The organism is Pseudomonas sp. 1L-C-7-B-C1 (genome assembly GCF_057291635.1).
In genome coordinates this window covers 1-56,156 of the sequence record NZ_JBXAWH010000003.1, presented here as the reverse complement: position 1 = coordinate 56,156, position 56,156 = coordinate 1, and the positions used below count along the sequence as shown (strand labels likewise).

The 56,156-nt window shown below is 59.8% G+C and carries 50 protein-coding genes and 2 pseudogenes (1 of these 52 running past the window's edge); 28 read left to right on the top strand and 24 right to left on the bottom strand.

The window, feature by feature from the left end:
- The 3 genes in view from AC0Z8Z_RS05800 to AC0Z8Z_RS05790 are tightly spaced (at most 10 nt apart) and all read left to right on the top strand, a layout consistent with a single transcriptional unit that may run on beyond the window.
- Window positions 1-194, top strand: partial view of a tetratricopeptide repeat protein gene (locus tag AC0Z8Z_RS05800; protein WP_485618339.1) — the 3' portion only. It extends 448 nt beyond the left edge of the window; the window shows 194 of its 642 coding nt (coding positions 449-642); its start codon lies beyond the left edge, outside the window; the stop codon is at window positions 192-194.
- A gap of 10 nt (window positions 195-204) precedes the next feature.
- Window positions 205-867, top strand: a complete 663-nt coding sequence (locus AC0Z8Z_RS05795) for a response regulator (RefSeq protein ID WP_485618338.1) — start codon at window positions 205-207, stop codon at window positions 865-867.
- On the top strand, window positions 864-2,240 hold the full coding sequence (locus AC0Z8Z_RS05790) for a sensor histidine kinase (RefSeq protein WP_485618337.1): 1,377 nt from the start codon (window positions 864-866) through the stop codon (window positions 2,238-2,240). Before AC0Z8Z_RS05795 ends, AC0Z8Z_RS05790 begins: the two co-directional genes overlap by 4 nt.
- A 182-nt stretch (window positions 2,241-2,422) precedes the next feature.
- Here the strand turns inward: AC0Z8Z_RS05790 and AC0Z8Z_RS05785 are convergent, their stop codons facing one another.
- The gene (locus AC0Z8Z_RS05785) at window positions 2,423-3,190 is read right to left on the bottom strand and encodes a methyl-accepting chemotaxis protein (RefSeq protein ID WP_485618675.1); all 768 of its coding nucleotides are present in this window, start codon (window positions 3,188-3,190) and stop codon (window positions 2,423-2,425) included.
- A gap of 93 nt (window positions 3,191-3,283) precedes the next feature.
- Window positions 3,284-4,366, bottom strand: a pseudogene (locus AC0Z8Z_RS05780) (cache domain-containing protein); the annotation flags it as partial.
- Window positions 4,367-4,610: 244 nt separating this feature from the next.
- Between AC0Z8Z_RS05780 and AC0Z8Z_RS05775 the strand changes: the two are divergent.
- Both AC0Z8Z_RS05775 and AC0Z8Z_RS05770 read left to right on the top strand, forming a co-directional pair.
- Entirely contained in the window at window positions 4,611-5,372 is a 762-nt protein-coding gene (locus tag AC0Z8Z_RS05775) for a YoaK family protein (protein ID WP_485618335.1), read from the top strand.
- Window positions 5,373-5,424: 52 nt separating this feature from the next.
- On the top strand, window positions 5,425-5,781 hold the full coding sequence (locus AC0Z8Z_RS05770) for a hypothetical protein (RefSeq protein ID WP_485618674.1): 357 nt from the start codon (window positions 5,425-5,427) through the stop codon (window positions 5,779-5,781).
- A 292-nt stretch (window positions 5,782-6,073) separates the two neighbouring features.
- Here AC0Z8Z_RS05770 and AC0Z8Z_RS05765 read toward each other — a convergent pair whose 3' ends face one another.
- The 3 genes from AC0Z8Z_RS05765 to AC0Z8Z_RS05755 form a co-directional block, all read right to left on the bottom strand.
- The gene (locus AC0Z8Z_RS05765) at window positions 6,074-7,165 is read right to left on the bottom strand and encodes a polyamine ABC transporter substrate-binding protein (protein WP_485618334.1); all 1,092 of its coding nucleotides are present in this window, start codon (window positions 7,163-7,165) and stop codon (window positions 6,074-6,076) included.
- A complete protein-coding gene (locus tag AC0Z8Z_RS05760) occupies window positions 7,162-8,196 on the bottom strand; it encodes a histone deacetylase family protein (protein ID WP_485618333.1) in 1,035 nt (344 codons plus the stop codon). The genes AC0Z8Z_RS05765 and AC0Z8Z_RS05760 overlap by 4 nt, the downstream gene beginning before the upstream one ends.
- Before the next feature lie 132 nt (window positions 8,197-8,328).
- Window positions 8,329-9,321 (bottom strand): AraC family transcriptional regulator, encoded by a 993-nt coding sequence (locus AC0Z8Z_RS05755; protein WP_485618332.1) that lies wholly within the window; start codon window positions 9,319-9,321, stop codon window positions 8,329-8,331.
- Window positions 9,322-9,565: 244 nt separating this feature from the next.
- Here AC0Z8Z_RS05755 and AC0Z8Z_RS05750 point away from each other — a divergent pair, with 244 nt between their 5' ends.
- The 4 genes from AC0Z8Z_RS05750 (at window position 9,566) to AC0Z8Z_RS05735 (ending at window position 14,273) form a co-directional block, all read left to right on the top strand.
- Window positions 9,566-10,363 (top strand): phosphodiesterase, encoded by a 798-nt coding sequence (locus tag AC0Z8Z_RS05750; protein WP_485618331.1) that lies wholly within the window; start codon window positions 9,566-9,568, stop codon window positions 10,361-10,363.
- Window positions 10,364-10,739: 376 nt separating this feature from the next.
- Window positions 10,740-12,212: a hypothetical protein gene (locus AC0Z8Z_RS05745; protein WP_485618330.1), complete on the top strand. Its 1,473-nt coding sequence runs from the start codon at window positions 10,740-10,742 to the stop codon at window positions 12,210-12,212.
- A 518-nt stretch (window positions 12,213-12,730) separates the two neighbouring features.
- Complete coding sequence (locus AC0Z8Z_RS05740) at window positions 12,731-13,669, top strand: hypothetical protein (protein ID WP_485618329.1); 939 nt, start codon at window positions 12,731-12,733, stop codon at window positions 13,667-13,669.
- A gap of 241 nt (window positions 13,670-13,910) precedes the next feature.
- On the top strand, window positions 13,911-14,273 hold the full coding sequence (locus tag AC0Z8Z_RS05735; protein ID WP_485618328.1) for a hypothetical protein: 363 nt from the start codon (window positions 13,911-13,913) through the stop codon (window positions 14,271-14,273).
- Window positions 14,274-14,461: 188 nt separating this feature from the next.
- Here the strand turns inward: AC0Z8Z_RS05735 and AC0Z8Z_RS05730 are convergent, their stop codons facing one another.
- Window positions 14,462-15,559, bottom strand: a complete 1,098-nt coding sequence (locus AC0Z8Z_RS05730) for an oxidoreductase (protein ID WP_485618327.1) — start codon at window positions 15,557-15,559, stop codon at window positions 14,462-14,464.
- Between the two features lie 126 nt (window positions 15,560-15,685).
- Between AC0Z8Z_RS05730 and AC0Z8Z_RS05725 the strand changes: the two genes are divergently transcribed.
- The 4 genes from AC0Z8Z_RS05725 to AC0Z8Z_RS05710 all read left to right on the top strand — a co-directional run bounded on the left by AC0Z8Z_RS05725 (window position 15,686) and on the right by AC0Z8Z_RS05710 (window position 21,010).
- Window positions 15,686-16,564 carry a LysR family transcriptional regulator gene (locus AC0Z8Z_RS05725; RefSeq protein ID WP_485618326.1) on the top strand — a complete coding sequence of 293 codons (879 nt, stop codon included), beginning with the start codon at window positions 15,686-15,688 and terminating at the stop codon, window positions 16,562-16,564.
- A 205-nt stretch (window positions 16,565-16,769) separates the two neighbouring features.
- Window positions 16,770-17,621, top strand: a complete 852-nt coding sequence (locus AC0Z8Z_RS05720) for a phosphate/phosphite/phosphonate ABC transporter substrate-binding protein (RefSeq protein WP_485618325.1) — start codon at window positions 16,770-16,772, stop codon at window positions 17,619-17,621.
- Window positions 17,622-17,652: 31 nt separating this feature from the next.
- Entirely contained in the window at window positions 17,653-20,568 is a 2,916-nt protein-coding gene (locus tag AC0Z8Z_RS05715) for a putative bifunctional diguanylate cyclase/phosphodiesterase (protein WP_485618324.1), read from the top strand.
- Between the two features lie 202 nt (window positions 20,569-20,770).
- Window positions 20,771-21,010, top strand: a complete 240-nt coding sequence (locus tag AC0Z8Z_RS05710; protein ID WP_065988840.1) for a hypothetical protein — start codon at window positions 20,771-20,773, stop codon at window positions 21,008-21,010.
- A gap of 21 nt (window positions 21,011-21,031) precedes the next feature.
- Here AC0Z8Z_RS05710 and AC0Z8Z_RS05705 read toward each other — a convergent pair whose 3' ends face one another.
- The 9 genes from AC0Z8Z_RS05705 to AC0Z8Z_RS05665 form a co-directional block, all read right to left on the bottom strand.
- Window positions 21,032-22,186 carry an ATP-binding protein gene (locus tag AC0Z8Z_RS05705; RefSeq protein WP_485618322.1) on the bottom strand — a complete coding sequence of 385 codons (1,155 nt, stop codon included), beginning with the start codon at window positions 22,184-22,186 and terminating at the stop codon, window positions 21,032-21,034.
- A 211-nt stretch (window positions 22,187-22,397) separates the two neighbouring features.
- Window positions 22,398-23,234: a phosphodiesterase gene (locus AC0Z8Z_RS05700; RefSeq protein WP_485618321.1), complete on the bottom strand. Its 837-nt coding sequence runs from the start codon at window positions 23,232-23,234 to the stop codon at window positions 22,398-22,400.
- A gap of 20 nt (window positions 23,235-23,254) precedes the next feature.
- On the bottom strand, window positions 23,255-24,286 hold the full coding sequence (locus AC0Z8Z_RS05695; RefSeq protein ID WP_485618319.1) for an ABC transporter ATP-binding protein: 1,032 nt from the start codon (window positions 24,284-24,286) through the stop codon (window positions 23,255-23,257).
- Complete coding sequence (locus tag AC0Z8Z_RS05690; RefSeq protein ID WP_485618318.1) at window positions 24,283-25,077, bottom strand: ABC transporter permease; 795 nt, start codon at window positions 25,075-25,077, stop codon at window positions 24,283-24,285. The genes AC0Z8Z_RS05695 and AC0Z8Z_RS05690 overlap by 4 nt, the downstream gene beginning before the upstream one ends.
- On the bottom strand, window positions 25,074-25,841 hold the full coding sequence (locus AC0Z8Z_RS05685; RefSeq protein ID WP_485618673.1) for an ABC transporter permease: 768 nt from the start codon (window positions 25,839-25,841) through the stop codon (window positions 25,074-25,076). Before AC0Z8Z_RS05685 ends, AC0Z8Z_RS05690 begins: the two co-directional genes overlap by 4 nt.
- 102 nt (window positions 25,842-25,943) lie before the next feature.
- Window positions 25,944-26,948: an ABC transporter substrate-binding protein gene (locus tag AC0Z8Z_RS05680; RefSeq protein ID WP_485618316.1), complete on the bottom strand. Its 1,005-nt coding sequence runs from the start codon at window positions 26,946-26,948 to the stop codon at window positions 25,944-25,946.
- Complete coding sequence (locus tag AC0Z8Z_RS05675) at window positions 26,932-27,951, bottom strand: LacI family DNA-binding transcriptional regulator (protein WP_485618315.1); 1,020 nt, start codon at window positions 27,949-27,951, stop codon at window positions 26,932-26,934. Before AC0Z8Z_RS05675 ends, AC0Z8Z_RS05680 begins: the two co-directional genes overlap by 17 nt.
- A gap of 264 nt (window positions 27,952-28,215) precedes the next feature.
- On the bottom strand, window positions 28,216-30,813 hold the full coding sequence (locus AC0Z8Z_RS05670) for a M10 family metallopeptidase C-terminal domain-containing protein (RefSeq protein ID WP_485618313.1): 2,598 nt from the start codon (window positions 30,811-30,813) through the stop codon (window positions 28,216-28,218).
- Window positions 30,814-30,964: 151 nt separating this feature from the next.
- Window positions 30,965-31,711, bottom strand: a complete 747-nt coding sequence (locus AC0Z8Z_RS05665; protein ID WP_485618312.1) for an SDR family oxidoreductase — start codon at window positions 31,709-31,711, stop codon at window positions 30,965-30,967.
- 101 nt (window positions 31,712-31,812) lie between these two features.
- Here AC0Z8Z_RS05665 and AC0Z8Z_RS05660 point away from each other — a divergent pair, with 101 nt between their 5' ends.
- Both AC0Z8Z_RS05660 and AC0Z8Z_RS05655 read left to right on the top strand, forming a co-directional pair.
- Window positions 31,813-32,718, top strand: coding sequence for an AraC family transcriptional regulator (locus AC0Z8Z_RS05660; protein WP_485618311.1), 906 nt, complete (start codon window positions 31,813-31,815; stop codon window positions 32,716-32,718).
- Window positions 32,719-32,779: 61 nt separating this feature from the next.
- The gene (locus tag AC0Z8Z_RS05655) at window positions 32,780-33,295 is read left to right on the top strand and encodes a DinB family protein (protein WP_485618310.1); all 516 of its coding nucleotides are present in this window, start codon (window positions 32,780-32,782) and stop codon (window positions 33,293-33,295) included.
- A 134-nt stretch (window positions 33,296-33,429) separates the two neighbouring features.
- Here AC0Z8Z_RS05655 and AC0Z8Z_RS05650 read toward each other — a convergent pair whose 3' ends face one another.
- Window positions 33,430-33,741: an RcnB family protein gene (locus AC0Z8Z_RS05650; RefSeq protein WP_122537145.1), complete on the bottom strand. Its 312-nt coding sequence runs from the start codon at window positions 33,739-33,741 to the stop codon at window positions 33,430-33,432.
- A 120-nt stretch (window positions 33,742-33,861) separates the two neighbouring features.
- Window positions 33,862-34,779, bottom strand: a complete 918-nt coding sequence (locus AC0Z8Z_RS05645; RefSeq protein ID WP_485618308.1) for a LysR family transcriptional regulator — start codon at window positions 34,777-34,779, stop codon at window positions 33,862-33,864.
- Between the two features lie 176 nt (window positions 34,780-34,955).
- Here AC0Z8Z_RS05645 and AC0Z8Z_RS05640 point away from each other — a divergent pair, with 176 nt between their 5' ends.
- The 3 genes from AC0Z8Z_RS05640 (at window position 34,956) to AC0Z8Z_RS05630 (ending at window position 37,598) form a co-directional block, all read left to right on the top strand.
- Window positions 34,956-35,621 (top strand): glutathione S-transferase family protein, encoded by a 666-nt coding sequence (locus tag AC0Z8Z_RS05640; protein WP_485618306.1) that lies wholly within the window; start codon window positions 34,956-34,958, stop codon window positions 35,619-35,621.
- A 138-nt stretch (window positions 35,622-35,759) separates the two neighbouring features.
- Window positions 35,760-36,317, top strand: coding sequence for a GNAT family N-acetyltransferase (locus AC0Z8Z_RS05635; protein WP_485618305.1), 558 nt, complete (start codon window positions 35,760-35,762; stop codon window positions 36,315-36,317).
- 102 nt (window positions 36,318-36,419) lie between these two features.
- Window positions 36,420-37,598, top strand: coding sequence for an MFS transporter (locus tag AC0Z8Z_RS05630; protein ID WP_272634525.1), 1,179 nt, complete (start codon window positions 36,420-36,422; stop codon window positions 37,596-37,598).
- A 44-nt stretch (window positions 37,599-37,642) separates the two neighbouring features.
- Here the strand turns inward: AC0Z8Z_RS05630 and AC0Z8Z_RS05625 are convergent, their stop codons facing one another.
- The gene (locus AC0Z8Z_RS05625) at window positions 37,643-38,008 is read right to left on the bottom strand and encodes a MerR family transcriptional regulator (RefSeq protein WP_485618302.1); all 366 of its coding nucleotides are present in this window, start codon (window positions 38,006-38,008) and stop codon (window positions 37,643-37,645) included.
- A 74-nt stretch (window positions 38,009-38,082) separates the two neighbouring features.
- Here AC0Z8Z_RS05625 and AC0Z8Z_RS05620 point away from each other — a divergent pair, with 74 nt between their 5' ends.
- Entirely contained in the window at window positions 38,083-38,526 is a 444-nt protein-coding gene (locus AC0Z8Z_RS05620) for a hypothetical protein (protein WP_485618300.1), read from the top strand.
- Here AC0Z8Z_RS05620 and AC0Z8Z_RS05615 read toward each other — a convergent pair.
- A complete protein-coding gene (locus AC0Z8Z_RS05615) occupies window positions 38,523-39,398 on the bottom strand; it encodes a LysR family transcriptional regulator (RefSeq protein WP_485618298.1) in 876 nt (291 codons plus the stop codon). The genes AC0Z8Z_RS05620 and AC0Z8Z_RS05615 overlap by 4 nt on opposite strands.
- A gap of 106 nt (window positions 39,399-39,504) precedes the next feature.
- Here AC0Z8Z_RS05615 and AC0Z8Z_RS05610 point away from each other — a divergent pair, with 106 nt between their 5' ends.
- Window positions 39,505-39,900: a tautomerase family protein gene (locus tag AC0Z8Z_RS05610; protein WP_122625124.1), complete on the top strand. Its 396-nt coding sequence runs from the start codon at window positions 39,505-39,507 to the stop codon at window positions 39,898-39,900.
- 12 nt (window positions 39,901-39,912) lie between these two features.
- Here the strand turns inward: AC0Z8Z_RS05610 and AC0Z8Z_RS05605 are convergent, their stop codons facing one another.
- Window positions 39,913-40,767, bottom strand: a complete 855-nt coding sequence (locus tag AC0Z8Z_RS05605) for a LysR family transcriptional regulator (protein WP_485618296.1) — start codon at window positions 40,765-40,767, stop codon at window positions 39,913-39,915.
- Between the two features lie 114 nt (window positions 40,768-40,881).
- Between AC0Z8Z_RS05605 and AC0Z8Z_RS05600 the strand changes: the two genes are divergently transcribed.
- Both AC0Z8Z_RS05600 and AC0Z8Z_RS05595 read left to right on the top strand, forming a co-directional pair.
- On the top strand, window positions 40,882-42,246 hold the full coding sequence (locus AC0Z8Z_RS05600; RefSeq protein WP_485618295.1) for an NAD(P)-binding domain-containing protein: 1,365 nt from the start codon (window positions 40,882-40,884) through the stop codon (window positions 42,244-42,246).
- Between the two features lie 112 nt (window positions 42,247-42,358).
- Window positions 42,359-43,816 carry an MFS transporter gene (locus AC0Z8Z_RS05595; protein WP_485618294.1) on the top strand — a complete coding sequence of 486 codons (1,458 nt, stop codon included), beginning with the start codon at window positions 42,359-42,361 and terminating at the stop codon, window positions 43,814-43,816.
- 12 nt (window positions 43,817-43,828) lie between these two features.
- Here the strand turns inward: AC0Z8Z_RS05595 and AC0Z8Z_RS05590 are convergent, their stop codons facing one another.
- The gene (locus tag AC0Z8Z_RS05590) at window positions 43,829-45,031 is read right to left on the bottom strand and encodes an MFS transporter (RefSeq protein ID WP_485618292.1); all 1,203 of its coding nucleotides are present in this window, start codon (window positions 45,029-45,031) and stop codon (window positions 43,829-43,831) included.
- Between the two features lie 111 nt (window positions 45,032-45,142).
- Between AC0Z8Z_RS05590 and AC0Z8Z_RS05585 the strand changes: the two genes are divergently transcribed.
- The gene (locus AC0Z8Z_RS05585) at window positions 45,143-45,784 is read left to right on the top strand and encodes a TetR/AcrR family transcriptional regulator (protein ID WP_485618291.1); all 642 of its coding nucleotides are present in this window, start codon (window positions 45,143-45,145) and stop codon (window positions 45,782-45,784) included.
- Window positions 45,785-45,820: 36 nt separating this feature from the next.
- Here AC0Z8Z_RS05585 and AC0Z8Z_RS05580 read toward each other — a convergent pair whose 3' ends face one another.
- On the bottom strand, window positions 45,821-46,708 hold the full coding sequence (locus tag AC0Z8Z_RS05580; RefSeq protein WP_485618290.1) for a LysR family transcriptional regulator: 888 nt from the start codon (window positions 46,706-46,708) through the stop codon (window positions 45,821-45,823).
- Between the two features lie 103 nt (window positions 46,709-46,811).
- Between AC0Z8Z_RS05580 and AC0Z8Z_RS05575 the strand changes: the two genes are divergently transcribed.
- Both AC0Z8Z_RS05575 and AC0Z8Z_RS05570 read left to right on the top strand, forming a co-directional pair.
- Window positions 46,812-47,474: an NADPH-dependent F420 reductase gene (locus AC0Z8Z_RS05575; protein ID WP_485618289.1), complete on the top strand. Its 663-nt coding sequence runs from the start codon at window positions 46,812-46,814 to the stop codon at window positions 47,472-47,474.
- 207 nt (window positions 47,475-47,681) lie between these two features.
- Complete coding sequence (locus AC0Z8Z_RS05570; RefSeq protein WP_485618288.1) at window positions 47,682-48,116, top strand: GNAT family acetyltransferase; 435 nt, start codon at window positions 47,682-47,684, stop codon at window positions 48,114-48,116.
- A gap of 91 nt (window positions 48,117-48,207) precedes the next feature.
- Here the strand turns inward: AC0Z8Z_RS05570 and copM are convergent, their stop codons facing one another.
- Together copM and AC0Z8Z_RS05560 are read right to left on the bottom strand one after the other, a co-directional pair.
- Window positions 48,208-48,549: a CopM family metallochaperone gene (gene copM, locus AC0Z8Z_RS05565; protein ID WP_485618286.1), complete on the bottom strand. Its 342-nt coding sequence runs from the start codon at window positions 48,547-48,549 to the stop codon at window positions 48,208-48,210.
- A 102-nt stretch (window positions 48,550-48,651) separates the two neighbouring features.
- Window positions 48,652-49,521 (bottom strand): SDR family oxidoreductase, encoded by an 870-nt coding sequence (locus tag AC0Z8Z_RS05560; RefSeq protein ID WP_485618285.1) that lies wholly within the window; start codon window positions 49,519-49,521, stop codon window positions 48,652-48,654.
- A gap of 108 nt (window positions 49,522-49,629) precedes the next feature.
- On the opposite strand from AC0Z8Z_RS05560, the gene AC0Z8Z_RS05555 reads away from it, so the two are divergent.
- The 3 genes and pseudogenes from AC0Z8Z_RS05555 to AC0Z8Z_RS05545 all read left to right on the top strand — a co-directional run bounded on the left by AC0Z8Z_RS05555 (window position 49,630) and on the right by AC0Z8Z_RS05545 (window position 55,510).
- Window positions 49,630-50,550, top strand: a complete 921-nt coding sequence (locus AC0Z8Z_RS05555; RefSeq protein ID WP_485618284.1) for a LysR family transcriptional regulator — start codon at window positions 49,630-49,632, stop codon at window positions 50,548-50,550.
- Between the two features lie 664 nt (window positions 50,551-51,214).
- Window positions 51,215-53,867, top strand: a pseudogene (locus tag AC0Z8Z_RS05550) (PAS domain-containing protein).
- A 227-nt stretch (window positions 53,868-54,094) separates the two neighbouring features.
- On the top strand, window positions 54,095-55,510 hold the full coding sequence (locus tag AC0Z8Z_RS05545) for an MFS transporter (protein WP_485618282.1): 1,416 nt from the start codon (window positions 54,095-54,097) through the stop codon (window positions 55,508-55,510).
- Window positions 55,511-56,156: the final 646 nt, after the last annotated feature.

The window sequence follows — 56,156 nt, the reverse complement described above, 5'->3', positions numbered from 1 at the left end:
TCAATCCCGATGGCGTCGATCCGCTGTACTTCTGGGGCGATCACCTCTACCGCCAAGGCCACTATGCTCAGGCGAAGGCAGCGCTGGAAAAAGCCTTGCTCGCCGCGCCCCGGCCCGGCCGCGAAGTCGCGGACAGTGGACGCCGTAAAGATATCCAGCTATTGCTGGTGGACATAAACAAAAAACTGAAATGACGGAGCGTTCATGCGCTTGCTGTTGGTGGAAGACGATGTGGCCCTCGGTGAGGGCATTCATCAGGCGTTGAGTCGCGAAGGCTACACGGTGGACTGGGTGAGAGATGGCGCCAGCGCCCTCCATGCCTTGTTGAGCGAAGTCTTCGACCTGGCCATTCTCGATCTCGGATTGCCCAGGCTGGACGGCCTGGCGGTGTTGCGGCGGGTGCGTGAAAGCGGCTCGGCCCTGCCGGTGCTGATCCTGACGGCACGGGACGCCACCGAGGACCGCATTGCCGGCCTCGACGCGGGGGCCGACGATTACCTGATAAAGCCCTTCGATCTGTCCGAACTCAAGGCACGCCTGCGGGCGCTGTTGCGTCGCAGTGCCGGGCGCGCGCGGGTCACGATCGAGCACGCGGGCATCCGCCTGGACCCGACCACCCAGCAAGTCACTTACAAAGATGAACCCGTCGCCCTCACCCCCAAGGAATACCAGCTGTTGTACGAACTGCTCTCGCCTCCGGGCCGGGTGATGACCCGCGAACGCTTGATGCAGTTGCTGTACGGCTGGAACGAAGAAGCAGAGAGCAACACCCTCGAAGTGCACATCCATCACCTGCGCAAGAAGTTTTCCAGCGAGCTGATACGCACCGTGCGCGGCGTAGGCTACCTGGTGGAGGATCGCCCGTGACGTCGATCCGTCGCCGCACGCTGACCCTGATCCTCGGACTGGTGTTGATCGGGCTGCTGATCCTGACGCTGGTCAACCTCCATGACAGCAACCACGAAATCGCCGAAGTCTACGATGCCCAGCTCGCCACCAATGCCCGGTTGCTGCAGGGCGTCATGCGCATGCCCCTGGCGCGGCAGGAGCACGCGCAGTTATACCAGTCGTTCAATGAGGCCCTGGCTCAAGCCGAGCCCCGAATCGACGGCCACCCCTACGAGAGCAAAATCGCCTTTCAGGTCTGGGACCTCCAAGGCCGGCTGCTGGTGCACACCCCCAGCGCGCCAAGCCTGACTCGTGCGCCCCAGTACACCGGCTTCAGCGACATCAATGATCTGGGCAAACATGAGTGGCGCACCTTCGTGCTCAGGGACGAGCAACACGACCTGCTGATCTGGGTCGGCGAGCGCGACGACGTGCGCTCGGACCTGGTCAACCGCATCGTTCGCCACACGGTGATCCCCAACTTGATCGGCAGCCTGCTGCTGATGGGTGCGATCTGGCTGGCCATTGGATGGGGACTCAAGCCGCTGGCCGATCTGGCCGCCACGCTGCGCGGTCGTCATCCGGGCTCGCTCGAACCCTTGCAACTGGCGCCGCTGCCCAGCGAACTGGAACCCATGCAAGCGGCCCTCAACAGATTGCTCGGACAGATTCAGGAGGTGCTGAGCCGTGAACGGCGCTTCATCGCCGACGCCGCCCATGAAATGCGCACCCCGCTGGCGGTGCTGCGGGTGCATGCGCAAAACGTGTTGGAGGCACGCGACGGGGCGCAGCGTGACCAGTCCCTCAGTTACCTCATCGTCGGCGTTGACCGCACGACACGGTTGGTCAATCAGTTGCTGACCGTCGCGCGCATGGAACCGGGTGCAGGCGAGGTGCTCACCCGCGATGCCGATCTCGTTGCGGCCGTACGCGAAAGCCTGGTGCAAATGACGCCGTGGGTATTGAGCCGGGGACTGGAATTGGTGTTCGACTGCGATGAACCTTGCCTGACGGTGCGAACCGACTTCGCCGCTATCGACATTGCCCTGCAGAATCTGGTCACCAACGCCGTCAATTTCTCGCCTGCTGGCGGGCAGGTGATCGTCGCCCTAGCCGTGAGCCATGGCTATTTCCAGCTCAGTGTGGCGGACGAGGGCCCTGGTATTGACGAAGCCGAACGGGGGCGTCTTTTCGAGCGGTTCTACAGCCGCGGTAACGATCACGGCGCAGGGCTGGGCCTGACCATCGTGCAATCGATTGCACGACGCCTCGGCGGTGAGATCACGCTGGAAAACCGCGAAGAAAAAGGCTTGCGCGCGACGCTATGTGTGCCAGCGGACAGACAGCCTTGAGCCGGTGTATTCACACCGGCGTGGTCTGAGCGTTTCGTTCACCAAGGCACATTGCTACCGGCGCTTCGCCGTGAACACGGGTCGCGGTGGAGTGAGCGCCGGGCAGCAGGCCGAAGCACGAACGGGCTTTGCTGGCTATTCGGATATTCGTAGGCCATCCCTGGCCCATGGCTTGATCGGTGTCAGAACTTGAAGCGTCCCACCAATCCATTGAGCTGACCGGAAATGTCGGTCAAACGACCCGAGCCCGCCTGCGCCGTGTGGGCGAATTCTTCGACCAGTTGCGCGTCAGTGTGGATCTGGGCGATGTGGCGGTTGATCTCTTCGGCTACCTGATGCTGCTCTTCGGCAGCGGTGGCGATCTGAGTGTTTTGATCACGGATGGAATCCACGGACGTGCGGATCTTGTCGAAGCTGTCCCGGGCCTGCTGGATGCACTCGACGCTGCTGTTGGAGACCTCCAGACTGCCGCGCATCTGCACCGTCACCTCTTGGGTACGCCTGGCCAGGTTGCCGAGCAGGCTGTCGATCTCACCGGTGGAATCGGCGGTGCGTCGTGCGAGGGCGCGAACTTCGTCGGCCACCACCGCGAAACCCCGGCCCTGATCCCCGGCACGCGCTGCTTCGATCGCTGCGTTGAGTGCCAACAGGTTGGTCTGCTCGGCGATCGAGCGGATGGTGTCGAGAATGCCGTTGATGTTCTTGCTGTCCTGCTCAAGCAGCTGCATGGTCTCGGTGGACTGTTGCAGCTCCCTGCTCAGTTTCAAGACGCTGCCGTTGGCTTCGCTGATGTGTTGCTGCCCGGCGTGTACGTCGCGATAACCGGCGTCGGCGCTGGACGCTGCCTGGCTGCAGGAACGCGCCACTTCGTTCGCCGTGGCCACCATTTCGTTGAACGCGGTGCTCACCAGTTCAACCGCCTCGCGTTGACGCCCGGCCGCCTCGTCCATGTTGCGCGCGACTTCGCGGGTGTCCGCCGCTGCGCTCTGCAGGTCCGAGGAGGCGCCGCCAATGCGCTGCATCAGTTGCGCGATCATGCCGAGAAACTGGTTGAACCACCCGGCCAATGTGGCCGTTTCATCCTTGCCGTGGACCTTGAGCTGGCGCGTCAGATCGCCCTCGCCTTCGGCGATTTCCTGCAAGCCATCGGCCACACCCCGGATCGGGCGCACGATCACCCCGGCGAAGGTAGCACCGACTATGGCGAAAATGATTGCCAGCGCGGCGGCGATCCCGGCGATCAACCAGGTCAGGCTGGAGGCCTTCGCCATCACTTCGTCGCGCTCGATCAGACCGATGAAGCGCCAGCCAAGCCCTTTGGAGCTGATCACGTTGGCCATATAGACCTTGCCGTCTATTTCAATCTGCGTCGCGCCATCGTCGGCCTTGGCAAGCTCGGCATAGTTGGCGCCCAGATCGGTCAGCGGCTTGAAGTTATGCCCGGCGTTGCTCGGGTCGACCAGCACGTTGCCATTGGCCTCGACCAGCATCAGGTAGCCGCTGTCGCCCAGTTTGATGTTCTTGACCAGCTCGGTGAGTTGCTTGAGGGACACGTCCAGCCCCACCACCCCGACGATCGCGCCACTGGTGTCCGACACCGTGTGAACGGTGCCGATCAGCGACACGTCGTCCGGCGCCCAGTAATAGGCGCCGGTGCGGACGGTGGTGCCCGGTGCGGCGATGGCGGCCTTGTACCACGGGCGCTCGCGGGGATCGTACTTGCTGATCTTGGGATCATCCGGCCAGCTGGCGTAGCCGCCGTCACTCAAGCCCAACGACAGGTAAGCCGTGGTCGGATGGGTTTTGGCGAAGCCGTCGAAAATCTCCAGCAGGCGGCGGTTGCTGTCGGTGAGTGGAAGCTGCGCAGCGTCGGCGCCCGAGTAGTTTTTGAGGTCCTTGGCCGACACGATCCGCGGATCCTTCGCCAGGTAGTCGACGTTCTGGCTGATGGCGTCGAAGAACTGCGTCATGCCGTTATCGATCTGCCGGATCTCGCGGCCACTGCTGTCCACGAAATTCGCTTCGGCGGCTTCGCGCGCGTTAAACACCACCAGGCCCGCCACCACCAGCACCGGGACACAGGCGATGGCGGCAAATCCCCACGTCAGCTTCTGTTTGATGTTCATGAGACCTTCCGCATCGGTTTTAAGAGTTATTGGGCAGAATTCAAGGCGAGCGTGGTGTTTTAGTTATGCAAGTGTTCCACGTTTACTTGAGTTCTATCGGCTGTGCGCCGGTGAACCTGAGGCGCGAACACCAAGAAGCGCTGTACGACCGCTATGGCTGTGTTGCTTACTGGCGAATCCGGGCGGTCATTGCCTCCGGCGGGTCAGCACCCGCCAAGCGCGCCTGCAACAACGGGACTCAGTCATGGCGATCAGATACATCCGCAGCCTGACCGGCAGAAGACGCACCGTCGTCGCGAACCGGCACCTTGGTTTCGTCTTGGCCTTTGTGGCCGGGGCCATCAACGCCGGGGGGTTTCTGGCGGTTCAGCAGTACACGTCGCACATGACCGGGATCGTCTCGGCAATGGCTGACAATACGGTTCTGGGTGAGTATGACCTGTTGCTGCGTGGCGCCAGCGCCCTGCTCTCTTTCATCGCCGGCGCGGCCTGTTCGGCCATCATGGTCAATTATTCCCGTCGTAGACGTCTGCACAGCGCCTTCGCGCTGCCCCTGTTGTTCGAGGCGTTTTTACTGCTGTGCTTCGGTTTTCTGGGCGCCAGGCTGGCGGCAGTGGACGGATTGATCGTGTCGCTGACGGTCATGCTCCTGTGTTTCATCATGGGCCTGCAAAACGCCTTGATCACAAAGGTCTCCAAGGCTGAGATCAGAACCACGCACATTACCGGTATCGTCACCGACATCGGTATTGAACTCGGCAAGCTCTTCTACTGGAATGGCGCCACACCGTCGAAGCAGCCGCGAGTGCTTGCCAACCGGCCGCGCCTCACGTTATTGATCGTACTGGTACTGAGCTTTTTCGTCGGCGGTGTGGCAGGTGCGTACGGGTTCAAGCTCGTCGGGTACATCGCCACTGTGCCGCTGTCGCTGGTGCTTGGCGTGTTGGCCGTTGTACCCGCGCTGGACGATGTGCGCCGCTATGTCCGCCGTGCGTTGCGCGGGTGATCCGTTGTTGATCCTGATTGAGCACCTCCGCCCTACTCTAAAGGAAATTGCGATGCCACCCGGCAAACGTGAACTGGCGCGAATTGAACGCCGGTTAATCGCCACGCTGACCGAAGCGTGCGAAACAGCAAAAGGTGAAATCAAAGGCTTCACCTGGCTGACCCATAGGGCTGACCTGGACGCATTGGCTAAAACCCTGAAAGTGATCTGGGTGTTCGACACGCTGGCGGACAGACAGCTTGCCGAGGTTGAAGCGAAGGTCCGCATGTTTGAGCTGACGGCCACCGCGTTGAATGAAGCCTGCATTGATCTGACGCTCTCGGATCGCAATGTCCGCTTTGACTCCGAGGAAGAATGCCAGCGCGCTCAGGATGGCAATTGGCAGAAGCGACTGGGTAAGGATCACTGACAACGAATCCTTGAAGCAGAAGGACCAATGTCAGATGAAATATGAGGAGCGAACAGCCCAACTTTCGTAGCTCCATCAATTGACCGCTTCTGGCGAAAGGACGTCCCTGTCCCTGCTTGACCTTAAGCCTTCTCGACCTGAGACCGCTGATCAATCGCTGGGCGCTTTTGCGAAGCTGACCCTTTTCCGCAGTAAACCGACCACAGCGGACACCGTGAACGCGCACAGCACGCTTTACCTCGGGTGAAAGCTTGGTCATCCCGTTCGCCCAGCCACGTATAACGGCAAGGTATCAGGTGCCTGACTTGATCTTGGTCCAGGCCCGGGTGCGCGCGCGTTCGGCGTCACGCCCCAGAGGCTTGAGCGTATAGAGCGTGGCCATCGCAGCCTCGGTGGGGTACAGGTTGGGATTGTTGCGAATCGCCGGATCAACCTGTTCGGTAGCGTCTTTGTTGGGGTTGGGGTAGCCGACAAAATCGCTGACTGGCGCAATCACCTGCGGCTGCAGCAGGTAGTTGATAAATGTGTAGGCGTCTTGGGGGTTCTTGGCACCCTTGGGGATGGCGAGCATGTCAAACCAGATAGGTGCGCCTTCCTTGGGCAGGCGCATGCCCACGGTCACGCCGTTATTGGCCTCTTTGGCGCGGTTGGCAGCCTGGGAAAAGCTGCCGGAGTATCCGACCGCGACGCAGATGTCACCGTTGGCGATATCCGCCATATATTTGGAGGAATGGAAGTAGGTGATATAGGGGCGGATTTTCATCAACAGCGCTTCGGCCTTCACATAGTCCTTGGGGTTGCTGCTGTTGGGGTCCAGGCCCAAGTGCTGCAAAGCCAGGGGCAGGATTTCGGAGGGCGAGTCCAGCAGCGCTACACCGCAGGACTTGAGCTTGCTGATGTTTTCTTCCTTGAAAATCAGGTCCCAGCTGTCCACTGGCGCATCGGAACCCAGGGCGGCCTTGACTTTGTCCGGGTTGAAGCCGATCAGGATGGTGCCGTACATGTAAGGCACGGCGAATTTATTGCCCGGATCGTTGGCCTCGATCAGCTTCATCAGCTTGGGATCAAGGTGGTTCCAGTTCGGCAATTGGCTGCGGTCCAGCGGCTGGAATATACCGGCTTCGATCTGCTTGGCCAGAAACACGTTGGATGGCACTACCACGTCATACCCCGAGTTGCCGGTGAGCAGCTTGGCTTCCAGAGCTTCATTAGTGTCGAAGATGTCGTACACCAATTTGAGGCCGGGATTCTGCGCCTTGAAGTCCTCCAGCGCCTTTGGGGTGATGTAGTCGAACCAGTTGTAGACCCGCAGGGTTCTCTCTTCGGCATGAGCCATGCCGCTGATAACGGCAGCGCAGAGGATAAGTGACTTGAACATGCTCATTGGCCAGCCCCTTCAAAACCTTCGAGAACGTTGACGGCATTGATGCCGATTTCTTCCACCGCGTAGCCGCCTTCCATCACGAACAGCGTAGGTTTACCCAGGCGGGAGATGCGTGCGCCCATCGCCAGATAATCCTTGCTGTCGAGTTTGAATTTTGAGATCGGATCGTCCTTGAATGTATCCACGCCCAGGGAGACGACGATAACGTCGGCGCCATAACGATCAATTTCTGTGCAGGCTTGCTCGAGCGCCGCGCTCCAGGTCTCCCAGCCGGAACCGGCCGGCAGTGGGTAGTTGAAGTTAAAGCCGGCACCTGCGCCCTCACCCGACTCGTCGGCATAGCCCAGGAAAAACGGAAACTCCGCTTCCGGGTGGCCGTGGATCGAGGTAAACAGCACATCGCTGCGCCCATAGAAAATCGACTGGGTGCCGTTGCCGTGGTGGTAGTCCACGTCCAGAATCGCGACCTTTTCATAGTCCTGATCAAGAAAGGCCTGGGCGGCAATTGCGGCGTTGTTCAGGTAGCAATAACCGCCCATCAAGTCGCCAGCTGCGTGGTGTCCCGGCGGACGGCACAGGGCGAAAGCACTGTGGGCACCTTGCTGAATCGCTTGTTGGGCGCTAAGCGCGACCTGCGCCGCCGAGTAGGCTGCCTGCCACGTGCCGGCGGTGATTGGCGCTCCGCCGTCGAAGCTGTAATAACCGAGTTGACCATGCAGGCTTTCGGGTAATACGCGGCGCAGGGTACGGGCGGGCCACGTGTAGGGCAGGAGGTCGCCTTCCTGACCGAATTCGGTCCAGCGCGCCCAGGCACCCTTGAAGAAATCGAGGTACTCACGGCTATGAACGCGTTGCAGCGGTTCCAGACCAAAGTCCTGCGGCGCCTGTACCTCGCCAAGTTGACGGTCCTTGACCCGTTGTAATACATGATCGGCGCGTGAGGGCATTTCGAAGCAGGGCATCAACTGCCCGTCCATCAGCTCACAGCGGCCGTGGTGCAGGTGGTGATCATCCGAGTAGATTGTCAGCATTTATTGTTCTCCGCAGGCTGTATCGGTACATACAGTCTTGCGCCGGGCGCGGGTTATGAGAACGGCAAGTACGGCCAAAAGGGGATAAATATGGCCAGATTCTCTGTCCGTAATTCGCCCCTTAATGAGGCGTCATGCGCGAAATTGGCTCGGCGCCACGCCACTCCAGCGCACAAAGGCGTGCCGAAAACTCGCGGTCTCGCTGAAGCCCAGAGCCTCGGCGATCCGGTAGATGGGCCACCGGTCTTCGGCCAGTAGTTGCTTGGCGCGTTCGAAACGAAGTTCGTCGAGCAGTTCCTGATAGCTGCAGCCCAGGTCGTGCAAGTGTCGGCGCAAGGTGCGCGCCGAGCAGTTCATCTCTCGGGCCAGCATTTCCAGCCCAGGCGCGGCATGCAGTTGTGCAGCCAGCAATAGCCGGATTCGCCCCAGCCAGGCCTCGCGCCCGGTGAATTCAGTGTTCTGTTTTCGGCAGCGCTCGGTCATGGCTTGATGTGTGACCGCATCAGCCAGCGGTAAAGGCTGGTCGAGCCAGCGTTTATCAAAAGCAAATGCATTGACGGTAGCCTGGAACTGCAACGGACAATCGAAACATTCGGCGTAGCGAGTCTGATAGTCCGGAGCATCGTGCTCAAAGCGAGCACCCAGCAAGGGCAGTGAGTGGCCGAGCAGGTCGTCGCAAATGACCTTCAGCGACCCCAGGCACAGCTCGACATTGAAGGCGATCAGTGCCGGATTCTCGCGGTAATCGCCCGCAGTGAACCATATACGTTCGCCGTCTTCCTCCAGACTCAGCTCGAACAGTGTTCCCAGCAGCGCGGGATAACGCAGAGCCAGACGTAGCGCGTCACCGAAAGTGGCACTGGTAAGCAAGGCATAACCGAGCATGCCGTAGGATGAGACATGCATACGCTGCCCCACGATCAGGCCGATGTCGCGCTGCAGAGCCACGGCATTGGCGCACACCTGCATCTCCTGATGCGTGGCAATGCGCGTGTCGACGCGGTTCAAGTCCGCTGCGCATATGCCACTGCCGGCCAGCAGCGCCTCCGCCGACCAGCCTTGCGCCTTGAACGTGCTCAGGACCAGCGAGACAGCATTGAGGGTGGTGAGATGTGAGTGCAGCATGGGGACTTCCTGCAAGGCGAGGAATACGAGAAGGGCAAGTTATGTGCCGGGATCCAGCCCAGTTAAATTCTGCCTCGGTGACGGGTAGTTCGACCCTGTGCCGGTTCGACAACCATCGCCCGTTCCGGCCTTCAATAGCTCGGCGCTCTGCCATGCCGCATGGACGCTGACCCCGTCCATCGCAGCTCAGGCATGCTACCTTCACCCTGCCATTGATCACCGCGTCCCCTATGGAGAATGTCCCGTGCTGATTGCCCACCTTTCCGATCTGCATATCAGGCCGCAAGGCATGCTTTATCAGGGGCTGGTTGATTCAAACACGATGTGCGAGCAGGCCATTGCACACCTGAACAGGCTCTTGCCGCGACCCGATGTCGTGATCATCACCGGCGACCTGGTGGATGAGGGTCTACCGCAAGAGTATGCAATGGCGGGTGAATTGCTGGCCGGGATCGAGCAGCCGTTGTTGATGATTCCCGGGAACCATGATGACCGAAACTTAATGGGTTCTACCTTTTCCCAGCCGTATCTCTCTTCAACGGCAGGCCCGTGGCACTTCGTCGCCGATGACCTCGGCCCGGTACGGATCATTGGTGTGGACGTGACCGTACCGCAGGAACATCACGGCGACATGACCGAGGCGGCTGGGGCCTGGCTCGATGCGGCACTTGCCCAAGAGCCGACGCGCCCGACTCTGGTCATGCTGCACCAGCCACCGTTCCTCAGTGGCATTCCTTATATCGACACCTATGCCTGCCGGAACTCGGAGCGGCTGCGCGAAGTGGTGCAGCGCTATCCGGCGATCGAACGTGTGGTGTGCGGACACATTCACCGCTCGATGCAATTACGTTTTGGCGGCACAGTCCTCTGCACTGCGCCCAGCACAACGACTGCCATTGGGTTGGCCCTGGATGCAGAGGCTGAAGAGGCGTCGTATGTGGAGCCGCCGGCGTTACTTCTGCATCACTGGAAGGTGGATACCGGTCTGATTACCCACTGGGTGCCCATCGGCACATTCCGCGGGCCACTGCCGTTTGCTTGAGCGCAGGAGTGTGGCGGGAAATAGATGGGGTGAGTGCCTGCATCGGGTTAGTGCGGGTGACGGGGAGCTATAGACCCATTGCAGTCACTCGCCTGAATCTCACCTGCTCGCGGCGGCTGACCAATTTGAACGCAGTGCTCAAGAGGTTGTGATCACTTGGAGTTGGGCGACCGCATGGCCTGCAATGGGCGGGGCTTTTATGGAAGATCCTCAGCGCCCGTATAAACTGTGCTGGCGTCCCGGAACTCTGTCGGCTAGAGATGTCGGCGGTCGAGGGTGTAAATCATGCCTGGTTAGTCTGGTTTCAAATCGGCGTACGTGATGGTAGTTTGACACCTTCGCCCGTCACGGCAACCACCCACGGAAGGACGCACCGATGTCAAATCCCACGAACCAATTCCCGATGGCCCCTGCAGCGGCCGCCCCCGTTGCGGCTGGGTATAAACAAGATCTTCAAGTATTTGAAACCAGTTTGATGAGCTTCATAGGAAATCATGGGCTTCCGACTCAAAACGTACTCATTCCGGTCAACGAAAGAGTTGTAGTTTTTAACAACGTCGAAGGGGTTCTCGAATTACTACCCTCCGAACATAAGGAAAACTCATTATACATCTCTAAATTTATCGCCGCTGCAGCTTCTGGATTATTTGACGCTGCGCTTAACTACTTATGGGATGAAACGATTTTCGAACTTCGCAAAAGAATTGTTAAGTATGATCTCGAATATTTTTTTGATCTCGCCGTAACAAACATCGAAAAGCGTAAAAAATTAAACACCGAGGCTGACTTATCTCTTTTAGACGATAACGAGCTAGTACGTGGGGCTTCAGAAATGGGCCTAATTTCAGGTTTAGGCTATAAACACCTAGACTTCATTCGCTACATGCGCAACTGGGCAAGCGCCGCGCATCCAAACCAAAACCAAATTACCGGGCTTCAGCTCATATCTTGGTTGGAAACGTGCATAAGAGAAGTAATTACTCTTCCGGAAACAAATGCGACCACAACTATCAAAGCGCTGCTTAAAAACATCAAAGCCCATGCCCTAGATGCTACAAGTGCTCAACAAGTTAGCGGTTTTTTCACCAACCTCACTAATGACCTAGCGAACAACCTAATGGCTGGTCTATTTGGTATTTACACCAACGACGCTTCAATTCCGTTGGCGCGTGCCAACGTAGTTCTTCTTGCGCCGAAGCTTTGGCCCTTTGTCGACGAACAAGCACGTAAAAATTTCGGCATAAAATATGGCCAGTTTGTTGCAAACAATGACGCAACCAAAGCAACATGGGCAAGACAGTTCCTTGATGGGGTTGGAGCCGCCAGTTATATTCCGAGCGAAATTAGATCTGTGGAGATCAGCACGGCGTTACAGGAATTGCTAGGTGCACATAGAGGCTATAATAATTTTCATATTGAACCTTCGTTTGCTCGGCGTCTTGAGTCGCTGGTTGGCGAAAGGGGTGAAATTCCGGCATCTATTATCGAGGACTATGTCGAGGGTTTGGTAGAGGTTTTCCTCACAAATGGGCACGGGACTACTGCTGCGGCTGAACCGATCTACAAGCGGTTACTAAACTTACTCAGCCCAGATCAGGCTCTGCTGGCAATACTTTCTTTCAGGAAAACGGGCATCTCAAGCAAATTACAGTTCCCTCTACCGCAGCGAAAATTTGCCGAACTGGTCGAGATTGCTAAGACGAAAATAACGAGCCCTCAAGGATTGGATATTGTTCAAATCATTGAAACCTATAAAGCTCCACTCGATAAAATGAAATCAGAAACAAAGCTGATGGAAAAAGTGAAAGCGATCGCAAATTCGTTGGGTGTCTTGCCAGCTGCGTCATAACTTTCCTACGGCCATTGAATCCCACTGCAATCTCGCCGGTCGTCCCATTGGCAGATGTTGTCAAATACGGCTGACCAGAAAGTCAGCCGTCAGCCCCTTGCTAGCTCGCTTTCGACGCAGATACGGCTCATGAATGATTGCGGCACGGGTATTAATTTTCCAGAATCTGCCCGTTATTTTCGAGAACTGCACAGCTTGAGGGAAATACATTTGTCTGTGAGCGGCCGCTTCTGGCCGATTTCTGCCATTTATGGCGGGCAGCAATCGGCCAAAAGCGGAAGGTTGCGTTATATTCACTCTAGAGGAGGCACATGGAGGGTTATGTCCAACCTATCGATTCTCAGTCGGCGGGAGGACTCGCTGGCAGCCTACAGCAGTGGATCGTTGGCTCGCGGTGTCTTCGTTGCCCTCCTTAGCAACAGCATTTGTGCGCTGGAAGGTGTAGCGCTAAGCAGAGGCAACTTTTAGCCACTACTTGACAACTAACCATGAGCGAAAAATTTCTTGGATAACTACATATGCCAACAGTAACCACATCAAGACTTCCTGCCCCCACATCTTGGGAAGAATTTGAAGATATTTGCAAAACTTCGTTTGGGCTCAGGTGGAACAATCCCAATTTGTCGAGGCATGGCCGGCAAGGGCAACAGCAAGACGGCGTAGATATCTATGGACACGATAGCCTACAATATTTTGTCGGTGTGCAATGCAAAAATACGACTAGGACAATTACCGAGCAACTCATCACAAGTGAGTGCTCGAAAGCGGAAAAGTTTACACCCGCGATACAAACGCTTTACATTGCAACCACCGCGGAGCGCGATGTTCATATTCAAGCTTTTGCAAGAAAATTGTCCAGCGAGAGGCTCACGAAAAAAAAATTTCCTGTGGAAGTGGTGTTTTGGGCAGATGTGACATCCGACTTGGCAAAAGATGCCACTGCGGTGCGCCAGCATTTTCCTCAGTTTTTTAATCAAAGCTCTGTAACGCAGGCAGATTTGATTCGCAGCAAGGATGTGTCAAATCTGATGGCCGTTCTGCGAGTGCTTGATTTGACCTCCATCGCGGACCATTTCCACTATGGAGCGAAATACATACATTGCTCAGTTCTCGAACAGTATAATCAACTCGTCGACGTACAAAACGGAGCAACGTTTAAAGTTCACGATCAAGCATTGTCTGCCGCACTTACGAAGATGACGGGTGAGTGGCAACAGTTGCATGCATTAATTCAGAGTGCTCCTTATAATTTTATCCCTCAGCGCAATGAACTTAGCTTTATTATGCCTTTAGATTTTTGCAGAAATAAGGAAGAAAATGATTTGTACGACGAAATTGATCTGCAAATCGGACGATTCTTAATCGAGGTAGGGGTGTTTTGTCGGGTTGTTAATGAGACCTACCATGAGGTGAACTTGGATGACACCAGCATGATCGCCAGACGTCTTTACAATTGAATGGTAGATTTTATTGTTGGGCCTGGACCGGGCCCTGCAAGTTATAAATTTCTGGCGTTGTAGAGTTAAGGGGGACAAGTGGGCATCAAGGCCAATGACAGTGGCAGCTCCTTTCGCCCAATAGCGGTCGCTGGCCAAAGGCCGAAATCGGCCAGAAGCAGACGTTCGCAACCGGCTCATCCTTGTAAGGAAAGTCTTAAGACATCAGGATGAATTCACAGATATTTTGAATGGCGAACACATGCGTACTTTTATTTCACTGCTTCTCATGGGGATAAGCACCTTTGCGGTCGCCGGTTACGATCTACATATCAGTCGCAAGGTTTTCTGGGGTGACGACTTCGGCCCCGAAATTACCTTCGAAGAATGGCAAGAACATTTTAAAATCGACCCACAGGTCGCCAGGGATGTTGCCAATAGCCCTCAGGACTTCATGGTTTCCATACCTGGAGAGTCATTTCCGCTCTGGTATCGCTCAGATCTCGGTGAGCTGTTTACAAAAAATCCGACTGACAAGGCCATCACTAAGCTCGAAGAAATTGCTCGCAGCTTGAACGCAAGAGTTCAAGGTGATGATGGCGAGTTCTATCCAGCGGAACCTTGATTACACATGTCTGCGCAGATGTTGGTCCTGGTGAGAGGTAGTGGTTGCGTAATGGCCGCTTAGGGTCGAAAGCAGCCGGTCCTGGCTGACCGCTTTCGACCCAAAGCCGTCTCTCGCGAACCACTGCCATTGACCCAGCGCAGACGTCACTGAATCCCTTTTTTTGGGACTTCAATAGCGACTTAATCTTAAGCCAGCTCACTGTCTTTGATGTTTGCGAGAGGCCCGAGCAGTGAGAAGTCAAATTCGTTCATAGGCTGATTCATCAACAGCCGGTTCGGGTAATCAGGATTAGCCAGCGCGCTTTTACCCAGTGCAACGATGTCAGCGCCGTCATTGAGAACGTGCTCGGCATCCTGAGAGTTGTCCAGCCCGCCATTGGCGACTATGGCGACCCCTGGAGCATATCGACGAGCCAGGCTGACCAGGCTGGGGCCGCTCTCGCTGAACGCGGGCTCCCACGCTTTGTGTTCTGTGACATGAATGTACTGGATACCTGCGTCTTCCAGCGATCCAAAAATGGTCTCGGCGGCAGCTTCGCCTTCAGCCCATTTGTGTGCGTAATCGTTGACCTTGCCCTGTGAAATTCGAACACCCACGCGAGCGCCCCCTACGACTGCTCTTACGGCCTTGATCACCTCCAGAATCAGGGCCATTCGATTGCGGACGCTTGCGCCCCAGCGGTCTGTTCGCAGGTTCGTATAGTCAGTGAGGAATTGGTCAAGCAGATAGCCGTTGGCGCCATGAATTTCTACGCCATCGAACCCTGCGCTCCCGACTGCCAATCTTGCGGCATTGGCGAATCCTTCAATCGCATCGGCGATGTCTTCATCGGTCATGACCCTGGGTACGGCGTACTGGCCCTCCCCATAGTAGAACTTCATCTGCTCACCTTTAGGCCGTATGGCAGAAGGGCCGGCCGTCTCGCTCAGGAAACGGTTTCCCTGACTCAAGGCCCCCGCGTGCATGAGTTGCGCGAAGATCAGGCCTTGATGGCGATGTATGCGACTGGTAACGGCTCGCCAGGCCAAGGCTTGTTCAGCATCAGTGATACCAGGTTGAAACCGATAGCCTTGAGCGAATTTCTGGTCGGTGTAGATCCCTTCAGTGATCACCAGCCCGAAACCGCCTTTGGCAAAGCGTTCGTAGTATCGTCCCATCGTCTCCGAGGCACTGCCATGTTCAGTTGCGCTGACGCGAGTCATGGGTGCAACAGCGAGCCGGTTCTTTAATTTCAGGTCGCCGATATCGAACGTGTCCAAGATCTTCTTGCCGGGGGTGTTCATTTGATTGACCTTCGTTGGCCAGAGATTCATTTCCAAGGCCTTATGCTGGGTGACAATATCCGTGATCAGGTGAAGGTATAAGACGGCCAGGGAGATAAGGCGGCGTAACGCTGAGAGATATAATCGATGCAGATTCTGGATGTTGAAGTGTTCGCTGCCGTGGCAACCGCCAGCAGCCTTTCAGGGGCGGCGAGACGACTTGGACTGTCAGCCATGACAGTGTCCCGACGACTTGCCTCTCTGGAAAAAGAATTAGGGGTGCGGCTTGTTCAAAGAACGACCCGCTCTGCGTCCCTCACGCCCGAGGGAGAAGTATTGTTACCGTTCGCCAGAAGCATGCTGGAGGCTAACGAGGCAGCGCGCGCCACATTGAAAGCGAATGCCGGAGCGGCCAGCGGCCTACTGAGAGTCACCGCTCCCACCGTGTTCGGCCAGGAGATGATCATGCCGTTGATCCCCCGGCTGCTTGCGGAAAACCCGGCGCTGCAGGTTGACCTGACACTCTCTGATCGCATCGTAGACATCGTGGGCCTGGGTATCGACGTCGCGATCCGCATAGCGACACTCAGCGATTCCGGGTTGGTAGCCCGCGCGCTTGCTCCGAACCCACGGGTCATCTGCGCCAGTCCTGGCTATCTCGCCAGGCAGGGTACGCCAACCCACCTTGAAGACCTTAAGCGTCATCAATGCATCGGCCTGCATGGCATGCCTTATTGGCCATTTGTCCATCAGGGGGAAGAGGTATCCATCCGTGCCGAAGCATCGTTCTCGGCAAATAGTGTCGAGTCCGTCAGAGCGGCCAGCAAATTGGGACTCGGTCTGGCCATGCTGACTTACTGGGACGTACGCACCGCCCTCGCGGAGGGCAGTCTGGTCCTCGTCGAGCTGGAAGATGGGGTGCCTGAGCAACTGTCCATAGCAGCAGTACTTCCTACTCGTCAGTACGTACCCAACCGGGTGCGCGTGCTGCTTGAACATCTTGAACAGGCGCTGAAGTCTGGGTGACTCAAGACGATCTGCACCGAATGCAATCATGGTGCTTGGTATCCATTGGGCCTATGCGGCTTAGTGGATCCAATGAAGTTAACTATTTATTTATGCAGCCGGTGCTTTAGATCTCCGCTCATCAGCCGATTAATCTAGATTGCCGAGTTTAATCTGGCTTTAATCGCCTTTGAGTGAAAAGTCAGTCACCATCAGGAGTGCACACGTGACGTTACGCCTAACCTGCAAAGCTATTATTATTGCGCTGTCTTTTGGGCTGTCAAATGTGGCTGTCTCTGAAGACCTTAAGGTCTACAATTTTTCGCCCGTCAATCAATACAATCTTAATCTCTCAGCCAGTTTTTGGAACCCGATCATACGGTATGTGTCCGAAAAAAGTGGCGTGAATCTCACGCTGAAATTAGGGCGCACATCCTCTGACACCACCAGTTATGTGCTCGCACAAGAAGTTGATTTCGCTTTCACCAATCATCTCTTTAGCCCTGAGCGCGACAAAATGGGCTGGAAGGTATTTGGTCGCCGCGACGCGCCTGCCCTCGAAGGACAAATCGTGGTTCCTGCCGATTCGCCCATCCATAGCCTTTCTGAACTGGAAGGCAAGGAGGTCGTGTACCCCGGGCCCGAAGCGTTCATTGCTTATAAAGTCACCAGCTCGGAATTGGTAAAGAAAGGAATACATACGTCTACGGTATTTGCAGGAAACATGGACGGCGCCTTCAGCCAGCTGCTCAGCGGCAAGGCTCAGGCGATGGGGGTCAACTCACAGCTTGTCAGCGGCTACACGGAAAGAGAAGGTAAGACGTTCCGCGTATTGTGGAATTCGTCCTCGTTCAATGATTTAGCCCTCATGGTCTCCCCTCGTATTTCACAAAAAGAACTTGATGCGGTAGCCAACGCATTTTTCAACATGCAGTACGACAAAGACGGCAGCAAGATTCTTCATGAGGCGACCGAGTTGGTCCACGCACCCGCGCCGATTACCTTTATTCCTGCGACGGCGGCGGATTACGCTTCCTATCGTGATTTCTACAGCGGCTTGCCGGCAAACCTCAAGTAAATAATCTGACATTTAGCTGAAGAGGCTATTAATGACTTTCTTTAAAAGCCTGCTGCCCAAATCACTGACGTCGCAAATATTGGGGATGCTGTCAATTCTGATAGTGGTGTTTCTTACGGCCGGGCTGGGTCTTTTTTATAAAAATCAGCTTCTTCAGCATATCGAGGAAATCCAAGACACCGCCAACATGCTGATAGAGGTGGCCGCGCAGGCCGTGGAGGAAAGTGTCGTCATCGGCGATTACGACACCATCAAAAGAACCCTCGAAAAGACCCTGGCTCGCTCGCCGTTTCAATCCGCCATGTTTATTGACCTGTCGGGTGGCGTCATTCGCCTGCAGGCGCCCAGTGCGCCGGTTGGCAGAGCCCCCGCGTGGATAGAGGCCGAGGTCGCTGCACGATTATTCGATGTCAACCGTCCGATAACGATTGGTGGAAAAGACTATGGCGTGATGCGCCTGTCATTCAACGCCGAGAAAATAGCGACCGAACTTTGTAATTTGGTGGTGCAAGCTACCGTCCTGGCAGTGCTTTTTTTGCTCACAAGTTTGTTGTTGATGGGATGGGTGATCAAGCGTTCCCTTGCCCACCTGGACAAGCTTCACTCCTATGAAGCGGAAATCGCGTCCGGCGCAGTGGCAGCGGAAGCGATGTTGGTCGCGGATGCTCCCGTCGAAATACAGGAGGCAATCAAAGCGGTAAACCGTACTGCGGCGAATATGCGTAATCACTTTGGTCAGCGCATCGAATCGTTGATGAACACCTTGGTGCAGCATAAAAACGCCTTGGATGAGGTTTCAATCGTCTGCGAATGTTCGCCCTCCGGTCGCATCACCTACGTCAACGAACGATTTGTAACCAGCTCACAGCGTTCCCGCGCCGAGCTTTTAGAGCTGACGATTGATCAAGTCTGGAACGGCATGTCTTCAGCCACTCAGCCGTGGCAGTGGGCGCCTGAAAGTGAAGTGTGGAACGGTGAGGTCAGGCTTACAGGTCAGGCCGGTACGGAGAAATGGCATCAACGCACCATCATCCCTATTCTCGATGACAGGGGCGGCGTTGAAAAATATATCTGCATCGACATCGATATCACCGATCGAAAAGAGTTTGAGGTGGCGATTCTGGATAACGCCAGAAGGCAACACCTGATCGCCTTGTTTGGCCAGCAGGCATTGACAGAGGAAAACGTCAGCGCCCTGGGTGAACTGGCCGCACTGACAGCGGCGCAAGGGTTGAGCATGAGTAAGGCCGCTTTATTAGTCGTTGATCGCGTGAGTCACGGAGTCATCCTCAACGCTGAAACTGGCTTGACCAACATTGATATCCGCAATAGCGACACGAATGCATTCTTGAGCGGTATGGGTTCTTCTGCCGGGCTCGATATTTCCGATACGCCGGATGCGAAGTACAAATTGCTGTCGGTTGACACAGTGGGAGCTGAGCGCATTAGAAGCCGTGTTGAGGTCGATGTACCTTGCGGGGAGGCCTATAAAGGTGTGCTCGGGGTTTATGCCACCACAGGGCACGCGTTTACACCTGAAGACGTTAGCTACCTCCAAACGTTGGCAAACCTGCTGGCAGCTGCGCTTGAACGGGATGACGCAAAGAAAAGGCTTACCTATCTGGCCGAAAATGATTCGCTTACACATCTGCCCAATCGCTGGTTCCTGAATAATTACCTGCACGCTGCAATCAGCCGCTCTGCATCCACGCCATCTGCAATAAGCGTCATGTTCATCGATCTGGACAGATTCAAAACCGTGAACGACACCATGGGGCATGCCGTAGGAGATGAGTTGCTCATCCAGGCGAGCCGGCGCCTGGAAGAACATACCGATGACGACAGCCTGGTTGCGCGGCTGGGGGGCGATGAATTTTCGATTGTTGTCACACAGGCTGCTTATTCGGAGAGCTCCATCAAATCGCTCGCGACCCATATTGTCGACGCTTTGGCAAAACCCTTTAATCTTCGTGGCCAGGATATATTCGTTTCAGCGAGCGTTGGCATCGCTAATTATCCCTTTGACGGGGATGACGCTGGCGTCATCCTCAAGCACGCTGATACCGCCATGTACCATGCAAAAAAGAGCGGTCGTAATAATTATAAGTTTTACACTGCCGAGATGAATGAAAGTGCCGTCAAGCGTTTGCAAACTGAAACGCTATTGCGGGGCGCACTTGGTCGCGACGAGTTCATTCTGCATTTTCAGCCCAAGGTCAGCCTCACAGACGGCAGCATCAGTGGTCTGGAGGCTTTACTGAGGTGGAAACATCCAGAGCTCGGCCTCGTTTCTCCCGCCGATTTTATCCCTATGCTTGAAGACACCGGCCTGATCATTCCCGTGGGCGAATGGGTCATCCGGAAAGTCTGTGAAACCCTGAAAGGTTGGGAAGATAACCATCTCGGGGTGGTACCGATCGCCATCAACCTTTCAGCCAGGCAGCTTCAGGTAAAAGGGCTGGCTAAAATCGTCAGGCATATCCTGGAAGAATACGGTATCAACCCCGCTCTTTTAGAGTTCGAGCTCACCGAATCCGTGCTGATGATTGAACCCGAGTCGGCAGTTGAAATACTTCGAGAGATAAAGTCATATGGCATAGGGCTTTCGGTGGATGATTTCGGAACGGGTTATTCCAGCCTGGCCTACTTGAAGCGATTCCCTATCGACACGCTTAAAATCGATAGAATGTTCATAAAAGATATAACAAGCAATCATGAAGACGCGGCGATCACCCGAGCGGTCATCGTATTGGCACACGAACTGGATTTGAACGTCATTGCGGAAGGTGTCGAAACATTCGACCAGCTAGAGCTGCTTGTGAAACATGGTTGCGATCAAATTCAGGGTTACCTTTTCAGTAAGCCCGTCACGAGTGATGAGTGTGCCGCCATGATTAAATCTTCACGCACGTTGGCTATAACATTTTCAGAACCTGATTTTGCCTGAATCAGTCTCTGCCGCATTTGCACGGGCACCAAGGACGGGCAGCAGCGCGTGAGCCCAGGGTGAATCTCTTCCCCGGGCCCTCCCCCTCTAGACCCGTCGCAGCGCTGGCGAACACCATTGGGGTCGCGACGCAGCCCGGTTATTGGCACACTGTGCGGCATTCGCCTGAACACACAGCGCCTCACCTCTATCCGGACGTCACATGACACCCAACGCAGAACTCTATAACCCTTCCACCGAATACGCCGACAAGCTGATTTCGCGGATTGGCCAAACACCTTCGTGGATCGCCAAGCGTATCGGTGTCACCGACAAGCGCATCCGCTACATCCTGGATGGCGAAAGAACCGTCAAGGGCGAAACAACGCCCATTCAGATGACCTACACCGAGCAGTTCGCCCTTGAGTGCCTTGTCCAGGAGGCCATCGCCCTCAAGAGGTAACCGTTCCGGGCTGCCGCGAGATTACAAGCCTTCCAGCAGCCCGTCGGCGCGAAGCAGATCAACGATCAAGTGCTCATCCACCGCATAGACACCCCGCGAAGCCTTCCACACCAGGTTCTTTTCCTGCAGGGCAATCAGCGCTTGCTGCACGCCCGGCACTTCAACTTTGATGTCATTTTCCGCGGTCCCTGCGTGCGCCATCGCTGCGGCGTACAACGCCATGGTGGGCGCCTCGAAGGGGGCGTAGCTTTCGCCCATGCTCCCCATGACGCGAATCACGGCGGACTGGATCGGGGTGAGGCTGTGGATCACCTTCTTGAGATTCGCGTTCAGCTCATCCGCTTGCGCCCGAACCAGCTCGGCAAACCGCTCACGTACGTTTTCAGGGTCGATGAAAAAGTCAAAGCGGATGGCATCAGCTGCAGCACCGAGCAATTCGGGGCGATAGCCACTTTCTTTGAACAGCTGGAACACCTCCGCCGGATCAAGCGGGGATGGCAGATCAATGTTGGCGCACAGCCAGTCAATGTAGTTTTGATCAAGCGTCGGGAACGGCACCATCGACGCCCCGAAGAACGCCTGGTCCTTGCTGTTGCGCAGCATGGCCAGCTTGTCCCTGTTCGAGCCGGTGCAGACGATGCGCAGGCCATGGTGCCGGGAGCTGTTGAGTTCGTCCCTCGCCGCCTTGAGCGCGAACAGCGCTGCCACACCCGCCTCGGTTGTGATCGCATGCTGCGCTTCATCGATCATCAGAACGATGAGCTTCTGCGATTCGTCGGAGAGCGCCACCAGCGCCGTGGTGAGGTCGATGTCCTTGCCGAGGCCGATTTTATCCAGACTGAAATTCAAGCCGCCAACAGCCACCTTGTCTATCCCGGAAGCCTTGGCCAGCCGTGTGATGAAGCCATCGTTTCGACCAACCGCTTCGCGGATGGCTTCCACGATGACAAGGCCAGGGTCTTTGGTCAGGTCTTGCCAGAGGTCGGCGTACAGCACGATCGCGCCCGCTTTTTCCAGCGCAGGGCGCAGGTCTTCGCGGGCGAAGGTGGATTTGCCGGTACGCCGTGGCGCTGCCAGGAAGACGCCGGAGCTGGCGGAACTGCCCACCGACACCTGCATGATCAGCTTGGAGAGCCGGGTGGCCAGCTCGGGACGGTGGTAGAGGATTTCAGACATTTGTAGATCTCTGCACAGCTCTATAGGCAATTATAGAGTGACTATAGACCAATTATAGATATGGGTGAAATCTACGTTTATAGGCGATTATAGAACGACTATAGACTGATTATAGGTAACCCACTTCAGTCGTACGCCAATCATCAGCGCCCGCAGAACATTCACGCGCCGCCGGGCCAACGCGCTAGGACAACCTCCGAGATGGAGCGTGCTAATCGATCAACCCCTGCGCGTCATAAAACGGATACGGCCCCGGATACTCACCGAACACGCCGTTGTGGGTCACAAGGCCCTCCTCCGCATCCCAGCGATGCAGCAGGTAGCCTGCCGGTTCGAGGTTGAAATGCGCCGGAGCATCATCGCGCAGGTCGAGCACAATCTGGTGCGAGGTGCCCGGGCAGGTGCAACTGATGCTACCGGCGAAGCGTCGTTGCATCGGTCGATGCAGATGCCCGCACAAGACCCGCTCGACCTGCGGGTGGCGTCCAATGACTTCTTCCAGCGCAGCACCGTTGATGAACGCTTCGCGGTCCATGTGGCCGATGCCGGTGACAAAGGGCGGGTGGTGCATGATCAGCAGGGTCGGCACGGCGGGACGTCGACCGAGCACTTCATCCAGCCAGGCCATCTGACTGTCCAGCACTTGCCCGCCGTGGGCGCCGGGGATCGTCGAGTCCAGACCGATCAGCCTCACCGGATGGGCTTCGACCACCCAGTCCAGTGGTGCTTCGGCCGAGATCGGCAGGTACACGTGGTCGGCAAATTCGGCCAGCAGGTGCTCGCGGACGTCATGATTACCGGGCACCAGGTAGTACGGCACGACCAAGCGCGCCAGCTCGGGGTGCAGGACGGCGTATTCATCCGGCCGACCGAAATCCACCAGATCGCCACTGATGACCACGATGTCCGGGCGCGGCGTGCTCGCGTTGAGATGGTCGACCGCGCGACGCAACGCGCCGAGGGTGTCGACGACGCCATAGGTCAGCTTGTTGCCGGCCTTGAGGTGCAGATCGCTGATCTGCGCGATGAGAAACGGGGCATTCGACATTCAACTTATCCAGACAAGAATTACGGGTGCAAGGCGAACAGCGCCTGCGGCTCGATGGCCAGGGCAATGTGATCGCCCGGCGCGTGAATAACGCTGTCGGCGCTGTCCACCAGCAACGGTTGCGCCGCGCCGACCTCAATCAACAAGCGGCTTTGCGCCCCCTGAAAGAACTGACCGAGCAAACGCCCGTGCAGGTGCCCTTCGCTGCTCACCACCCGCAGATGCTCGGGCCGGCAATACACCGTCGTCGGCTCGCCCGCCTCCCCCCATGGGAGTACGCCGCCGCTGACCTTAAGGCCGCTGGCGGTACGCCCGGCCACTGTGAATGCGTTGAGATTGCCAACGAAACCGGCCACGAACGGATTCGCCGGTTGCTGATAAATTTCCCGCGGGGTGCCGAGCTGGGCGATACGCCCTTGCTGCATGACCAGAATCCGGTCGCCCAGGGCCATGGCTTCGCCCTGATCGTGGGTGACGAACACCGAAGTGATGCCAAGGCCGCGCAGCAGCTGATCGAGTTCGCTGCGCAAGCGCTCACGCAGTTGCGCGTCCAGTGCGGCAAGGGGCTCGTCGAGCAGCAGGACTTTAGGCCGTGGCGCCAGGGCGCGGGCCAGTGCCACCCGTTGACGCTGCCCGCCCGAAAGCTCATGAATGCCGCGTTTGGCGTGTTCCTGCAGGCCGACCAGTTCCAGCAGTTCGGCGCAACGCTTGTTGCGTTCGGCGACGGCCATGCCGCGCACCTTCAGGCCATACGCGATGTTGCCTTCCACCGTGAGGTTGGGGAACAGTGCGTAGTTCTGAAAAACCATGCCGACATCACGACGCTCAATGGGCAGACGGGTGACGTCCTGATCGCCGAAGAACACCTGGCCGACGTCCGGCCGCTCCAGTCCGGCGATCATCCGCAGCGTGGTGGTTTTCCCGCAACCGGACGGGCCGAGGATGGCCAGGGTCTCCCCCGCCTCGATGGTCAGGTTGAGGTCGTGAACGGCGACAGTGCCGTCGGCGAAAGCCTTGCGGCAGCCGATCAGGCGCAGCGTGGTTCCAGTCATCTTTGCTCTCCACGGGAAAGGCGTGCGCTGATGGCCTGCAACGCCACCAGCAGCGGCACGATCATCAACAGAAATATCAGGGTGTAGGCACTGGCGACTTCCAGCCGCGCCGAGGCGTAACTGTCCGCCAGGCCGACCGGCAGGGTTTTGGTCATGGGCGTGTGCAGCATCCAGGTGAGGTTGAATTCACCCAGGGACAGCGTCACCACCATCAACACGCCGGCGAGAATCCCCGCCCGGCAGTTCGGCACCACCACGCTGAAAAAACGGCGAAAAGGGCCGGCACCCAGGCTGGCGGCGGCCTCCTCCAGCGTCGGCAGGTGTTGACGCTGCATCACTGCCATTACCGGCCGCACCAGAAACGGCAGGGTGAACAGCACGTGGCCGACCAGAATGAACAGCCAACTGCTGCGGAAACTGCCGAACTGGCCGTAGGTCAGCAACAGGGCCAGGGCACTGGCGAGGCCGGGCATGGCGACGGGCAAGACCATCAATTCCTCGAAGGCGCGACTGAAGCGGTTGTTCATCCGCACCAGCGCATAGGCTGCCGGGACGCCGATCACACAGACGCACACCGCGCAGGCCAGGGCTAGTTGCAGGGACAGCCACACCGTCGGCGAGTACGCCTGCCAGACCTGGACGATCCAGTCGAAGGTCAGTCCGCTGGACACGCCCTGAAAATAATTGCGGGTCAGCCCGGCCACCAGCGACATCAGCACCGGCACCAACATGAAGGCGCAGACCAGCAGCGTGAACAGCAGCTGCGCGATGAACAGCGAAGAACGCTTCACAGGACCGTCCTCGATGGCTTGACCATGCGCCGCGCCAGCAGCAACACCGCCCAGGTCAGCGCGCCGAGCACCACCGACAGCGCAGCGGCGACGGTGAAGTTGGCGTAGTTGGTGAACACGTTGTAGATCGCCACGGGGGTGACATTCAGCTGGGTGCCGAGGGTGAACGCCGTGCCGAACGCGCCCATGGACGTGGCGAAACAGATCGCGCCACACGACACCAGCGCCGGCGCCAGCCCGGGAATAATCACGTCACACACCACCCGCCAGTGCCCGGCGCCGAGGGAATGCGCGGCTTCTTCCAGGCTGCGGTCGAGGCTTTCGCAGGCCGCCATCACCGTGAGAATCACCCGCGGAATGGAGAAATACAGGTAACCGAGGAACAGCCCCGCCAAGGAATACGCAAACACCCAACGCTCACTGGCCAGTTTCAGGCCCAGCATCGCAAAGAGCCCCTGCCGCCCTGCCAGCAATATCACCAGAAAGCCCACCACCACGCCGGGAAACGCCAGCGGAAAAGTCAGCAGCGCCACGAGTGTCGAGCGTCCGAAAAAGCGCTGACGGGCGAGAAACACGCCGGTGATGCCGCCGACCAGCAGCGCGGCGAAAGTGACCACCGCAGCAAGCACGCAGGTTTGCGCCAGGCTGCCCAGGTATTGCGGGCTGCTGAGCACTTGCCAATAACCGCTGCCGGCGCCGTCACGGTGCTGCCCGCCGAGCACTATCAGGTGCGCCACCGGCAACAGCCAGAACGCTGCTAACATGGCCGCCGCGGGTGCCAGGGCCCAGGCGGCCGTTGGGCGCAGACGCCATTTCGGCGCCCCGCGGGCAGCGGCGTCCTGTGCCTTCAAAACTGTGCTGCTCACTTACTTGACCTCGCTCAAGTAACGCGCGGCGAAGGCTTCCTGCACGTCGGCCATGTGCTGGTAATCCACCACGCCGGCGCGGGCGTAATCGCTGTCCGGCAGAAACTGCGCGGCGACGTCTGCCGGCATCTTCATGGCGCGCACGGGGCGCAGATACGCCTTCGCCCACAGCGCCTGGCCCTGCTCGGAGAGCACGAAATCCAGCACCTTCTCGGCGTTGGCTTGATGGGGGGCGTTGGCGACCAGGCTCATCACGTAAGGGACGCTGATGCTGCCCTCTTTCGGGATGACGAAGGCGACGTTGGCCTTGTCCTTGTAGCGGGCGCGGTAGGCGTTGAAGTCGTAGTCCACCAGGATCGGCAATTCGCCGGAGAGCACCCGCGCGTAGGCGGTTTGCTTGGGCACGATTGGCGCGTTCTTCGCCAGTTTCTGGAAGTAGTCGATGGCCGGCGCGAAGTCATCCAGGGTGCCCCCCATGGCCTGGTTGATCGCCACGGCGGAGACGTAGCCGACGAACGCACTGGACGGATCGAGGTAGCCGACCATGCCTCTGTATTCGGGTTTGAGCAGATCAGCCCAACTCTGCGGGATCGGCAAGCCGCCCAGTGCATCGACGTTGACCATGATGCCGAGGGTGCCGGAGTGGATCGCGAACCAGTGGCCTTCCGGGTCTTTCAGGCCTGCGGGAATCTGCTCCCAGCCCTTGGGTTTGTAGGTGCCGACGACGCCGGCTTTCTGCGCCTGCAAACCGAAGGTCACGCCGTAATACACCACGTCCGCCACCGGGGCGGCTTTTTCGGCCACCAATTGCGCCAGGGACTGGCCGGAATTTTTATTGTCCAGCGGCACTTGCACGCCGGTGCTGTCGGCAATGGCCTTGAGCTGGGTGCCCCAGTCCGCCCACTCCGGCGGGCAGTTGTAGCAAATGGCGGTTTCGGCGGCCTGGGTCAGGCTGGCCACGCCACACAGCAGCAATGCCGCCAGGGTTTTACTGAAGCGGATCATGGAGCGTCTCCTTGTAGGGCTGAGTACTTTCGCCCGGCCGGATGTGGCACGGCAGGCAATGGGAAGTCGGGGTGGCGCCGGCAATCTGCGCCAGCAATTGATCGATGACAGTGGTCGCCAGCGCGGCGATGGGCTGGACCACGCTGCACAGGGTCGGGTGCATCTGGGTGCCGATGGCAATGCCGTCGAAACCGATGATCGACAGCTGCTCGGGCACTGCCCAACCGTGACGGCGCAGCTCGGCGATCAGGCTGATCGCCAACAAATCGTTAGAGCAGACCAGTGCCGTCGGCGCCTGAGGGCCGCTCAACAACGGCGCGAGGGCGCTGAAATCAGCCTCGGTGTGGCTGGGCATCTCGATGATGGCCATGGCGTTCAAGCGGTGTTCAGCCATGGCGTCGCAGTAGCCCGCGTAACGCTGCCGCGCCCGGTCGGACTGCAGCGTCGGCCCCGCCACCATGCCTATGCGGCGATGACCGGCGTCCAGCAGATAACGCGTGGCGAGGGCCATGCCGGCGCGGTTGTCCACCGAGACCGCGCTGTATTCAGTGCTGCCGGGCTGGTGATAAGCGAGGACAAAGGGCGTGTCTTCGGTGCTGAGGCTTTGCAGGACGCGATTGCTACGGGCATCGGTCACAGTGAGGACCAGGCCGTCGACACGCTGACGCAGCAGTTCTTCAACCACCGCGCTTTCCCGTTCGGCGCTGTAATCGGTGGTCGCCAGCAACAGGTTGTAGCCCCGCAACCGCGCGGCGCGCTCCATGGCTTGAAACTGTTCGGCGAACACCGGATTCAGCAGGCTCGGTACGACCACCCCAATGAGCTGGGTGGTTTGCAGGCGCAGCTGGCGGCCCAGCAGATTGGGGCGAAAACCCAGTTCCCGCGCGGCGGCGAATACTTGGTCTCGGGTGGTGGGACGCACCACGTCGGGGGAGGCGAAACATCGGGCAGCGGTCGCTCTGGAAACCCCGGCCACCCGTGCGACGTCTTTCAGGTCACTCATGTTCACTCGCTTGAGATCGATCTCATTGGCGAGGACATTACGGCGTCAATGTGGCATTTCAGGGGCTGGGGTGTGACAGATTGGAGTCAGTGGGTGCAGTGGCATTGACTGCGCCCCCTTGCATGGGACTGGCTGCGGACGAGTTGTGGGACCGGCTTTAGCCGGGAAGGCGTCAGGTGTCACACCCCAAATGCACGGGTGTTTGGACTGGCCTCTTCCCGGCTGAAGCCGGTCCCACTAATAGACAACATGCATCCCGTGAAATCAGGCGTCGGACAACACCACTTGGTCCATCGGCGCCGCCACACCCACCACTTTAATCTCAGCCGCATTGGGTGCCGCACTGAACGCGAAGTCTTCGGCGTGCAGGCTGTGACTGTAATCCCCCGCCAGGGTGACCTGGAATTTCTGGCCTGCGCCGTCCGCTTCATTACTGCGCACGTAGGTGCGGTCGCTGTTGGCGTTGTAGCCGACCTGCAAGGAGCCGTCGCGACCGTTGCCCAGGCCGGTGAAACCCAGCGCGGAGACGTCCAGAATGTCGTGGCCGGTGGTGAAGTCGGTGATCAGGTCCGCCGCGCCAACGTAGCTGTCGCTGATGTGATCGAAGCGGAAAGTGTCCGCCCCGGAACCGCCAGTGAGTCGATCGCTGCCACCGCCGCCGACCAGTAAATCATCGCCGACGCTGCCGGCGAGCACGTCATTGCCCGCCATGCCGAACAAGGTGTCGTTGCCCCAGTCGCCATACAGCGTATCGGCGGCCGCGGTGCCGGTGGCGTTCACCGAAGTCAGCGGTTGGGAGGAATCGACACGGGTGTCGTCCGGGTTGGCGAACAGCACATTGCTGGCGGTCAGGTCGTAGAGGTGATTCCCGTTGATCAGGATTTCGAAGCGGTTGCCGTCGACATCAGGCTCCAGCGACTTCAGCGCCGTTTGATCGCCTGCCAGATTCAGCACGACTTTGAGCGTGCCGTCGTAACCGTTGCCCAGCCCTTTGAAACCCAGCGCCGTGAGGTCGAGGCGATCATGGCCGTTGCTGTTGAAATCCGTGATCACATCACGTTGGGCGTAGCTGCCGCTGGCGTCGTTGCGCAGGCTGTCGCTGACGCGGGTGTAGACGAAGGTATCGGCGCCGGCCCCACCCGTCAGCGTGTCACCACCGCTGCCACCGAGCAGGCGATCTGCGCCACCGTCGCCGGACAGGTTGTCGCGCCCTGCGCCGCCGATCAGCACATCATCGGTGGCCGTGCCCAGAAGCTTGTCGTCACTGGACGTGCCGGTAATCGACGAGAAGAAATTCGCCGCGCCCAACGTGCTCAGGTGGTTGCCGTCGAGTGCCAACTGGAAGCGGTTGCCAGCAGCGTCCGCGTCCAGGCTGGAGAGATAGGTGATGTCGGTGCCAGCGTTATAGGTCGCCTTGAGCGTACCGTTGTGGCCATTACCCAGGCCGGACAATCCCAGCAGCGTCAGGTCGAGGCGGTCACTGGCATCGTCGAAGTCGGTGATGCGATCAGTGAACGACGTCGTCGCTGTGCGGTAGCTGTCACTGACCGAGCTGAACCGAAACACGTCGCTGCCCGTGCCGCCGCTGAGGCGGTCCGCGCCTGCGCCGCCATGAATCACGTCGTCACCAGCGCCGCCATCGATGCGATCGCGGCCTGCGCCGCCGCTGATGAGTTCGTCCGAGCGGCTGCCGATCAATGTGTCCGCGCCAGCACTGCCGCGCACGATCAGCACATCGCTGTTGTTGTAGACCTGGCTTTGGTTTCCCGCCGCGCTGATGTCACCGGCATGGGTGCCATTGATGACATTGCCGAAGATCACACTGCCCTCGACGCTCGCCGCGTCCGACGGTACCTCGGCCACGCCAAAGGTGGATCCGGCGCTGCCAGTGATCAGGTTGTCGTAGACGAAATTCTGCGTGCCGTTCTCGCTGCCCAGGTTGCGGATCGCCACTTCCGGCACGTCGTTGCTCTGCGCGTTGGCGTGGATGACGTTGTCGGACACTTCGATGTGGGTCGTGCCCTGCAGGTTGACGCCCGACCCGCCGTTGTCATGGATGTCGAGGCGATACACGCCGCCGTATTCGATACCGCGCATGTGCACGCCGTCGCCGCCGTTGCCATAAACGTCGCCGCCGATGACGCTGAAAAAGCCCGTATCGACGCCACTTTCTTCATGGACGTGAATCCCGTCGCCAGCGTTGCCGGAAGCGAGGCTGTCGGTCAGCGACATCGCCACGCTGCCAAGCCCGACATTGATGCCGTTGCCGCTGTTGTCCAGCGCGCGGTTGTCCTGAAAGGTCAATGCGGGGAGCGACCCGCCCAGTGCGAAGCCGTCGGAACTATTGCCCGTGGCCGTGCTGTTGCGCACCGTCAAATGCACCGACGCGCCGGTCAGGTCGAAACCGCTGCCGCTGAAGTTGGTGGCGGTGACGCCATCGATCACCAAGTTGGTGCTGCTCGCCCCTGACTGCGACCAGCCACTGACCTGCCCGCCGCCGTTGACCTGATTGCCATCCAGCGAGAGATTGCTGACGGTCGCGTCTCGAACGGTGCTGCCTGCTACCACGCCCAACAGCGACGTGGTGCTCGACGCGGTCGCATTAGGCCCGACGCCATCGGCCAGCTTGAGCACGCTGTCACCGGCACCATCGCCGGTGAGCGTGACGTTGCTTTTCAGCGCCAAGGCGTTGCCCGAACCGTCACTGTCCGACACGAGCCAGGTGCCGCCAGGGATGTAAACCTTGCCCCCACCCGCAGCGCTTGCGGCATCAATTGCCTTCTGGATGGCGATGGTATCGTCAGTGACGGAGTCGCCCTTGGCGCCATAATTACGGATATCAAAAGTGGGGCTGATGCTCATGCGCTGCTCCTGCCTGGAATACTGACGACCTGTGAACCCGTTGTCGCAACCGGTTCGGCGAACAGGTTGGACCGGCGGATTTCCTGATTGTTAGTACCTTTCCATGGGCTTTCGTCGGATGGACAGCACGATCGGCGATAACGGCGGTTGTTCAGCCTGCCTGCCCCATCAGTGCAACTGCATCGGTGCCAGCGGCAATACGCATCGGCGACGCAGGCTCATTCGCTGTACGCCAGATCGCATCGGCGACGTCCTGCGCCTCGGTCACCAAGGTCGAGTGCGACCATTCGCTGAACACGTGTTGAGCCAGATCGGCATAGGCGTCCGGAATGCTGCCCTGCATGCGCGGCTGTGCATTTTTGCCGAAGTCGGTCCCCGGTGCGCGGCCCGGCAACACCAGATGGACACGAACGTTAAACGGCTCAAGCTCCAGCGCCAGGGATTCGGTGAACGCATTCACCGCCGCCTTGCTCGCCGTGTACACGCTAAGCAATGGCAGGGATTTGAGGGTCACGCTGGAGGTGACGTTGATGACGACCCCCGCGTTGCGCCCGCGGAACTGCGGCAGCGCGGCCTGAGTCATCGCCATGGTTCCAAAGGTATTGGTCTCGAACATGCTGCGGACCTTGTCCATCGAGCAGCCTTCTAGAGCGCCGAGCAGTCCGATGCCTGCGTTATTGACCAGCACATCAATCGGCCCTGCAGCGTCGATCGCCTTCTGGATGCTGTCTGGGTCGGTGACGTCCAACGCAAGCACGCGCAGATGCTCGGACGCTTTGAAAAGCGCTGCATCGGGCGTGCGCATGGTCGCGACCACCTTCCAGTTTCGGTCGAGGAAGTATTGGGCGGTAACCAGGCCGAAGCCCGATGAGCAGCCGGTGATCAGAATGGTGTTCATGGGTGTGTCTCCATCGCGTGATTGACAGTGACGCCACGATAAGCTGTGGTAACCGGACTTAATATCATCCCCCGTCCGCTTTTCTTTAGCAGGAGTCCGGCATGTTCGATCCGCTCGCTGAGGTCGTCACCCTGCTGCAACCCAATGCTTCGCTGTCCAAAATCGTCAGCGGCGCAGGGGCATGGCGGGTACAGCGCTCGGTGCACGGCCAGCCGTTCTACTGCGCGATCCTGCAAGGGGCATCTCGGCTTTCGGCGGCCGGACATTCGCCGATCACCCTGCAGGCGGGCGACTTCGTGTTGATCCCGGCAGCTTACGATTTCGAGATGATGAGCCTTCAGCCGCTGCCAGACGGCGACGGCGAGCGCGCTCCTCTCGAGGTCCGTCCTCGGGACATACGTGTCGGCCCGCTCGACGCGCCCGTCGACGTTCAGTTGTTGGTCGGTCACTGCACATTCGGATCGCCGGACGCTGCCTTGCTGGTGTCGCTGCTTCCGCAACTGATTCATGTGCGCGGCGAGCCCCGGCTTGCGACGCTGGTGGAGTTGGTGACCGAGGAAGCCCGCGCTCAGCGGCCAGCGAGGGACGTGGTCCTCGCCCATTTGCTGGAAGTGCTGTTCATAGAGGCGCTGCGCTGCACCGCCACCGAAGCTGCGCCACCGGGGTTGCTGCGCGGGCTGAGTGACGAGCGCCTCGCGAAGGCGTTACGGCAGATGCACGAGCACCCGGGCAGGCCGTGGACCGTGGAAGAACTGGCCAGGGAATCTGCCCTTTCGCGCTCAACGTTCTTCGAGCGTTTTCAGAACGCATTGGGCATGCCACCCATGGCGTATCTGTTGGCGTGGAGGATGGCGCTGGCGAAGAAACTGCTGCGTGAGCGCGTGGAGGACATTGCCGGGATTGCGCAGCGCGTGGGTTACGGCTCGGTAAGTGCGTTCAGCGTCGCCTTCACCCGCTACACCGGGCGCGCGCCGGGGCGGTATTCGCGGGAAGGCAACGTGGGATGACTGACCCTGCGCGAACTTACTAACATTCGTCACTCCAGCCACTTAATGCGGGCACTCTCCGATGAACAGCTATCTGGCGCAGGCACACAATAATCGATGGTCGAACCGGCGCCTGCTCTCGGCATGCCTGGGGTTGAGCAATGAAGAATACCTGGCGCCGCGAACAGGTTTTTTTCCCTCAATTGAGCTGACGCTGCGGCACATACTGGATGTCGATCAGTTCTACCTGGCCGCGCTGACGTTTGATCTGGAAGGTCAACGAAAGGATCTGCCCGAGCATCTGTCGCTGCAGGAAATCGTCCAGCTCCAAACGGACGCGGACGACCGACTTGTTACGTATTGCGAAGGTCTGGATGAGCACGCGCTTTGTCGTCGAGCGGGTGTGGTGCGGGCGATGGGCATTATTCCGGAACGCGTGGATCGCCTGTTGCTACATCTGTTCCAGCACCAGATTCACCATCGTGGACAGGTCCACACCATGCTGTCCGGTACCCGCATACCGCCGCCACAACTGGACGAGTTTTACCTGGATGGGGATTTGCCCTTGAGGGCATCGGACAAGCCACTTCCCGGCTAAAGCCGGTCCCACATGTTCACTGCGTACATTCAGTTACACTGGCGATGGACGCATTGTAGGACCGGCTTCAGCCGGTAAGGCATGAGCCGGCGCGCCATCATGTAATGGCCAAACAAGCAGCTCCTGTCGCCGACTTACTTATGTCCCTTAGCCGGGACCATCTGTTTGATCGTGCCGGTGGGAATGTCGATCAGGGCATATTTGTCCTCGAGCTGCACCCATTGCTGGTTTTTGTCCGGCGCGCTCAAATGACGTGCTTTCCAGTCTTTCAGCGCCAGGCTCGGACGTTGGTACTGGTCAGGGGCGTTGTCGCCTTCCTTGATTTCCTTGACCCCTGCACCCGGGCGATCCATCGTCACGCTTGGCTGTTCGGCAGCGTAGGAAAAGCTGCTGACTGCGCAGACTGCGGTGAACAACAGATGAGGGAGGTATTTCTTTCCGAGCATGATCAGGTCCTCTGGCAAACGAGTGCCGCTAATTGAGTAGAGATTGACGGTGCATCCGTCATGCTCTGACCGGGGCTGATTCCCAGAGGTTCGATCGGATCACGTGCATTCAGGCCCGTATCATCTACGCTCGCGTTCAGCCCCACCGAGATTGCCCCCCAAGACGTCGATGAGGTGTGCGACGAGCGCCCGCACTTTGGCCGAAGGTTTGGGGCCGGAGGGAAATACGGCGAACGCCTGCAAGGGCTCCAGTTCGTAGTCGGGCAACAGGTGGACGAGGCTGCCGTTGCGCAGGTGTTCTGCTGCCATGAGTGTCGTGACGTTGGCAATCCCGAGCCCTGCAATGGCAGCCGCCAGGACGCCAGGGGCCGCATCGATTTTGACGCGCCCGAGCAGTGTGACCCGTTGCTCCACGCCTGACTTGATGAGCGTTAACGTGCTTTTGGCCGGATAGCTGTGTTCGTGCAACAGCGCGTCGTGAAGCGCCAGGTCTGCGGGCGCTTCCGGCAGCCCTCGTTTGGCGATGTAGGTCGGGGACGCCACCAGCACTCGCGGCACCGACGCGATTCGCCGAGCGCCAAATGTGGAATCCTCAAGGGTGCCCATTCGAATGGCCATGTCGACACCGGCTGCCACGAGATTCTGCCGCTCGTCGCGCATGCTGATCTCGACGCGCAGTTCGGGATATCGCTCGAGAAAATCGGGCAGTGCGGGAATCACTGCCAGGGTGCCGTACGCAATGGGCACCGCCAGACGCAAGGTACCGCGCAAGGAATCGATGCCACGGGCAGCGTCTTCAGCGTCCTGCAGATCGGCCGCCGCCTGGCGTGCCTTGTCCAGAAACGCCGCGCCCGCTTCAGTCAGGGCCACACTTCGGGTCGTGCGCAGCAACAGCTTCACGCCAAGCCGAGCTTCCAGTCCGGTGACGATTCGTGAAGTCGAAGGCTGAGAAAGCCCGAGCGCCTGAGCGGCGCGGGAGAAGCTGCCCGATTCGGCCACGCGGGTGAAAACCTCGATCTCCAGCCAGCGATCAGTCATTTGAATTCCAGATAAGTGTTCTGCGAAACGGCGGCATTATTTTGTGCGAAGCAAGAGTCTACCGTGGCCTCGTCATTCAACGGAGCTGACGGCTGACATTCATTCATGGCCCGCTTCATACCATGGGTGCCAATGCCAACGCCGGCTGGTTCCATCATCGAACTGCGAGGAAAATCATGTCCATCAAACTCTACGGCGATCCGGGCTCGGGCAGTCTTCGGCGCGTCACGGCTGCGGCTGCGGTCATGGGCGTCGACATCGAACGCATCAACGTCGATTTATTTAAGGGGGAAAGTCATACCCCTGAGTTTTTGAAGCTCAACCCCCACGGCCTGACGCCGGTGCTTCAGGACGGCGATACCGTCATCTGGGAGGCGTCGGCGATCAACCTCTATCTCGCCGCAAAGGCGAGCCCGGATTTAAACCTGCTTGGACTAACAGAAGCAGAGAGGTTCGAGGTTCTGCAGTGGATGTTCTGGTCGGGTGAACAATGGCGGGTATTCTCGACCTTTCTCTTCAACGAATGGGCCGGCAAGACGTTGACAGGCAAACCGCCGACCGACGCCGTGGTTGAGCTGTCCATGGGCAATATCCGCAATGCTGCGATGGTGCTGGATGCCCACCTGACGTCCCGGAAATTCATCGTCGGTGATGCCCTGACCCTTGCGGACATCGACATTGCAGCGCCCTTTTCGCAGTACCAGCGAACAGGCGCGCCCTTCAATGAATTCCCGAATCTGATGGCCTGGCAACAGCGTCTGCTCGACACTGTACCGGCATGGGCGGCCACTCGAGATGAGGTGGAAGCGCGCATGAGTGGCGTGCTTGACGACCTGGGCTGACACCGAAAGGTGTGGGAATCCGTGTTCCCGCACCGCTCGTGCCCCTCGACATCGGGGCTGCGCGCCGCCGGTGCAATGGACTGCGTCCCTGCAACGCGTTAGCGTCCGCCCTTCAGCGACTCCGAAGGACAAACCCGCATGGACAGCCCCACGTTCCAGACTCCCCGACTGACACTCGCCCCGCTGCGGTTAACCGATGCGCCCGTCATTCAACAGTTGTTTCCCCAGTGGGAGGTGGTCCGGTATCTGGACAGCCATGTGCCATGGCCCTATCCCGACGACGGCGCGCTGACCTACCTCCGCGACGTTGCGCTTCCTGCCATTGCAGAGGGGCGCGAATGGCACTGGACCCTACGCCTGACACCAGAGCCGGCGCGGGTGATCGGCTGCATCAGCCTGCACGATCAGCCCAAGAACCATCGGGGGTTCTGGCTGGCGCCGCAGTGGCGCGGTCACGGTTATATGCAGGAGGCATGCGAAGTGATCAACGCCTTCTGGTTCGAAACCCTGCAGCGGCCAGTCATGCAGGTGCCCAAAGCCGCTGGCAACGACGCGTCGAGGAAGATCTCCGAACGCGAGGGCATGCGCATGATCCAGCGCCGGAACGCCAATTTCGTCTCGGGCCCGATGGTGCAGGAACTCTGGGAGTTGACGCGCGATGAATGGCTGGCGATCAAAGCACGGACCTCGGGATGATGCAGCAGGGACTGATTTTCAGGGGCAGTTGCTTGATTGCCTGTTGACCTGCCCCGTCTCAATCCCTAGGGTAGCCGGCCTTCTTTACCCGTCAGGAACCCCATGTCCAGCCGCAGCACACTCCCCTCCACCGTCTACCTTCTGGGCCTGACGATCTTCTCGCTGGTGACGGCCGAGTTCATGGTCGCTGGCATGATGCCGGCGCTGGCCGATGCGTTTTCGGTCAGTCTCGCCCAAGTCGGCAACCTCATCGCCTTCTATGCCCTGGGCATGGCCATCGGCGGTCCGCTCGTGACCGTCCTGCTGCTGTCCAGAGGCGTCAGCAACAAACGCTCGTTGATCGCGTTGCTCATCTGTTACGTGGTGGCCGGCGCCATTGCAGCCGCCGCCCAAAGTTATCTGGTGCTTGCCGCTGCTCGCGTGGTCATGGGCATCTCCAGTGCCGTGTGCATCGGTTTGTGCATGACCGTGTGCGCAGCCCTCGTCACCCCGGAACGACGCGGTCGCGCGGTTTCAGTCGTCCTTGCCGGGCTGATGCTGTCCCCCGTCGTGGGCGTGCCGCTGACCACCTGGGTCGAGCAACACTTCGGCTGGCGTGCGAGCGCCTGGCTGGTGGTGGTGCTGGCGATGCTGTGCACCGTACTGGCGAGCAAGCGCCTGCCGGCGAGCGCCAATGGCAGCGAACCGCCGCTGCGCCAACAAGTCGCGGACATGAAGAATCCGCCCCTCTGGGCGGCGTACGTCACCAGCGGGCTGATCATCGGCGCGACCTTTGCCGCATTCAGCTACTGCACGCCCATCCTGATTCAGGAAGTCGGCGTCGCGCCGAAATTCGTTGCGCCGTTGCTGGCGCTGTATGGCGTCGCGAACGTGTTGGGCAACTGGGTGGTGGGCCGACTGGCGGATCGCTACATGATGGCGATCGTCGGTTGGGGCCTGGCAATCATGGTGCTGGCGTTGTCGGGCTTTGCCCTGGCCGGGCATCACCTGTGGCTGAACCTGATGTGCTTCCTCGCCCTCGGGCTGACCGGTGTGGCGCTGAACCCTGCGATGGTCGCCCGGGTCATGAAAGCGGCCGAGCCCGGCGCGCTGGTCAACATCATGCACACCTCGGTCATCACCGCCGGACTGGCGTTCGGCAGCTGGGCGGGCGGTGTGACAATCGATGCGGGCCTGGGGTTGCGATCGCCGCTCTGGGTCGGTGCGGCGATGGCTCTGGCGGGCTTGCTGAGCCTGGTGCGGCCGATTGCGATGCGTCGCAGCCAGGCGTTGTGCGACTGAAGGCGTCGTCACTGACGTCGGTGTATTGCGAGGTGACGTGTCCTTCAGGGCACGTCAGCGCCTAACAGCGGACAGACGTGCCCCGCCCGCTCGGCCAACAGATTACGCAGCGCGTGCATCTGCCTGATCCGCTCGTCCAGCAACGCGATTTTCTCGGCGAATAATCGCGCCAGCAGGTCGCTGGAGACCTGCTCGCTGTTCCACAGCAGCGGCAGGTTTTCGCCGATTTCCTTGAGCGAAAACCCCAGCTGTTGCGCCAGCTTGATATACCCCACCAGCTGCAGCGTCTCCTGCGGATAATGCCGATAGCCATTGGCACTGCGTTGAGGCTTGATCAGGCCTTTCTCTTCATAAAACCGCAATGCATCCACGGACACGCCCGCACGCCCTGCCACTTCGCCTATTTTCATGACGTTCAATGCTCACGTTGACTCTGGACCTAAGACCAGGCTTTAGCCTGCGGGCTCAACTGTGAGGGAAGATCATGATCAGCGCAAAAAACAATCTGGGCATCGTCAAAAGTAGCGCCATCTACGACCTGGTGGTGACAGCGGGCTTCATGACGCCCTGGACGGCCGCATGGGTGTTCACCGGCTTCGCCACGTTATCGGGCGCTTTGGCACTGGAACGGCCGGTGCCCGTGCTGGACGTCAGCGCGATGCTGTTTGCCAACCTGCTCGGCAGCGTGGTGGTGGTCTGGTCGCTCTGGCGCCTCGCACAGCCGAGCCGACGTGTGGGGTTGTATGACGCACTGGCGCGAACGCTCTTCGCCACCTGGCAGCTTTACGCGGTTGCCCAGGGCGCGAGTGTTCTGATTCTCGGGTTTACAGTGTTTGAGGTGCTGTTCGCCGTCGCGCAAGTGTGGCCTATCAGCGCTGTCCGGCAGGTCCATCCAAGGGCCAGTCAAGCGGCAGCGGGCGCAGGCTAAGGCGCCAGCGTCGCTGCAATGATCTGCCCCACCGCTTGCAATCGCTCACTGACACCTCCCCGGCAGCGAGCCGGCAATAAAACGATGTCCACAGTGGGCAGCGCGGGCAGATTGAGACCGGTGACCTCCAGCATGTCGGCCTCGATGATCGCGGAGGCATTGAGGCACGCCACGCCCAGCCCCGCCGCGACTGCCGCCTGAAGCCCCGCCACACCGGACGCCATATGAGCGACGACGTGGGCAATGCCGTGTGCGTCCAATGCGTTGCGTGCCAGCCTGTGCAGCGCGCAGGTTTCAGGCAGCAGCGCGAGTTCGATAACCCTGTCTTCAGGCGGAAGTGGCTTGCTGCGGGCGGCCACCCACATCAGGGATTCCGTGCGCAGCACTTGGGCTTCTTCGGATGATGAGGAAGGCGACCCCGTCGTGCGCAGGATGATCGCCAGATCCAGCGCGCCGCTACCGTGGGCATCGGCGATGACGTCGCTTTTGTCGATCTGGGTGCGCATCCGCAAACCGGGGTATTGCTCAGCGATGCGCGCCAATAAAGTCGCCAGCTGGCTCGGCCGGACGTAATCGGAAATGCCGATGTGGACCTCGCCTTCAAGGGGCACCCGGTGCATGTCTCGCCAGGCCGCATCCGACAACGCCAGTATCTGACGAGCATGGCCAATCAGGCGCTGACCTGCCGCGGTGGGGCGTACGCCCTGCTTGCTGCGCACCAAAAGCTGTTCACCCGCGGCTTCCTCCAGCTTGTTGAGCTGTTCGCTCAGCGCCGACTGCGATCGATACCGGAGGGGCACCGCTGCCGTAAGACTGCCCGCATCCACCGCAGCGACGAGGGTCTTCAATTGTTCGAAGTCGAATCCTTGCATGTCGATCTACCGGAATACCTGATGATATCCGTCGGATCTTACTGCTATTCCGATATGAACAGAGCGAGCAATCTCGATGCTCGCACTCACATTGAGGAATGCTGCCGTGCCATTCGTAAGAATATCGCTGCTCAAAGGCAAAACCCCTGCCCAACTCCGCGCCATCGCTGATGGTGTTCACCACGCGCTTGTAGAGACTTACAGCGTGCCGCCAGACGACCGATTTCAGGTCATCGATCAATACGAGAAAGGCCTGTTTTTCTATGACCCGGGTTTTCTAAACGTCAAGCGCACAGATGACGTGGTGTTCATACACATCCTCGCCAACCGATGGCGCGACACGCCGACAAGGCAGGCGCTTTACCGCGCCATCGCCGATCAACTCACTGCCCGCCCCGGCATGCGCCGCGAGGACATCCAGGTGTTCATCTCGAATAACGATAAGCATGACTGGTCATTCGGCAACGGTGTCGCTTCCTATGTGCCGGAGGCTGATGCCTGAGATCACCCAGGATCAGTCTTCGCCAATGATCTGCCCGGCAAGCTCCGCGAATGCGCGAAGCCGGTCCATCTGCCGCATGTCGTGGTGGTAGCCCATCCAGATGTCACGCCCGGGCGGCGCCTGTCCAACGTCTAGCCGCCTGAGCGCGGGGCTCTGATCTCCCAGGGCGCGCGGCAATACGCAAATGCCAAGGCCAAGGGCGCACATCCGGGCTTGCACGGTTCGGCTGCTGCTGGTGAAAACCACCCGCGCCTGCGGGTACAAACCTCGCAGCCAGACGACGTCCGGGTAATGGGATTGCGCGGTGTCCATGGTGATTAGCCCGACACCTTCGCCATGCGTGCCCGGAGAGAACGGCTGCTGGGCGCCCACGTATAGACCGTAGTTCAGCGTGGTCAAGCGACGCTGGACGATGTCCGGCTCGGTGAAAGGGACGATCCGAAACGCGATGTCCGCTTCCCTGCGTGTCAGGTCGGACAGCCGTTGTCCGGCAATCAGTTCGGGCACGATCAGGGGGTGGCGCCGGAGCAGTTCGGCCAGTACTGGCCCAAGCACATAGCCGGCAAACCAGTCCGCCGAGGAGATGCGCAGCAGGCCTTCGAACTGATCACTTTCGCCGGCGATGCGCCGTTCGATCGTCAGCGCGCTGCGCTCCATCTCCTGAGCCAGCTCGAAGATGCGCTCACCGCTGTCGGTCAACACCAGGCCGGTTGACGTACGACGAAAGAACACCTCGCCACTGCTCTGTTCCAGCACATGCAGGCGCCGCCCGACGGTGGGGTGGCTGACGCCCAACAGCTTTGCAGCGGCCCCCAGTGAACCGCCGCGGGCGACCGCCAGAAAGACGCGCAGGTCATTCCAGTCCATGGCGTACCTCGTACAAAAGTGAACGCCGAAGATGCAGCAATGGCAGTCCCTAAGCAACTGCATGGCTCGCACAATGGCGCCTCGAGCAAAACAGCCATAGGCAGAGGGGCATTGATGAACATCGGGTTTATCGGAGTGGGAACCATGGGTCGGGTGATGATCCTGCGGCTGATGGCGGCAGGTCATCACGTGTGGGCCTGGAACCGTAGCCCTCAGGCGCTGGCAGATCTTGAGGGCGTGATCGCACTGACTGACCCCGCGCTGGCTTTTGAGCAGGAAGTGGTCATCAGCATGCTCGCCGATGATCGGGCGGTGCGGCAGGTGTTGCTGTCTTCCGATGCGCTGGCGCGTGCCGGCAAGGGCTGCATTCACATTGTGATGTCAACGCTGTCACCTGCCCTGATCAACGAATTGCAAGACAGTCACGAGCAGGCAGGCATCGAGTTGGTCGCGGCCCCGATGTTCGGGGTGCCGGCGGCCGTGGCTCAGGGTGAGGCGAACATCCTCGCGTCCGGCGCCGCTGACGCAATCGAGAAGATCCAGCCGCTGCTGGATGTGCTCGGAAAGAAGACCTGGCGGATGGGCGACCGGCCTGTGCAGGCCTGCATCGCCAAGATCGCCGGCAACATGATGATCACCCAGGCCATTGAATCCCTGGGCGAAGCGACACGCCTGGTAGAGGCCTACGGTCTACCCCCTTCGGCGTTCGTTGAAACCGTCACTCAAACCCTGTTCGCCTGCCCGAGTTACCAGCGCTATGGGCATTACGTCGCCAACCGCGTACACGAGCCCGGCTTCAAGCTGTCCCTGGGCCTGAAAGATGTGGACTTGGCGCTGAGGGCCGCCGAAGCCGTTGCCCTGGAGCTGCCTGCCGCAAGGGTGGTACGCGCGGGCATGTCAGCGGCGATCACCCAGGGCCTGGGCGATCGAGACTGGTCCGCCTTCGCCACCATCGAGCAACCCCGCCCGTTGGACACTCAACCGATACGCTACCGAGGAAACACCATGACCATTGAAATGCTCGCTGCGCGGCTTGAAGCGCTGGAAAGCCGCGCGGCGATCGAATCGCTCATTTCCGGCTACGCCAACGCCTACGACCTGATGGACATCGACCTGTTGCGCAGCCTCTGGCACGCCGACGCGACGCTGGAACTGCCGGATTTCGGCGTTGGACGAAACCTTGAAGAGATCGCCGCCATGGCGCACACCAGTTGGATCAAGTTGCCGCATATGCATCACTGGATGTCCAATCCCATGATCCAGATTCAGGGGACGATGGCGACCGCAACCGTAGCAGCAGACTGCCTGTTTCATGATCGCGAAAAGGGTCCGGTACAGGTCAGCGGCCTTTACCACGACCGCTTCGAGCGGCGCGACGATCAGTGGCGATTCAGCGCCCGTCGTTTCGAATTGCACTTCCTGACGCCGCTGCTCAACTGGACGCCGATCGCGGGTTCGGAAACGTTCGAGCGCGCCTGAAACCGCTCTGCCTGAACAGCGCATCACGCCTTGCAGCGGCGATGCGCGCCTCGATTGATTGACCCCCTTCTTATCCGATCGCAGCGCCGCCGTTGCGTATGGAGGTTTGCCCATGTTCGTGAAGGATACGTTGTCGCCTGATCCGCGACGCTGGGCGATGTTTTTGATTCTGCTGGTCGGTGCCTTTCTGCCGCCCCTGGATTTTTTTATCGTCAACGTCGCGCTGCCATCGATCAGGCAGGACTTGAGTGCCGGCCCTTCCGCTGAGCAACTGGTCATCTCCGCCTATGCCGGGCTCTATGCGGTGACCCTGATCACCGGTGGAAGGCTCGGTGACATCTATGGCCGTGGCCGGGTGTTTTTCATCGGTCTGACTGGCTTCGCGGGGGCGTCATTGTTGTGCGGGCTGGCCTGGTCGCCCTGGTCGCTGGTCGCAGGACGCGTATTGCAGGGCATAACAGCCGCTGTGATGGCGCCACAGGCACTGGCATCGGTGCAGGCCATCTTCCCGGATTCGGAAAAGCCCCTTGCGCTCAGTCTGTACGGTGCGGTGTTCGGACTGGCGTCGGTCATCGGGCAGGCTTTGGGCGGGATTCTGATTTCGCTGAACCTGTTCGGCCTGGGCTGGCGGGTGATTTTCCTCGTTAACCTGCCAGTTGCCGCGCTGGTTTTGCTGTTCGGCATACCTGTGCTGAAGGAAATCCGTGCGCGAAATCCGAACACACTCGATCTGGGGGGCGTGGCCCTTTCGATCCTGACACTGGCCGCGCTGATCGTGCCGCTGATCAAAGGGCGAGAAGCAGGGTGGCCGCTGTGGGCCTGGGTTTCATTGATGGCAGTGCCGCTCTTGGCGTGGATGTTCTGGCGCTACGAAGCGCGACTGAGAGATGCCGGTGGCTCGCCGCTGCTGGATCCCCACGCACTGAACGTTCCGGGATTGGGTCGCGCACTCGTCATCGCGCTGCTGTTTTACACGATCGCCCCGTTTTTCCTGCTGTTCTCGATCTACCTGCAAGGCGCGCTCGGCACATCGGCACTGAGCGCGGGGCTGGTGTTTCTGCCTTTCGGCGCCGGATTTCTGCTCGGGCCGCTCTTGGCGCCCGCCTGCAAACGGGCGCTCGGCGTGTACGTCAATGCAACGGGTATGGGCATGGAGTCGGCCGGCTTTATCGGCATGATGTGGCTGCTCAGTGCGACGCCGGCCGGCGTGTACCCGGTGCCGGCACTGCTTGCCGCCCTTCTGTTCACGATCGGCTTTGGACAGGGGCTCGCGCTGCCTACGCTCATGCGCATGGTGACGGGCCGCGTGGCACCGGCGTATTCGGGCATGATCGCCGGGGTCGCCAGCTCGACGTTGCAAATCAGCACAGCGTTGAGCGTTGCAGTGATCGGCGGGGTGTTCTACACGATCCTGGATGGACGCACTGACCCGGCAGCCATCACCCACGCCTTCATCATCGCGCTATCGTGCATCGCGCTCTGCCTGGGCGCCGGGGTGCTGCTGAGTATCACGCTGGTGCGCGAGCCGGCGTTGCCCGACGGGAAGACCGCCCCCCGGTCAACCGGTTAAGCGGTGCAAATCTTAATGAGCCCCAGCCACTTGCCCGGCAGCCCTTTCGCCCGACACAAACCCATGGGCCCGTGCGCGGAACGCAATCCCCAGACTGACCAGCAGCACCAGCACCATCACCCACGCGAAGGCCCCCGCGCCCCAGTGACCGAGGAGCACGCCACCCAGAAGCCCGCCGCCGGCAATCGCGCTGTTCCAGACGACCACGTTCATCGACAGGGCAACGTCGGCGCCCTCACCTGCTGCGTCAGCCAGCGCGGTTTGCAGCAGTGTGGCGGCGCCGCCGAAGGTCAGGCCCCAGACGAAGACACCGAGGTAAATCGCCGTGGCAGAGGCCGAGAATATCCCGAAGAACACCGAAACCCCGGCGAAGGTGGCGAGGCTCAGCAACACTGCGGTGCGAAGATGACGATCGACGAGACGCCCCCCGACCCAGATGCCCATCAGTGCGGCAACGCCGAACACCAGCAGCACCAGATCGACATGGGCACCCAACCCGGCCAGGGAAACAAAGGGCGCGACGTAGGTGTAGAGAATATTGTGGGCGAGCATCCAGGTCAGCACCACGCCGAGCACGGGACGCACGCCCGGCGTGAACAGGACCTGACGCAGCGGCATGCGCTGGGAGGACGATTGACCCGGGTAGTCCGGCACCTTGATCAGTACCCAGGCGATCAACACCAGGGTCAGTCCGGACATCACGGCAAACGACATCCGCCAGCCAATCACTCCGCCCAGCCAGGTGCCGAGGGGTACGCCCAGTGACAATGCGATTGGCGTCCCCACCATCGCCACTGCCATGGCGCGGCCCTGTGAAGCGGGCTCGACCATGCGCCGCGCGTAGCCGCCAATGAGGCTCCAGGCCAGTCCCGCTGAAACCCCTGCGAAAAATCGCGCAATCAGGGTCAGCCAGTACACCGAAGACAGCGCCGTGATGGAATTGAACAGCAGAAACCCGATGACGGTGAGCAGCAGCACCGATCTGCGCCGCCAACTGCGCGTGGCAATGGTCAGCGGGATGGCGGCCAGCAACGATCCCAAGGCGTACACCGTGACCATCTGCCCTGCCAGTGACGCCGATATACTCAGACCATCGCCTATTTCAGGCAAAAGCCCCGCCGGCAGCGTCTCCGTGACGATGCAGATAAAACCGGTCATCGCCAGCGCCAGCAGCGCCCCATATGGCAGTTTTTTGACCTTTCCCTCATGGGTCATCGTTCGATCCTCCGACTAATATACTGATCGGTAGCAATCTAAAGAGCCCAAGCCGGGTAGTCAATCACATATGTATCGACTAGTATTTATCTCACTTGAAAGGAGGGTCATATGGCTCAGATGGGACGACCGCGCACGTTCGACCGTGACGTGGCAATCACCCAGGCGCTGCATCTGTTTTGGGAACATGGCTATGACGCAACGTCTCTCAGCCAGCTCAAGGCGAGCATCGGCGGCGGCATCACCGCGCCGAGCTTCTACGCGGCGTTTGGCTCAAAGCAGGCGCTGTTCAATGAAGTCATGCAGCGCTACCTCAACACCCATGGACGCGTGACCGACAGTCTGTTCGACACCGCCCTTGCCCCCAGGCAAGCGATCGAGCGCACGCTGCGGTGCTCGGCAAAAATGCAGTGCGAGGCGGGTCATCCCAAGGGCTGCCTGGTGTCACTGGGTTTTCTGAGCGCATCCACCGAAGAAAGCAAGACCATCTCCCAGCCGCTGGCAGATGCGCGAGCCTTGAACCGTGCCGCCATTGTCGCGTGCATCGAACGAGCCATCGCCGCGGGAGAACTGCCCGCAACGGTGGCGCCAGCCGCGTTGGCCACGGTGTTCGACAGCTTCATGCTGGGCATGTCGGTACTGGCCCGCGACGGCGCGACGTTTGAAACACTGGACGCTGCAATTACGCACGTCATGGGCCTATGGGACGGGCTGCGCATCGACGCTCCGATGAAAGACCCGGCTGCGATTTGATCCCTGGCAATCCTGGGTTTGCTCTCCCGCTCAGGGTTAACCGAAACGCGCCAGTGCCGCATCAATGAATCGGCGCAGCTTGGCCGTTCGCTGCCGGCTGCCGGTGTACAGCATATGCAGGGGCCGACTCGGCGCCTCATAGTCAGGCAACACTCGAACCAGCTCGCCGCTGCGCAAGGCGGGCTCCAGGAATATCAGCGGGCCGACCACGATGCCGAAACCGTCCAGCGCGGCCGAAAGCAGCGCGCGGCTCTCGTTGACCCTCAATCGACTCGCCACCTGAACCCGCTCCACCTTTGACCCTTTGCAGAAGACCCACTCGCGATCAGTCGGCCGCGACCACCAGGCATACCCCAGACACTCATGATTGCTCAGGTCCTGCGGACATTGCGGCACGCCGCGTTCGGCCAGATAGCCAGGCGCTGCGCAAGCGACCAGTTGATAAGGCGCCAACGGCCGGGCGGTGAGGCTGGACACCTCCAGCGGGCCGATCCTGAACGCGATGTCGAACCCCTCCTCCACCAGATCAACGAAGCGATCGGTCAGCTGCAGATCGATTTCAATCTCGGGGTGCAGCCGCAGGAATGTCGTGACGAAGGGCATCAGGCGAGAGGAGCCGAAGGTGATGGGCGCGCTGATTTTCAGCTTGCCGCGCGGGGTGTCATTCATCATCTCCCCGAGAGAGTCGGCCGCCTTTGCTTCACTGAGAATGTGTCTGCAACGCTCCAGATACGCCTGGCCCAGTTCGGTCAGGCTCTGGCGGCGCGTGGTGCGGTTCAGCAGTCGCGCGCCGAGTCGATGCTCGAGCGCGGCAACGTGCTTGGCGACCATCTGCGGCGACAACTCCAGACGCTCGGCCGCTTTGGCGTAGGAGCCGCATTCCGCCGCCGTGACAAAGGCTTCCATGCTGCTCAGACGGTCCATGATTCAACACTCCTGGTGGCGAGACTAAGCGCCTGATGATTATTTATCGGCGGCCGGTTCGCAATCATCATGGCGGCTCTTGCAAACCATCGGGAGTCATCACATGCGCATTGGCATCATCGGAGCAGGCTTTATCGGGCAGGCAGTGGCGCAACGGTTCATCGCGGCAGGCCATGAAGTCATGCTCAGCAATTCACGTGGGCCGCAGACCCTGAACGACCTGCTCGTCCAGATATCCGGCGTTCAGGTCGGCACGATCGAGGACGCTGCTGCCTTTGGCGATGTGGTTCTGGTCGCCATTCCTTTCAACCACTATCCAACCCTGCCGGCCGAGTGGCTTGCGGGCAAAACGGTGCTGGACGCCAACAACTACTACCCCGACCGAGACGGCCCTATCCCGACGCTCGACAGGTTTGAAACCACCACCAGCAGGCTGCTCGCCGAGCATTTGTTTGGCGCCAGCGTGGTCAAGGTGTTCAACGCGATCCTGGCCGATGACCTCGACCGCGATGCTCGCCCGAATACGGCACACGACCGACGCGCACTGCCGGTGGCCGCCGATGACGCTGCGGCAAAGGCGTTGGCGATCCGGCTGCTGGACGAGGTGGGATTCGACGCGGTCGATGCCGGCAATCTTGACGAGAGCTGGCGATTTGAACGGGCCAAGCCGGCTTACTGCATTCCGTTGAACCGGGAGGCGCTGAAGACCGCACTGGCCAAGGCTGAGAGGCACATTGAATTGCCCCATGGGTCGTGGCGCCATTGAGTGGCGTCATCCCGCAAAGGCCCTCCAGAAACGCGCCACCGTCCGGTAACATGCGTGCCTGGACTCGCCGTTTATTGCCTCGGGAAGGGACGTGATGATTGATCTCTCGGTTTGGCCTGCCGGCTGGCACTGGTCTCGGGAAGATAAGGTGGCGGTTGCCAGCGCAGAAAATCCCATGGGCCATTCCGCTGAATAAGGAGCCTCACCATGGCTGCCATTACCGACTATTCGGACACACTTCATCGCCAGGCCGTGATCGAACTCCGGGAGGCCGTATTCGGCTACGAAACCGCTCATAACACGCCCGGACTTGCCATCGACAAAAAGCTGGCTGTACCGGACGGCCTCTTTTTTGTTGCCCTGACGGAAAATGAGGTGGTGGGGACCGTTCTGGCCGGCTACGACGGTCATCGCGGATGGCTGTATGCGGTGGCGGTGCACCCCGCTCATCGCAGAAAAGGCGTAGGCATGCAGTTGGTTCGTCATGCAGAGCACGCCCTGACAGCGCGGGGGTGCATGAAAATCAATCTGCAGATCGTCAGCACCAATGCAAGCGTCCAGGCGTTCTATGAGTCCATGGGTTACTCAACCGAACCGCGTATCAGCATGGGCAAGAAAATCGACTCGAATATCACGGGTTGATACGCCCGCGGCAGCGAACGCCCTTTCCTGCCCCGCCGCCACGCGGGCTGACTACCAGCGGCCCTGATCAGGGGCGCTGGGCCTTGCAGGTTTATTTAGCCGGATGAGCTTTCAGCCAGGCCTTCATCTGCGCGATTTCTGCCGCTTGGGCCGCAACGATCTTGCGCGCCAGCTCCAGCATCTCTGGATCCTTGCCGTATTTGAGCTGGATCTTCGCCATCTCCACCGCGCCTTCGTGGTGCGGCAGCATGCCGGCCGCAAACGCCACATCAGGGTCGTCGCTCATCATGCCGTGATGCATGTCGTCTTTCATGGCGCCCATCGATTGCTGGTAGGCCTCATGCATCTGTTTGACGTCCTCCGCCGGGTCGGCCCTGACGGCGGTTACGGAAAGCAGAGCAATGACGCTGACAACGGCGGCAATCTTTTTCATGACGAAGCATCCTGGATGAGGGTAGAGACGAAGCCGTCACGCTAGACCTTTCCACTGCGGCAAGGTCAAGCGCATTCTCCAATGCCGTTTTACGCTGTGCGCTCAAAGCCCGAAGGCGTCCTTGAGCAGCGCTAAAAGCTGTTTGGGTTTACGCCCCAGAACGTCTTCGAGGTCGGTGCTGGTCTGGTCGAAGGCGCCGCCTTCGATGGCCGAGTACCAGCCGGCGATAAATCGGGCGACGTGTGGCGGCCAGCCTTCACGCTCACGAGCCTGGACGAAGGCCGCCGACGAAATCGGCTCATAGGCGATCGCCTTGCCAGTGAGGTCGGACAACGCGTTGGCGATGTCAGCCAAGGACCAGGGGCTGCCGCTGTTCAGCAGATAACTGCGATTGCCATGGGCGCTCTGCCTGAGCAGGACGGCACCGGCTTCAGCCAGCTCCTGATAACAGGCCAGTGCAATTCTGCCGTTGCCGGCGGGCGCGGCGAAGCCTGCATTGATCGCGTTGGTGCCGATGAACATGGGCAGGTCGTTGGCGTACAACGGATGCCGCAGCACCGTGTACGCCAGGCCTGACTGCATCAGCAATTGCTCAGTGGCGATGTCGCTGTCGGTGACGCCCTCGATCGGAAACCGCACGTCGTCCAGCCGCTGGATGGCGGTGTACATCATGTGGTCGACGCCGGCGCGGCGTGCGGCATCGATGACATTCTTGTGCTGAGCGACGCGGTCGGTGAAGGCCACGGCCGAAACCATGTAAACCTTTTCGACACCCTGGAAGGCGTTTACCAAGGCGTTGTAATCCGTGTAATCGCCGTAACGCACCTCGACGCCCCGCGCGGTCAAGGCCTGCGCTTTGCCCGGATCCCGTGCCAGCCCCACGACGTCGCCGGCCTCACCCCGTTGCAAAAGCGCATTCACGACTGCATTGCCCAGTCGGCCCGTAGCCCCTGTTACCAAAATCTTGCCCATTGGAATTCACCTTTTGGCGTTGAGAGAGCGCTCACTGTGCACGCTCACAAGCGGATGAATTAGTCCGGCATGGGTAGAATCAGCTTCAACCAAACGTTGGAGACCCTCATGGAAACCTTGGGCAATCTGGAGTCGTTCGTGCGTGCTGCACAATTCAGAAGTTTCTCCGAGGCCGCCCGGCGTATGGGCGTTTCTGCGGCAGCGGTGAGCAAGAACGTGGCGCGTCTTGAAAGCAATCTGGGCACCCGGCTGTTTCAGCGCAACACCCGCAGCCTGACCCTGACCGAAGCAGGCGATGCCTTCTACGCGCAGGTCGCCGACAGCCTGGAGACCATTCAGGCGGCGGTCGCGCAGGTGGGTGACAATCGCAATGTCCCGGCCGGTCGCCTGCGGGTCAATGTGGCGCCCTCCTTCGCCTACGACTACTTGCTGCCGTTGCTCAAGCCCTTCAAGGAAAAGTACCCGGCCGTCATCCCCGACTGGCACCTGACGCTGGCCCGCGCTGACTTGGTCGGCGACGGATTCGACGTGGCCATCGGCGGCGGCATGGAGCTGTCCCCCGGCGTTGTCGCGCGGGAACTGGCGAAGCTGCATCTGGTGGCCGTGGCCTCACCCGACTGGCTTGAAGGCCGCACGCTGCCACAAACCCCGGCGGATCTGCAGGGGCAACCGGGGGTGGTCACGCGCTCGACCGACACCGGCAGATTGCGCGCCTGGACCCTGAGGAATACTGCGGGTGAAACCTTTGACCTGACACTCGACCCGGCCGCGATCATGAACGACCCCGAAGCCCTGTGCGGTTGCGCGCGAATGGGCATGGGCGCAGCGCTGGTGCCGATGGAGCGCGCCTGGCCCTGGCTGCAGACCGGTGAACTGGTGCGGCTGCTGCCTGAGTGGTACGTGGACCTGGGTTCGGTCTCTGTCTACTTTTCCGCCCGTAAAGCCCTGCCCGCCAAGACGCGGGTGTTCGTGGACTTTCTGGTCGAGCATTTTCGCACCACGATGGGCAGCCGATTTCGAGGCGACTGAGCCGGCTTAGCGCCCCCGGCCCTGGCTCGGCAGAGGTCACCGCCGCCGACTGCATTGCGTCGCGGAACTGATTGATTCCATCGAATCCCAACCGCTCGGTTCCCGATCCCGCTGGCAGAACAATGGCAGACGTCCTCGTATGGGGAACTGAAAGAGGGTTACCAAGTGACGCCCGGGGCTGCTACCCCTCATTGGTAATTATCCAGTTTCAGACGGTCCATTAGCCCGCGCTTTAGCGCGCTGGTCGTCTGCATTTCACACTTTACGGTCCTGAACAAATAGCCTTTCGCAGTCTGTTCCGCCAAGACCGCATGACAGTCGTCGATCCGAGCCACCCAGGCATCGCGAGTCCAACCGGGTATTGCACAATCTCTGGGATGGAGGTGGAAGGATGAGAAAAACAGGGTTTCCTGAAGCGCTCCCTCCCCATGGCGCACGTTATATTCAAGAAAATACATCGCAATAGTGGCGGCGAGGGTGGACCCCGCGAAGATAACTGAGCAAATGCCCCCTACCCGCCTGGCGAATCGTTCCCGGTGCCGGAACCTTTATCTTGCCGTCCGAGTCTTTTCTGGAAGCCGAATTGCATTCTGCCAGCATGCAGCGTAAAACGCTGGCCGCCGATACTGCTGGATCAGCCGGCCCGCGCAGTACCGGATGGCGCATGACGCCCCTCCGACCTCAGGTCATCACGTTTACGTTTGCAGGTGGACACTTGAAGCATTTGACCCGGGAAGCCCTTGAGGCTGAAGTCATGCAGTTGCGGTCGGCATTAAAGACAAGTGAAGCCCTGAGGCTGGCAAGCCTCGACACCGGCACACCATCGAGCGCCGTCGCGGATGCCCACGCCCCCCGGGCTGAGCGCGCAGCCGAAGAGGTGGCCGAGCAGGCGATCGAAGACGCGCAGACGCGCTACCGCCTCGCGGTCAAAGCCACCAACGATGCGATCTGGGACTGGGACCTCAAGGAAAACCATGTCCTGTGGAATGACGCGCTGCAACGGGTCTACGGGCATCCGCTCGCCACGGGTGCAACGACCGGCGACTGGTGGATTGCACAGATTCATCCCGACGACAGGCACCGCGTCGTCACCTCGATCCATGACGTGATAGACGGCAGGCAGACCGGCTGGAGTGACGAGTACCGATTTCGCCGGGTGGACGGCTCCTACGCCCAGGTCCTCGACCGCGGGCATGTCATCCGCGACGTTCAAGGCAACGCCTTGCGCATGATCGGCGCGATGCTGGACCTCACGCCGATCCGCGACACCGAGGCCGCACTGCGTCAAAGCGAGGAGCGTTTCAGGACCATTCTGGAAACGATCGAAGCGGCCTTCGCCATCGTTCAGGTCAAGTTCGACGCGAATGACTACCCCATTGACTATCGCTTCGTTGAAGCCAACCCGGCGTTCGAGCGTGAGGCTGGCGTCAACTTGCGCGGGAAATGGGTCAGGGAATTTGCCCCGGACCTGGAGCAATTCTGGTTCGATACCTACGGCCGCGTTGCCAAGACCCGTGTGCCGGCCACCTTCGAAAGCTACGCCAAGGCCTTTCAACGCTGGTTTGACGTGCGCGCCGTGCCCGTCGGCGATCCCGACGAATGTCAGATTGCGATCATCTTCAACGACGTGACCGGGCGGCGTGATGCCGAGGAACGTCTGCGGCAAAGCGAAGCCGTCGCTCGCGCCAACATCGAGCGCGTGCAGCTTGCCCTCGCGGCGGGAGCAATTTTCGGCACCTGGCACTGGGACTTGCCCAGCGACAGTTTCACCGTCGACGAAGCGTTCGCCCGAGCCTTTGGCCTCGACCCGGTGTTGGGCTACGAGGGCCTCAGCCTTGAACAAGTGGCGGCAACCGTTCATCCGGAGGACCGGGCGGGCCTGATGACGGCGATCAACGAAGCCATTCGTCGCGGCGGGGCCTACGCCCATCAATACCGGGTCCGTCGGGCGGACGGCAAATACTACTGGATCGAGGCCAACGGGCGCGTCAACTTCAGCGAGGAAGGCGTTCCCCTCAGTTTTCCGGGTGTCCTGATCGATGTCGAGGAGCGGCGTTCGGTCGAAGCCCAGCGCGACCTGGCCACCGCCGCCCTGCGTACGCTCAATGAAACCCTTGAACAGCGCGTGGCAGAGCGCACCGCGGCGTTGATGCAGACCGAGGAAAAGCTGCGCCAGTCACAGAAAATGGAAGCAGTGGGGCAACTCACGGGCGGCCTTGCCCACGATTTCAATAACTTGCTTGCGGGCATCTCGGGCTCCCTGGAGTTGTTGAGTGCGCGGTTTGCTCAAGGCCGCCTCACGGATGTCGATCGCTACCTGGCGACCGCCCAAAGCGCGACCCGGCGGGCGGCTGCCCTGACTCACCGCCTGCTGGCGTTCTCCCGTCGCCAGACTCTGGATCCTCGCCCTACTGAGGTGAATGCGCTGGTAGAAGGCATGACCGAGCTGATCCAGCGTACCGTCGGCCCCAGCATTGACGTGCAGACCATTGCCTCGCCTGACCGCTGTGTGGCGCTGGTCGATGCGAGTCAGCTTGAGAACGCACTGCTGAATCTTTGCATCAACTCCCGGGATGCGATGCACGAGGGCGGCAGCATTACCATCGAAACCGGTCATCAAGTCGTGGAGGCCGGGGACGCCGCAACGCTGGAAGTGACTGAGGGCGAATACCTGACCCTTAGCGTGACCGACACCGGAACCGGTATGCCTGCGAGCATCGTGGCGAAGGCGTTCGACCCCTTCTTCACCACCAAACCCATCGGCCAGGGGACGGGTCTGGGGCTGTCAATGATCTACGGTTTCGCCAAGCAATCCGGCGGGCAGGTTCGCATCACGTCTGTGGTCGGACAAGGGACGACGCTGTGCATCTATCTCCCGCGCTACCACGGGAATGCCGGCTGCCATGAAGCGCTTGCCGGATGCCGCCACTCAGACTGCTGGCATTGGTGAAACGATCCTGGTTGTGGACGATGAACCCACGGTGCGCATGCTGGTGACTGAGGTGCTGGGCGAGCTTGGCTATTATGTCATGGAGGCAGCGGACAGTGCCAGCGGGCTGAAACTGCTTCGCTCGGACGTGCGAGTGGACATGCTCGTCACCGATGTCGGTTTGCCCGGCGGGATGAACGGACGTCAGATGGCGGATGCGGCGCGCGAACTGCGCCCGGGACTGAGGACGCTGTTCATCACCGGCTACGCGGAAAGCGCAGCCATCGGTGCCAATCAGCTGGCGCCCGGCATGCATGTGCTGACCAAGCCCTTTGCCATTGACACACTGGCGGCGCGTGTCCGCGAGCTGATCAACACGCCGGTCTGATATTCAGTCCGGCGGCATTACCCGTCGAAGACCCGAAGTTGGCCACACCTCGCTGTTTTTCCGAGACGCGGTGCATGCCCGTGGTCAGATTTGACACCTGGTGCGGCATGGGACGGATTTGTTTCGCTTCCAGAGATTGACAGCCTGCTAAAACGCTCGCTATATCTACAGCGTTGTACGACAACAGACGATCACAACCGATAACCCCAATAATAAAAAGTGATGCAATGATCCCGAACGAGTCTACCCATCCGCAGAGCATTACCCGGGTGGCCACCCGGTCAGTCGGCAAATACCGCTGGACAATCTGCGCGCTGCTGTTTTTCGCAACCACCGTCAATTACCTCGACCGTCAGGTGCTCAGCCTGCTGGCACCGGAGCTGTCCACGACGTTTGGCTGGACCAACACCGACTATGCCAACATCGCCTCGGTGTTTCAGTTCGTCTATGCCATCTCGATGATTTTCGCCGGGCGTCTGGTCGACAGGATTGGCACCAAAACCGCTTTCGTGGTGGCCATCAGTATCTGGTCCACCGGCGCGGTCATGCACGCGTTTGCGGTGCCACTGGGGCAAGGCATTGGCGCGATCACCACCGCCTTGGGATTCGCCGCCATTCCGGTGTCGATCGCAGGCTTCATGCTGGCGCGGGCCGTGCTGGCAGTTGGCGAGGCCGGCAACTTTCCGATTGCGATCAAAGCGGTCGCTGAATATTTCCCGAAAAAAGAGCGCTCGTTCGCCACCGGCATCTTCAACTCCGGCGCCAACGTTGGCGCGATCACGGCGCCCATTTGCGTGCCCCTTATCGCGGCATTCTGGGGCTGGGAATCAGCGTTCATCGTGGTCGGCCTGCTGGGGTTCGTCTGGCTGGGCGTGTGGACGGCGCTGTACGAAAAGCCGGGTGAGCAAAAACGCCTGACGGCCGAGGAACTGGCCTATATCCGTAGCGATGAGGTGGAGCACGTCAAGGCGGCTCCGCTACCGGGCGCGCCCGCCGTCAAGGTCTCCTGGTTCAAATTGCTCACTTATCGCCAGACGTGGGCGTTTGCCTTCGGCAAGTTCATGACCGACGGCGTGTGGTGGTTCTTCCTGTTCTGGCTGCCGACCTACCTGTCGGCGCAGTACGGGATGAAAGGCCAGGCCATCGTGCTGCCGCTGTTCGTGCTGTACAGCATGACCATGGTCGGCAGCATTGGCGGCGGCTGGTTCCCGAGCTACTTCATGGCGCGCGGTGACAAGCCCTATGACGGCCGCATGAAAGCCATGCTGGTGATCGCGCTCTTCCCGCTGGTGGTGCTGCTGGCGCAACCGTTCGGCTACATCAGCTTTTGGGTGCCCGTCCTGTTGATCGGCATCGGCGCGTCCGCGCACCAGGCGTGGTCCTGCAACATCTTCACCACCGTCTCCGACATGTTCCCGCAGAAAACCGTGGCGTCGGTGGTCGGCATCGGTGGCATGGCGGGCGGGCTGGGCGGCGTGGTCATGACCAAGATCGGCGGCTGGGTGTTCGACTACTACAAGTCGATCAACGACATTCACACCGGCTACATGATCATGTTCGCGATCTGCGCCCTCGCCTACCTGGTGGCGTGGAGTGTGATGAAGACGCTGGTACCGCGCCACAAAGAGATCACCGACCTTTAACCTGCCGGACGAAGCCAGGCCCCGGTGTCAGCCGGGGCTGAGACAATAATGTGGGACCGGCGTTAGCCGGGAAGGCGTCAGGCGACACACTGCAAAAGTGATGGCGCTTGCACTGGCCTGTTCCCGGCTGAAGCCGGTCCTACGAAACCGCGTGAGGTCAGTGAGATTGACCGTGAACTTGAATGTGGGACCGGATTTAGCCGGGAAAGCGTCAGGCGGCACACCGCAAAAATGCGGGTGATTTCACTGGCCTCTTCCCGGCTGAAGCCGGTCTCACTAAGACACCGCGTGCGGTCAGTGAGGTTGAGCGTGAACTCGACTGTGGGACCGGCTTTAGCCGGGAAAGCGTCAGGCGCCACACCGCAAAAATGCGGGTGATTTCACTGGCCTCTTCCCGGCTGAAGCCGGTCCTACGAAACCGCGTGAGGTCAGTGAGATTGACCGTGAACTTGAATGTGGGACCGGCTTTAGCCGGGAAAGCGTCAGGCGCCACGCTGCAAATATGCGGGTGATTTCAATGGCCTCTTCCCGGCTGAAGCCGGTCCTACGAAACCGCGTGCGGTCAGTGAGGTTGAGCGTGAACTCGACTGTGGGACCGGCTTTAGCCGGGAAAGCGTCAGGCGCCACACCGCAAAAATGCGGGTGA

What these genes read in the sequence shown, in the direction of transcription:
- AC0Z8Z_RS05795 (WP_485618338.1), top strand. Translation starts at nt 205, where the DNA reads ATGCGCTTGCTGTTGGTGGAAGACGATGTGGCCCTCGGTGAGGGCATT.
- AC0Z8Z_RS05785 (WP_485618675.1), bottom strand. Translation starts at nt 3,190, where the DNA reads ATGGACGAGGCGGCCGGGCGTCAACGCGAGGCGGTTGAACTGGTGAGC.
- AC0Z8Z_RS05775 (WP_485618335.1), top strand. Translation starts at nt 4,611, where the DNA reads ATGGCGATCAGATACATCCGCAGCCTGACCGGCAGAAGACGCACCGTC.
- AC0Z8Z_RS05770 (WP_485618674.1), top strand. Translation starts at nt 5,425, where the DNA reads ATGCCACCCGGCAAACGTGAACTGGCGCGAATTGAACGCCGGTTAATC.
- AC0Z8Z_RS05765 (WP_485618334.1), bottom strand. Translation starts at nt 7,165, where the DNA reads ATGAGCATGTTCAAGTCACTTATCCTCTGCGCTGCCGTTATCAGCGGC.
- AC0Z8Z_RS05760 (WP_485618333.1), bottom strand. Translation starts at nt 8,196, where the DNA reads ATGCTGACAATCTACTCGGATGATCACCACCTGCACCACGGCCGCTGT.
- AC0Z8Z_RS05755 (WP_485618332.1), bottom strand. Translation starts at nt 9,321, where the DNA reads ATGCTGCACTCACATCTCACCACCCTCAATGCTGTCTCGCTGGTCCTG.
- AC0Z8Z_RS05745 (WP_485618330.1), top strand. Translation starts at nt 10,740, where the DNA reads ATGTCAAATCCCACGAACCAATTCCCGATGGCCCCTGCAGCGGCCGCC.
- AC0Z8Z_RS05740 (WP_485618329.1), top strand. Translation starts at nt 12,731, where the DNA reads ATGCCAACAGTAACCACATCAAGACTTCCTGCCCCCACATCTTGGGAA.
- AC0Z8Z_RS05735 (WP_485618328.1), top strand. Translation starts at nt 13,911, where the DNA reads ATGCGTACTTTTATTTCACTGCTTCTCATGGGGATAAGCACCTTTGCG.
- AC0Z8Z_RS05730 (WP_485618327.1), bottom strand. Translation starts at nt 15,559, where the DNA reads ATGAACACCCCCGGCAAGAAGATCTTGGACACGTTCGATATCGGCGAC.
- AC0Z8Z_RS05725 (WP_485618326.1), top strand. Translation starts at nt 15,686, where the DNA reads ATGCAGATTCTGGATGTTGAAGTGTTCGCTGCCGTGGCAACCGCCAGC.
- AC0Z8Z_RS05715 (WP_485618324.1), top strand. Translation starts at nt 17,653, where the DNA reads ATGACTTTCTTTAAAAGCCTGCTGCCCAAATCACTGACGTCGCAAATA.
- AC0Z8Z_RS05710 (WP_065988840.1), top strand. Translation starts at nt 20,771, where the DNA reads ATGACACCCAACGCAGAACTCTATAACCCTTCCACCGAATACGCCGAC.
- AC0Z8Z_RS05705 (WP_485618322.1), bottom strand. Translation starts at nt 22,186, where the DNA reads ATGTCTGAAATCCTCTACCACCGTCCCGAGCTGGCCACCCGGCTCTCC.
- AC0Z8Z_RS05700 (WP_485618321.1), bottom strand. Translation starts at nt 23,234, where the DNA reads ATGTCGAATGCCCCGTTTCTCATCGCGCAGATCAGCGATCTGCACCTC.
- AC0Z8Z_RS05695 (WP_485618319.1), bottom strand. Translation starts at nt 24,286, where the DNA reads ATGACTGGAACCACGCTGCGCCTGATCGGCTGCCGCAAGGCTTTCGCC.
- AC0Z8Z_RS05685 (WP_485618673.1), bottom strand. Translation starts at nt 25,841, where the DNA reads ATGTTAGCAGCGTTCTGGCTGTTGCCGGTGGCGCACCTGATAGTGCTC.
- AC0Z8Z_RS05680 (WP_485618316.1), bottom strand. Translation starts at nt 26,948, where the DNA reads ATGATCCGCTTCAGTAAAACCCTGGCGGCATTGCTGCTGTGTGGCGTG.
- AC0Z8Z_RS05675 (WP_485618315.1), bottom strand. Translation starts at nt 27,951, where the DNA reads ATGAGTGACCTGAAAGACGTCGCACGGGTGGCCGGGGTTTCCAGAGCG.
- AC0Z8Z_RS05670 (WP_485618313.1), bottom strand. Translation starts at nt 30,813, where the DNA reads ATGAGCATCAGCCCCACTTTTGATATCCGTAATTATGGCGCCAAGGGC.
- AC0Z8Z_RS05665 (WP_485618312.1), bottom strand. Translation starts at nt 31,711, where the DNA reads ATGAACACCATTCTGATCACCGGCTGCTCATCGGGCTTCGGCCTGGTT.
- AC0Z8Z_RS05660 (WP_485618311.1), top strand. Translation starts at nt 31,813, where the DNA reads ATGTTCGATCCGCTCGCTGAGGTCGTCACCCTGCTGCAACCCAATGCT.
- AC0Z8Z_RS05655 (WP_485618310.1), top strand. Translation starts at nt 32,780, where the DNA reads ATGAACAGCTATCTGGCGCAGGCACACAATAATCGATGGTCGAACCGG.
- AC0Z8Z_RS05650 (WP_122537145.1), bottom strand. Translation starts at nt 33,741, where the DNA reads ATGCTCGGAAAGAAATACCTCCCTCATCTGTTGTTCACCGCAGTCTGC.
- AC0Z8Z_RS05645 (WP_485618308.1), bottom strand. Translation starts at nt 34,779, where the DNA reads ATGACTGATCGCTGGCTGGAGATCGAGGTTTTCACCCGCGTGGCCGAA.
- AC0Z8Z_RS05640 (WP_485618306.1), top strand. Translation starts at nt 34,956, where the DNA reads ATGTCCATCAAACTCTACGGCGATCCGGGCTCGGGCAGTCTTCGGCGC.
- AC0Z8Z_RS05635 (WP_485618305.1), top strand. Translation starts at nt 35,760, where the DNA reads ATGGACAGCCCCACGTTCCAGACTCCCCGACTGACACTCGCCCCGCTG.
- AC0Z8Z_RS05630 (WP_272634525.1), top strand. Translation starts at nt 36,420, where the DNA reads ATGTCCAGCCGCAGCACACTCCCCTCCACCGTCTACCTTCTGGGCCTG.
- AC0Z8Z_RS05625 (WP_485618302.1), bottom strand. Translation starts at nt 38,008, where the DNA reads ATGAAAATAGGCGAAGTGGCAGGGCGTGCGGGCGTGTCCGTGGATGCA.
- AC0Z8Z_RS05620 (WP_485618300.1), top strand. Translation starts at nt 38,083, where the DNA reads ATGATCAGCGCAAAAAACAATCTGGGCATCGTCAAAAGTAGCGCCATC.
- AC0Z8Z_RS05615 (WP_485618298.1), bottom strand. Translation starts at nt 39,398, where the DNA reads ATGCAAGGATTCGACTTCGAACAATTGAAGACCCTCGTCGCTGCGGTG.
- AC0Z8Z_RS05605 (WP_485618296.1), bottom strand. Translation starts at nt 40,767, where the DNA reads ATGGACTGGAATGACCTGCGCGTCTTTCTGGCGGTCGCCCGCGGCGGT.
- AC0Z8Z_RS05600 (WP_485618295.1), top strand. Translation starts at nt 40,882, where the DNA reads ATGAACATCGGGTTTATCGGAGTGGGAACCATGGGTCGGGTGATGATC.
- AC0Z8Z_RS05595 (WP_485618294.1), top strand. Translation starts at nt 42,359, where the DNA reads ATGTTCGTGAAGGATACGTTGTCGCCTGATCCGCGACGCTGGGCGATG.
- AC0Z8Z_RS05590 (WP_485618292.1), bottom strand. Translation starts at nt 45,031, where the DNA reads ATGACCCATGAGGGAAAGGTCAAAAAACTGCCATATGGGGCGCTGCTG.
- AC0Z8Z_RS05585 (WP_485618291.1), top strand. Translation starts at nt 45,143, where the DNA reads ATGGCTCAGATGGGACGACCGCGCACGTTCGACCGTGACGTGGCAATC.
- AC0Z8Z_RS05580 (WP_485618290.1), bottom strand. Translation starts at nt 46,708, where the DNA reads ATGGACCGTCTGAGCAGCATGGAAGCCTTTGTCACGGCGGCGGAATGC.
- AC0Z8Z_RS05575 (WP_485618289.1), top strand. Translation starts at nt 46,812, where the DNA reads ATGCGCATTGGCATCATCGGAGCAGGCTTTATCGGGCAGGCAGTGGCG.
- AC0Z8Z_RS05570 (WP_485618288.1), top strand. Translation starts at nt 47,682, where the DNA reads ATGGCTGCCATTACCGACTATTCGGACACACTTCATCGCCAGGCCGTG.
- copM (WP_485618286.1), bottom strand. Translation starts at nt 48,549, where the DNA reads ATGAAAAAGATTGCCGCCGTTGTCAGCGTCATTGCTCTGCTTTCCGTA.
- AC0Z8Z_RS05560 (WP_485618285.1), bottom strand. Translation starts at nt 49,521, where the DNA reads ATGGGCAAGATTTTGGTAACAGGGGCTACGGGCCGACTGGGCAATGCA.
- AC0Z8Z_RS05555 (WP_485618284.1), top strand. Translation starts at nt 49,630, where the DNA reads ATGGAAACCTTGGGCAATCTGGAGTCGTTCGTGCGTGCTGCACAATTC.
- AC0Z8Z_RS05545 (WP_485618282.1), top strand. Translation starts at nt 54,095, where the DNA reads ATGATCCCGAACGAGTCTACCCATCCGCAGAGCATTACCCGGGTGGCC.